The organism is Finegoldia sp. P3-F-LR, from assembly GCF_052932165.1.
On record NZ_JBRFJE010000014.1, the window covers coordinates 1 to 53,059 of the forward strand.

A 53,059-nucleotide genomic window follows, 5' to 3' on the forward strand; every position below is an offset into this window, starting at 1 on the left:
CTTACCCTATTTTTAATCTTAAACTTTAGGGTGCTTTTTCATGCTTATTTTTATTCAGTTTTTATCAATATCATTACTTATATTTTCTTTGTTTCACCTCTTGACTTTTAATAGTTAGTCTTTCTTTTTATCATTTCGTCTAATTTTTCTGAATAATCTCTTAAATTTTTGTAGTTTGTGTATTTTATTATATCATCTTTTATGATTTTAGAATTAGCAGTCATTCCAAATCCAATTATGCTTTCTAATTCTTCATTGATTACGATATTGTATCTGGAAGGAATATCTCTGCAATAGCCGATATTTTCCATATTATTCAGAATATTTTTCTGACGATATAAATAATACGGACGGTAATTATTTTGAAATGTCCACTTTTTTACCAATTGCATTTGTTTCTCAGCAATATTTTCTGCAAAATTTCCCTTGTCGTATTGTTGTGAGTACTTACTTCCATTTTTTATCGACAGTGTGTGAAAAGTTATATTATCAGGTTGTAGTTCTTTTAAAATTCCCAGATTTTCTTCTGTATTTTTCACATCATCGTACAATAATCCAAGTATGAAATCCATATTTATCACAAATCCCAAGTTTTTGGCTTGAGTGTACAAATCAAGTAAGTTCTCATTATTTTGAATCCTTCCCATAGCTTTCAGTGCTTTTTCGTTAAAAGTTTGTGGGTTCAAGCTAATTCTTGTCACGTTGTACTTTTTTAACAATTTTAACTTGTCAAAGTCCAAGCTATCTTCTCGTCCAGCTTCAAATGTATATTCAACCAAGTTTTCTGACACAAAACAGTTTTCAATAACTTTCAATAATTTTTCTAGCATTGTGTAGTCCAAACTAGTCGGAGTTCCACCTCCAACATAAATTGTTTTAATTATGTTTTTGTCGATATTTTTTGAGACTTCGGTTATTTCTTTTAATAGATACCCCAAGTATTCTTCTCTTCTGTCGTTGTTTTTGTAAACAATAGTAGGAAAAGAACAATAATCGCATCTGCTTGGGCAAAAAGGAATATTGATGTAGATGTTGTAGTTTTTCTCATCAAAATCTAAGCTAGACTGAACTTCGTCGATATCTCTAAGTAATTTCAAATTCTCATCATTAATTAAATACATTTGTTTTAATTCTTCGTCTGTATGATTTTTTAAAATCTTAGAGGGTTTCGTTCCCGTTAATATTCCCCAATCATTTGTATAATTGTATCTTCTTGAAAATATGGTATAGAGTATTCTTTTTAATTCTAATCTTGTAGTAAATGGATAAGTCTTATCTTTTCTCACGTAATCTTTTCCTACGACAAAATCACTTTCACCAAATTCTAGATTTTGTTTGGAATCAAATATCGTAAAAATATCTATGCACTCTTTTTGATATCTTTTGTCTTCTAATTGTATTTTCATATGCTTAAATTAAATAATCCGGCATTTACTGTATAAAAATGCCGGGTATATTTTATAAATCGTCTTCTATTATCGCTGACTTAGAATAAGCTGATGGTTTTGCTTCGAAGAAATCTGTCTTGATTTTATTTGGGTCAGAATATTCGCTTACCCATTTCATTGAAGGAATTTCTCTCTCGTAACCTGGATAGATAACTCCAAAACCAAGTCCTGTTGATCTCAAATTACCCAAGTATTTGATGTAATCTTCAACCATTTTGATAGACAACCCTTGGATTTTTTCACCGATAACGTATTTTGCCCATTCAATTTCAGCTTCTGAGCCTTGTTTTATCATTTCTTTGTATTGCGCATTTTTTTCTTCAGTAAATAATTCTGGACGTTCTTTTTTCAAATCTAAAATCATAGATCTGAACAACCACAAGTGAGTGTTTTCATCTCTATTAATGTATCTTATTTCTTGTACAGTTCCTGGCATTTTGCCCATTCTTCCCAAATTATAGAAGAACATAAATCCAGAATAGAAATAAATTCCTTCCAAGATATAATTTGCGATGAGAGCTTTCATGAAATTTCGTTCGCTTTTTTCTTCAAAAAAGTCGTTGTATTGATCTCCAATAAATCTGTTTCTTTCTAACAAAAACTCATCATCTTTCCATTGGTATAAAATGTCTGTTCTTTCTTCTGGAGAACAAATAGTATCCAAAATATAACTGTAAGATTGTGAGTGAATAGATTCTTGGAATGCTTGAATGGATAAGCACAAGTTTATTTCATTAGCAGTGATGTATGCTTCCAAATTTGGAAGTTGTGCAGTTTGTAAACTATCCAAGTAAATCAAAAACGATAAAATCTTGTCGTAAGCAATCTTTTCGTCTTCCGATAAATTTCTGTAATCTTTGATATCTTGATTCAAGTTGATTTCTTCTGGAATCCAGAAGTTATTCATAGCTTGTCTGTACCATTCACTTGTCCAAGAGTACTTTATGTTGTTAAAATCGTTCAAATTAGTAGTATTGCCATTAATTATTTTTCTCTTTGATAATTCAATATCTCCGTGTTCATTAAATAAACCACGTTTTTGTAATTCGTCCATTGCTCCTCCTTGATTTTTCATACCTATATTATATTCTATTTAAGAAAAAATCGATAGCCTCGATATATCCATCTGCACCTTTTCCTTTGATAACTTTTTTTGCAAAAAGTGATACATAAGAAAGTTTTCTGAAATCCTCTCTTTCATCTACATCTGACAAATGCACCTCAACTGTGTCTACATCTACAGCTTTCAATGCATCTAAAATAGCAACAGAAGTATGCGTGTATGCAGCAGGATTGATGATTATTCCATCTGCTTTTTTGTAAGCACTTTGAATAATATCCACAATTTCTCCTTCATGATTCGATTGATAAAACTCTACATCTATTTGATTTTTTGCGCAGTATAAGTTTATCTTGGATTCAATGTCTTGTAATGTCAGCTTACCATAAATTTCAGGCTCTCTTATGCCAAGCATATTTAAATTCGGTCCATTAATAATATATAGTTTCATTGAAATCCTCCACGATTAATTTGGCAGTTGTTTTTGCGTTGTAATTGTTGAAATATTTATCACTGAATCTTCGATACAAATAATTTCTGTTTTGTCTAATCTCACGCATAGTATTCGTTTTGTAAATCGGCCTGTTTTTTCTGGATAATTTACTGTTCGGTCTGTCAATCCAATAAACAACTGAATTTTGGTGAAGATAATAAAAATTCTTCTTTACAGTTACAGCCCCTCCCCCAGTTGCGATAACCAAGTTCTTTTCTTTGGAAAATTCCTCCAAAACTTCAGACTCTATTTTTCTGAAATATTTTTCGCCTTGTACTGCAAATATATCATTAATATTTCCATATCTTTGCGTGATGATTTTGTCGATATCCACAAGTTTCTTGTCAGTGTTTTTTGCGATGATTTTAGCAACCGTACTTTTACCACTTCCAGGCATTCCAACCAGTGCAATATTCATATTTTTCGTTCTAATTTTCTGTACGATATTTTCTACAACATCATCGTCTATTTTTTTAGAAGTAAAAATCTCACACGCTTTTACAGCTTGATACACCAGCATTCGCAAACCATTGTCGTTTGGAATTTTAAGTCTATCGCAATCCATTAAAAGGGAAGTTTTGTTCGGATTATAAATCACATCGAACACAGCTTCTGGTCTGATTTTCCCTAATTTTATAACTGATTTCAAATTATTCGGATACATTCCCACTGGAGTTGCGTTGATTAGAACGTCGCATTTTTTGTAATAATCTACATCTTCAAACTTATGCTCACCTTTTCGTGAAATCACTTTAATAGTTCTTGCCTGAAGTCTCTTCGCGCACTCTACGGCTGTTTTGCTAGTAGCTCCATCACCTAAAATCACGACTTCTTTACCTTTCAAATCGACAATTCGACTAATCATATACTCCATTCCGTCGATGTCGGTGTTATATCCTTTGATAGTATCAGAAAATTTAATCGTATTTACGCATCCAATTTTCTTCGCATCTTCACTCATTTCGTCCAAGTATTTTATGACGTCTTCCTTGTAAGGAATAGTTACATTGATTCCATTGATATCCTTTCTTTTGAAAAATTTATCCAAATCATCTTCTTCAAAATATTCGTATTTGTAGTATCCTAATAGTTCGTGAATTTCTTTGGAATAGCTATGCTTTAAAGATTTTCCTAATAATCCGTATTTCATTTCAAATTATCCTGAATTTTTTTTGATTCTAGTAAAATTTTGGATTCAACTTCTTTTATATTGTCGCGGTATTTTAAATTTGTTTGTTCTATTTTTTCAAAAATTTCCTTTTCTCTCGATTTGTCTTCTGTTTCAATATTATTCTTTGATTTAAAATCTCCAATTTCAGAACAAATCTCAAATCTTTTTTCTAATAATCTGGCGATTTCAGAATCAATTTTATCTATTTCTTTTCTAAATCTTTCCATCCATACTCCTTTAACAAATCGTAAATCACAAATGCAGTGATTGACTCCATCACGCTTACTGCTCTTATACCAATGCTTGGGTCGTGTCTTCCTTCAACAGTCAAGGTAGTGTTCGTTCTACTTCTCAAATCAACTGTATCTTGTGTTATTCCAATCGATGCTGGTGGTTTGAACGTAACCAAGGAAATTATCGGCATTCCCGTCGAAATTCCTCCAAGTATTCCACCGTTGTAATTCGTTTTTGTTTTGATTTGTTCGCTTTCTATATAATAGCAGTCATTCACAACAGATGCATTTGATTTGTCGAATGATTTGCCCAAACCAAATTCAACCGATTTTACTGCTCCAATTCCAAAATAGCTTTGTGACAATCTAGATTCAATCGAATCAAAAAGCGTATCTCCAACTCCCGCTCTCAAATTATACACAACAGTTTCTACACTTGAGCCAACGGAATCTTTTCTATCTCTCAACTCTTCTATTTTGTCATCTATTTTATCAATTATTTCATCGTTTATTACTTCGATTTTCCTATTCTTCAAATAACTGTAGTCTGTAAATTTTAAATCATCAAATCGTTCATCTACAATATCTCCAAGTGAATACAAATGGCTGAACACATGTATGTCGTGTTCTTTTAATATTTCTTGTGCAATAAATCCTGCCACGTTAATAACTGCAGTCAATCTTCCAGAAAAATGTCCACTTCCATTGATATCGTTGAAACCATTGTATCTAACAGTTGCTGGATAGTCTGCATGCGATGGCCTTGGAGTATTGTAAATATTTGTGTAATCTTTTGAATGATGATCTGAGTTTTTAATCACAAAAGATAGTGGAGCACCCGTTGTTGTATCATTCAAAATCCCCGATACGAACTCAACTTCATCTGATTCTTTTCTAAGTGTAGTGTTGGATTTTCCGGGAGATCTTCTTTTCATATGTGCTCTCAATTTTTCGTAGTCTATTTTGATTCCTGGATCAATTCCATCAATCACGCCACCAATCATCGAGCCATGAGACTCTCCCCACACAGTTAACTTAACTAATTTACCTATCGATGACATCGCTAACCAACCTTTCTATTTCATCAAAAAACGATGGATAAGATTTCTTCACAGCTTGCCAATCTTTGATTTCAACTTCTTTCGTAATTATAGATGCTATTGCAGCCGCCATTACAATTCTGTGATCATCAAAAGAATTTACGACTGCAGGTTTCATTTCTGATTTATAAATTATTAAATCATCTCCGTCTATTTTGCAGTTTACGCCGAATGATTTTAACATATCGTAAGTTGATTGCATTCTATCCGATTCTTTTAACCTCAATCTTTTAGCATTTTTTAAGACTGATTTGTCGCATTTTTGAGACAAAACCACTGCCAAAATCACAAATAAATCTGGCGTTTGTGATATATCTATTTCACAGTAATGTTGGTTGTTATTTATTTTTTCTAATAATTCAACTATTTTTCTGTCTGCTTGAACTGAGTCCATGTTTAAGTTCTGAACGTTTATATCTGCACCCAACTCATTTGCACACAAGAAAAACGCTGCGTTTGACCAATCTCCTTCTACGATAATTTTCCCTGGTGATTTTAAAGCCCCTGGCTTTACGATGACTTTATCAGACAAAATCTCAGACTCCACTCCAAATAATCTCAAACATTCTTGTGTGATTTTGATATATCCAGTTGATTCAAGTCGTGATGTCAATTTGATTTCACAGCCACCAATAAGTGGGGCAATCATCATAATCGCAGAGATGTATTGGCTGGACACATCTCCCGGAAATTCAAAATCAATTTTATGAAAAGTTCCATCAACTGTAAAAGGAAGTTTATCTTCACTAAAAGTAAGCCCCGATAATTTCAATTGATCCATCAATTCTTTTATCGGTCTATCTTGTAATCTACCAGTGCATTTTACGTTAGTTTTTTGAGATAAGAAGCTAACCAATGGAAGCAAAAATCTCAAAGTTGAACCCGAATCATTTACATTTATATCGGACACATCTTTTTGAAAAAACGAAGGATGAACTGTAACTTCATTTTCGTTTATGTCGATTTCAACTCCCAAATTTCTCAAACAATCAATAGTTGTCATTATATCGTTTGAGAATTCATTAATGATAATTTTTGTATCGGTATCTGCAACACTTGCTAAAATCAAAAACCTGTGTGCAAATGATTTGGAAGATATAGCGTCCACTGTTCCTCGTAAATTGTCCGTTTTAATCTTCATAAATATCACTCAAAACCTTTTTGTAATCCGATTTGTTCATACTCAAAACGGTACAGTCTCCGATTTCTTCGGAAACTATCAAACTAATCATGTCTTTTGTGTTTTTCTTATCGCGAAGGCTAACTTCGTACACATCTTCCTCAGAATAATCGTAATTTCCATCCAAATTATACATTTTCAAAACTTCCAATATTCTGTCGTAATCCTTGCTGTATTTTTTCGCCATACACTTCATTCCGAAAGCCACGGCATGCCCATGCATAACATTATAATCCGACAGTTTTTCGACAGCATGTCCCAATGTATGCCCGTAATTTAATAATCTTCTCAAATTTTGCTCCAACTTGTCTTGGAGCACGATTTCTTTTTTAATGCTCACACAAATCTCCACAATTTCCGATAAATCGCTTTGTTTAGTGTATCTTTTGGAACTTATCATGTCGAATAATTCTTCATCAAAACAAATCGCGTATTTGATAATTTCCCCGAAACCATCTTCAAACACGTAATCGTCTAAAGTTTTCAACAAAAGTGGATCAATAATGCAAAGCTTTGGATCCTTGAACGCTCCGATCAAGTTTTTCCCAGTTGGCAAATCAATCCCAGTTTTAGACCCTACGGATGAATCTACCATTGACAAAACAGTCGTAGGAATTTGAATGAAATCAATCCCACGCATAAAAGTCGCAGCTACAAAACCAGCCAAATCTCCAACGACTCCTCCACCAAAAGCAATCACAGTGTCATTTCTGTGATAAGACATACTCATGTAAGTCATTATTTTTTCGTACTCTAATAAACTTTTGGAAGATTCTCCTGGTTTTATAACGTAAAATTCATGTTCAATCTCCAATTCATCTAATAAAATATCCAATGTTTTGTGGTGATACCTATCTACATTTTCATCAGTAATAATAATTGCCTTTGATTTTATAAAATCTTTCAAATAATCACGCGATTGATTTAAAGCATCAAGTCCAACTATTAGATCGTAATTTTTGACATTTATTACTGAATACATTGCCTTAATTTCCTTACTTTTCTCATTATTGTTCTAAATCTTTCGCAAGTGACAGATTGTGGCCCGTCGCTTAGCGCATTTTCTGGATCGTTGTGCACTTCAATCATAAGTCCATCGCAACCTGCCGCAGTCGATGCAAGTGATAGCGGTTCTATCAAAGTGTATTTACCACTCGCGTGTGATGGATCCATTATAATAGGAAGTTGTGACAATTCCTTCATCACAGAAATAGCAGAAATATCCAATGTATTTCTAGTGTAATTTTCAAAAGTTCGAATTCCTCTCTCACACAATACGACATTTTCGTTGCCACCAGTCATAATGTACTCTGCGCTCATTATCCATTCCTTGTAAGTAGCACTCAAACCTCTCTTTAGTAAAATTGGCTTATCTGAATGTCCCAACTCTTTAAGCAAGGAATAATTTTGCATATTTCTAGCTCCAACTTGCAACATATCGACATCGTTGAAATAATCCAAATCAGACAAATCCATTATCTCTGTAATAATTGGAAGTCCAGTTTCTTTTTTTGCCTGGATTAACAAATCGATTCCCTTTCTGCCTAATCCTTGGAAAGCATAAGGCGAGGATCTAGGCTTAAAAGCTCCTCCTCTAAGGATATTTGCTCCGTTTTCCTTCACGCTTTTAGCAATGGTAATAATCTGTTCCTCGCTTTCAACAGAACATGGCCCTGCCATCACGCAGAAATTTCCGTCACCTATTTTTACACCATCGACATCGACAATTTTAGGTTGTGGATGGTATTTTTTGTTTGCCTTACTAAAAGGTTCTTCTATTCTAATAACCTTGTCCACAATATCAAAGCGTGATATTAGCTTCTCATCAATGCTTGAGGTATCTCCTATTAAAGAAATAATCGTGTATCTATCGCCAACAGTCTCATCAACTCTGACGTTTTGTTCATTTAAAAAATCTATTAGTTTTTTTACTTCCTTTTCGTTAGGATTTCTTTTTAATTTTACAATCATAATTTTCTCCGATAATCTTATTCTATTAATAGTATATCAAAACTTGAAAATTTAGTATAATATAAGTAGAGAAATTTAGAAAGAGTGATAATATGATAGAATCAAACGATTGGCTACTAAAACAAATCAATGTGGTCAGTGAATTTTTGCAAAAATTATTTACAGATATGGAAACAAATAGAAAATTAAATGAGAATGAACAATACCAAAAAGATTCGTTCGAATTTGAAAGATTGTTGGAAAATCTAATCGAAGAAGATAGAATTAACGATGCTGAAAATATTTTGTTCGAAAAGCTAGAAACAAATAATCTTATGTATGCAACAATCGCAACGAGATTTTATGACAAATTAAAAGGACTTTCAGATGAAAAACTTCAAAAATCAAACTACAGTCGTGACGAAATCCTACAAGGATTAAACGATATGTGTGATATGTTTGGTTTGGAAATATTCAAGGGATAAAAAAAGCTGGTTTTTATAAACCAGTTTTTTTAATCGTATGATCTTTGCCATATATCTCTAATTTTTTGCATTATATCACGGTCAACTCTCTTAGGATATTCATATCCCAGAAGCTCTGCGACATGAAGTCCTTGTTTTCTAAAAAGGTCACACGATTTGAACAATGTACTCCACAGATTCTCTATTTCAGGAAGTGGATATGTTTGCAAATATCTTTCATAATGATCTTTTGGAAGATAAGTCTTGATATATTCGTAATTGTATCCTATATTAACATTGAAGTCGTAATTACTACCAATATAGTAACCCGTCATTTTATCTACGTTCTCTCTGACATGATAAAACATTTGAATGGCGTAGATTTCTTCTTTTCTGTACAAACCTTTCGCAACATTTAACGAATTAATGAACATCTGATTGACTAGTGATTCAAATTCATGCTTAGTTGGCTTTAATTGTCTGAAACAAACATCTGATTTGGTACTATTGCCAACTAAAACTTGGTCTTTGTCTACTAAAATTTCCGCTTGGCTATCTTCATTAATATAAGCTTGCATCGTGTTTTCCTTAATGAAAAATATTCTGATTTTAGAAATATCATTAAGCACAATAGTGTAGCTGATATTGTGAGGATTAATTTTATTTGTGTAGGTTAATTTGTCAGATTTTTCTAACATTAACACATCACCGAATAAACTTTCAATGAAGTGTGAATCCTTAAACTTTTCAAAATCACTTACTCCGAAAACAAAATGATAATCTGTGTTTTCGTCCTTTTTTAAAGTAGGATTAAGTCTTCTTCCCGTTTCAATAAGACTTCTAACTTCTTCATTTTCTTTTGAAAATTCCATAACCGTATTTTTAATATTATTAACCATTCAAATCACCTATCATTTTGATTAATCACAAATTTATACACATCAATTGGATTACCTGCAACAAAAACCGCATTTTTATATTCCTCTGCATTTCCAAATCCATATCCTGCAGCAATTGCTTTAATATTGTTAAGTCTTGCCCCTTCGATATCGTGATGTCTATCTCCAACCATAATCGATTCTTCTGGATTTATACCAGTTTTATCTATCAAATAAGCTATTACATCTTCCTTCTCTACTCTTGATTGATCCATAGTCGCCCCAGCAGTATATGAAAAATATTTCAACAAATTATTATCTGATAAAATTTTCCTAGCTGAAGATTCAACTTTACTTGTAGCCAAATAAATTTTATATCCTTCATCATAAAATTTGTGTATAGTTTCTACAATTCCATCGTAGAGTTCCATTTCTTTCATACCTTTTTTGAAATAATAATCCCTGAAATCTTCAATTCTTTCTTTGGATTCAGTTTCACTAAATCCCAACTCCGTATAACTGTCTTTTAAAGGTGGTCCTATAAAAGATATAAGCTTACTTTCATCGTATTTGAAATTTACTTTATCCAAACTAAACTTAACAGCATTTACAATTCCCTCATAAGAATTCGTAATAGTACCATCAAGATCAAATATTATATTTTTAATCATGATTCCCCTCTCGATTTATTATATCACAGCAAATTTACTGTGGTGTAATTATAAATTAATTTTAACACCAATGATTATTTTATCATATATTTGTTTTTGTGTTTGAATTTTGGGCAAAACAAAACCCCGCACATGGCGGGGAATATAATTTATTTTGTCATTCCTGTAGAGTCGATATTTCTAGCTTGTACTTCATCATCTAATCTCTTGCCCATTTCTTGTTCAGCTGTTGTTTCTTCAACATATTCTTGAACTTCAGATCGTGGTGCACGACTAAGTTTAGCATCTTGTTCTTTCATAGCCCTTATACCTTCATCCAATCCTTTATCGAATAAGTGGCAAGCTACAAAGTGCTTATCAGCAATTTCTTGTAGAACTGGTCTATCAGTTTTACAGATTTCCATTGCATAGTTACATCTTGTACAGAATTTACATCCTTCTGGTGCATTAATTGGTGAAGGAATTTCACCTTGTAATTTAACACGTCCTTCGCTTGAAACATCAGGATCTGGAATAGGAATTGCAGAAATCAATGCTTTAGTATAAGGGTGAAGTGGTTGATTATAAATCTTAGTGTTTGAAGATACTTCTACCATACTACCTAAATACATTACGCCTATTCTATCTGAAATGTGTTTTACCATTGATAAATCGTGAGAAATAAACAAATAAGTTAATTTCTTTTCTCTTTGTAATTCAATAAGTAAGTTAACAACTTGTGCTTGAATACTTACATCAAGCGCTGAGATAGGTTCATCACATACGATAAATTCTGGTTTTACTGCTAAAGCTCTGGCAATACCAATTCTTTGTCTTTGTCCACCAGATAATTCGTGTGGGAATCTAGCTCCGTGTTCAGCGTTAAGTCCTACAGTTTTTAATAATTCAGTAATTCTGTTTTGAATATCTTTTTCTTGCATTTCAGGGAAGTGAACTCTGATACCTTCTCCAATGATATCACCAATAGTCATCTTAGAGTCAAGTGATGAGTATGGGTCTTGGAAAATCATTTGAGCTTTTTTCTTGAAAGATTGTTTTTCTTTACCGCTCAACTTTGTGATATCTTTTCCTTCATATATAACTTTACCATTTGTAGGTTCATATAAGTTAATAACTGTTCTTCCGCATGTAGTTTTACCACATCCAGATTCTCCTACAAGTCCGAAAGTTTCCCCTTTATATATTTTCAAATTTACATTTTCAACAGCTTTTAAAGTCTTGTTTTTACCAACTTTGAAAAACTTATCTAAGTTTTCTAATTCAACAAGCACTTCTCTGTTTGAATAATCTATGTTTTTATCTTTAATAACGTTAGTTTCTGACATAATTCACTCCTAATAAGGTCTTTCAACTTTTGGTGCTTGTTCGTGTGTTAACCAACATCTGCAAACATGATGATCTGAGTATCTTGTTTCAGGTGGTTTCTTTTCTCTACAAATTTGCATTGCATAATCACATCTTGCTGCAAATGGACATCCCGGAATTTCCATCAATAAATCTGGTGGCGTTCCACCTAATGAATACAATTCATTGTCTTTTGATGAATCAAGTCTTGGAACGCTCATCAACAATGCCCATGTATATGGGTGATGTGCATCTTTAAATATTTCTTGTACTGTACCAGTTTCCATGATTTCACCGGCATACATTACTTGAATTCTGTCTGCAAAGTCAGCTACTACACCTAAATCGTGAGTTACCAATACTATAGAAGTATTTTTAGTATCTCTTAATTCTCTCATCAAATCCAAGATTTGTGCTTGAATAGTTACATCAAGTGCTGTAGTTGGTTCGTCAGCCAAGATTACATTAGGGTTACATGCCAATGCTATGGCAATCATAACTCTTTGTCTCATACCACCTGATAATTCGTGTGGATATTGTTTAACACGTTCTTCAGCGTTAGGAATATTTACAGTCTTTAACAATTTAACAGCTTCTTTTTTAGCTTCATCTTTTGATAAATCAGTGTGCAATAAAAGAGATTCTGTAATTTGTTTACCTATTTTCATAGTTGGGTTAAGTGAAGTCATAGGGTCTTGGAAAATCATTGATACATCAGAACCCTTATATTCTCTTAATCTCTTCTTATCCATGTTAAGAACTTCTTCATTCATATATTTAATTGAAGATGGTTCTTTGATAACTGCTGATTGAGGTAAAATTTGAAGTATAGATTTACTTACTACTGTTTTACCGCATCCAGATTCACCTACTAAAGCCAAAGCTTCACCATCGTAGATGTCAAAGCTTACACCTCTTACAGCCTTTACTTCACCAGCATAAGTATTGAAAGATACGTTTAAGTTATCTACTTCAATTACTTTTGGTCTGTTAGTATAATCTTTTTCTACTCTAGCAGTTCTTGTAAGTTCTTCTGATAAATTTTGTTTTTCGTTCATATTTTTTTCTTCGTTAAGTTTATCTTCTACAACTTCAGAGGAAACATATTTAGTTGTAGTTTCTACTTCATTATTTTCATTAATTACAGTTTCTTCAACTAATGTTTCTTCTGAAAGGTTTTGTTCTTTTTTTAATTCATCTACATCTTTGTATTTATTCTTGCTCATGTTTTTTCCTCCTACTGTCTAAGGTTAGGGTCAAGCGCATCTCTCAAACCATCACCTAACAAAGTAAATGAAAGCATTGTTAACCCGATCATTAGAGCTGGGAAAAACAATTGATAAGGATAAAATTGGAATACTTGTTGAGCTTGTGAACACATAAGTCCCCAAGAAGTTTCTGGAGGTTGTACACCAAGTCCTAAGTAACTTAAGAAAGCTTCACCGAATATATATCCTGGAATATCAAATGAAATTGATACAAGTATTACGTTCAAAGTATTTGGAATAAGGTGTTTGATAATGATATCTTTGTTGCTTACTCCTAATACACGAGCTGCCATGATATAGTCTTGTTCTTTTAATGAAAGAATTTGACCTCTTACAAGTCTTGCAAGACCACACCATCCTGTGATAGTCATGGCTAAAATAAGTGTTCCTACACCATTTGAGTTTAAAGCCAATCTTAAAATGATTACTAATAATAGGTAAGGTATAGAAATCAAAATTTCTACAATTCTCATCATAATTGTATCAACTCTTCCGCCAAAGAACGCAGAAGCTGCACCATAAATAGAACCAATTACAGTACCAATAATAGCACCTGCAAGACCTATTATGATGGAAATTCTACCACCTCTCCAAATTCTTGTGAATATATCTCTTCCAAGTTCGTCAGTACCGAACCAGAATTTTGAGCTTGGTGATAAGTTAATTTCTCCTACTAAATCTTCGTGAGAATATCCCGTTAGCATCGGTCCGATGATAACCATTACAACTAAAAATACTAATATAATGAATGCAACTAAGGCTGCCTTGTTTTCTTTAAATCTTCTCCAAGCGTCAGACCAGTATGTAACTACAGGTCTTGCTATAAATTCAGATGTTCTATCTTCATCTGAAAGTCTTTGAAATTTGCTTTGATCTATTTTTTCCATACTAATCCCCTAATCTACAATTTTAATTCTTGGATCTGCTATTCCGTATAATATATCTACAACTAATTGAGAGATTAAGAACAAGAATGCATAGAAAATTGTTGTACCTATAATCATAGGATAATCTCTGGCAGTTATAGAGTTTACAAAGTAACTTCCTAAACCTGGTATAGAATACATACTTTCAATAATGAAAGATCCTGTAAAAATACCAACGATTTGTGGAGCTATTATTGTGATGATAGGAAGTATAGCATTTCTGAATACGTGTTTTCTAATTACATTGAAGCCTGATACACCTTTTGCTTTTGCAGTTAGTATGTAGTCTTCGTTTAAAACTTCCAATACATTACTTCTCATGTATCTAGCATAAGTAGCTATTGAGCCAAAGCATAATGCTATTGAAGGCAAAATTGTATACTTGATTTCGTCTCCATATCCTGATGTTGGAAACCAGTTTAGTTTTACTGCGAAAGCGTATTGTAAAAGAGCCCCCAAAATAAATACAGGTATCGTAATACCCAAAATAGCCAATACACTGATAATATAATCTGGCACTTTACCCCTGTTTAATGCCGCAAGAATACCAAAAATAATACCAATAGTAATACCTATTACCATGGCTTGTCCACCAATTCTTCCAGATACTGGAGCGGTTTGAGCTATTGTAGTCTTAACTTCTCTACCTGGATATTTGTATGAAGCACCTAAGTCTCCATGCAATGCATTTTTTAAAAATATTGCATATTGTGTTGATACTGGTTTATCCAAACCGTATCTAGCCTTGTAGTTTTTGATTGTTTGCTCTGGAAGAGTTTTACCCATAGCAGACAATGGATCCCCTTGAATATTATGCATCAAGAAGAATGTTGCTGTTGTGATTACAAATAATGTAAGCACCATATACAAGATTCTCTTTATAAGATATTTTAACATGAGTCCTCCTATATACAATTAGTAGGCTGTTACAAATTATTTGTAACAGCCTGCCATTTGCTACTAGTTATTTTATTTTTTTTCTAAATAAGTGTCTTTGAATCCTGCTGTTGAGAATTGATTTACGTTAATATGTTTTACATAGTCTTGATAGTACATATTAGTAGTACCAGAAATTATTGGAATAATAACTGTTTCATCAGCTAGGATTTGTTCAGCTTTCTTATATAATTCTACTTGTTTGTTTTTGTCTTTTTCTTTGGCAGCGTCTCTGATTAATTTATCATATTCATCGCTCTTCCATCCAGTTCTAACTGCGTTAGCACTTGAAGTGAATAGAGACATCATTGCTGATGGGTGGTTGTAGTCAGCAGTCCATGCTAAATAACCCATTTGGTAATTACCTTTATTGATTTTACCAGAAAGGATAGCCCATTCCATCATTTCCAATTTAACCTTAACACCAAGTTTGTTTTGGAAGTTTTGTTGGAAATATTCACCGTATTTTTTCAAGTCTGGTGAGTTAGTCATAATTAAGCTTACTTCTAATTTAGATGGATCTGGATCCATTCCCAATTCTTTAAGACCTTCAGATAATAAAGCTTTTGGATCGCCTAATTTGTCAGCCATTTCTTTAACAGGGTTACCAGCCATTTCTCTGTATTTCAAATCTTCAATTGTAATAGCTTTTGGTACCCAGAAATAAGCTGGAGCTGATTTTCCTTTAAGAACTGTTTCGTTGAAGCCTTCTCTGTCTAAAGCGATGTTGAATGCTTGTCTAACTTTTTTGTTCTTAAATAACTTATCTTGGTGGTTAACTGCGAAGTAATCTACTGCTGGAATATCAATTTTTTCAGTCTTAGTTCCTTCTCTCTTATCGAACTTAGAAGTCCATTCTGGTTTGTTTGTACTTACACTCATAACTTCTCCAGATTGGAAAGCGTTCATCATTGTGTTTGTATCAGTGATAACTCTTAAGTTAACTTTTTCTAATTTAACATTGTCTTTGTTCCAGTAGTCTGGGTTCTTTTCAAGAACCAACTTAGAGTTGTGAGTCCATTCAGTTAATTTGAAAGGTCCGCAACCTACTATTGTATTAGCTTCAGAACCGAATTGTTCACCGTGTTTTTCAACTATGTCTTTTCTTTGTGGGAAACATACTCTGAAAGGTACGATGTTAATGAAATATTGTGCTGGAGCGCCCAATTTAATTTCTAATGTTTTATCATCAATAGCTTTAACTCCTAATTTATCTAATGGAGCTTTTCCTTCGTTAACTTCTTGGAAGTTAGCGATATCAGCTAATAAGAATGATGAACCAGAACCTGTCTTAGGGTCTACAGTTCTTTTAATACCATATTCAAAGTCTTTTGCTGTTAATGGTTGACCATCTTCCCATTTTAAACCATCACGTAATGTGAATGTGTAAGTCATAGCATCTTCAGATACTTTCCATTCTTTGGCTGCTGCTGCTTCTGGTTTCAATGTTAAGTCATCATTTTGAACCAATCTGATAAGTGGTTCATATACGTTATTAACAACTGTATTACCATAGCTGTCGCTACCTTTTTGAGCATCGATAGAGTCAGGGTCTGCACTTAAGAAAGTATTATATACTGTGTTTTCTCCTTTTTCTCCACCTTTTGAGCCTCCATTTCCACATGCTGTACCAGCAACCATAAGGCCGGCTAACATCAAGGCAACAAACCTTTTCTTGTTTCTCATTTACAATTCCTCCTTAAATATTTTAATCATATGAGAAAATCCGAATTAATCGTGAATACATATTTGAAAATATATAAGTTCTAGTCTTCACGTTTTTCGTAATTTCATTATAACATGAATTTATGAAAATGATAACATAAACATCGTTTTTTCAAAATATTTTAATATTAAATTGTTATTTTATTGTCTTGCTCAGATTTTTTTTTAATTTTTCGTTTTAATTTATCTTTGCTTAATTGTAGACATTTCGTAATAATCGCTATTTTGTTGAAATATTGTTTTCATGAATTTATAATTTGATATTAATTATCATATTTGTTCTGAGTGAAATATTTTTATATTTTTTTGCGATATTTTTGTTATTTTCGTGTAAAAAATTTAATAAACGGATTTAAACAAATAAAAGATGAGATATTTTAGGAATTTATACCACAAAAGTATTTAGTAGTTTTTTGTAAATCATTGTAACTTTTTTGTAATATTTTTTTATTTTTAAAAAATCTCTATTAAAAAAGCGACCATTTAAGGTCGCAAATTTATAAGTCATTTATCAATTCATCTACCATGTGATCTTCAGTAGACCATGATGTACAAATTCTTACATTGATGTAATCATCTGTTTTGTAGTTTTCGCAAAAATTATATTTGTGTTTTAATCTGTGATACCTTTCGTAATCCATATTTACGAATATTGTATTGGTAGTAGATTGAGTGGCCAACACATAGTTTTGTTCTTTTAATCTTCTTCTGATCCTGTCAGCCTGTTCATCAGCTTTTTCTGCTAATTTGAAAATTAAATCATCAGTAAATAACTCTCTAAATTGAATTCCCAAAAATCTGGATTTGGCAATCAACATTCCAGAGCCTTTGATGTAATTTTTAAAATGAAGCTTGAAGTCATCGTTGTTTAATATCAACGCTTCTCCAAACATAGCCCCACATTTTGTTCCTCCGACATATGTCGCATCGACAATATCACAAATTTCTTTTAATGTTAGGTCGTTGTTTTTTGCTGATAATGCATAAGCAAGTCTAGCGCCATCCATGAACAAATACAACCCGTGTTTGTCGCAAACTTTCCTTATTTCCAACAGTCTTTGTTTAGTGTATATCGTTCCCGATTCTGATGAATTGGTTATGTAAACCATTTTAGGGATTGGTTTATGAAAATAAGCTGGATCATTCATTCTTTCTGAGACGAATTTGTCTATTACTTCTGGAATTAAAAGTCCATCTTCATCTTCTACAATTTCGATTTTGTGTCCGATATCTTCAATAGCTCCTGTTTCTAATGTATTAATGTGAGCATTATCACATGCGATAACACTTTCAAAAGGTCTTAGCGATGTTTTGATAACGAGTTTGTTACAAGCTGTAGAACCGTGTAAGAAGTAAACATCTTGATCTGAAATCTTTTTTCTGATAAGTTCTTTTGCTTGGTGAGTGTATTCATCGTTGCAATAGCCTTGTTGTTGAACCATATTGGTCTCTTCAAGTGCTTTTATGATATTTGGGTGAACTCCTTCTAGATAATCACAGTTAAAATTATACATAATTTTTCTCCTCAATTGACAATAATTAATTTGTTAAAATACAGATTTATTATAACACTTGATAATTTTTTGTAAAGAATATTATTCACTTATTTTGTGTATAAACATTTGATGTAATATGTCATTTTTTGTCCATTGTCATAAACACATTCAGCTCTTTCAAGTATCGTCTTGTATTTACGATTGTTAATTACACCTTCATCTTTTATCAAATTGCCAGGATCTTCTGTGTTAATATCAGGACCTTGTAGATTCCACAATTCTTCTAATCTGTTATTAAATATTTCTATGTTGAATTTGCCAATTGTTTCATTTTTGTATTTTATAACAACAATATTTGATTTTTTGGAAAACGTAACGTTTTGGTTTCCTAAATTTTCGATATTTTGTGTGTTGGAATCGTATTGAAATTGAATATTTTCCAATAAACGGTCGTAGTTTGTCGTGTCAATTTCTAACCTATCATTGACAAAGGATCTGATTTGTCCGTATAGCGACTCAAATTCGTCTCCTCTGAATCCAAATACACGATTCATATCCTCTTGTGAAGTTGTAAATTTATCACCCAAATAAGGAAGTTCTTTTGTACTATGTTTGACTACAAAATAGTCAAGTTTGTCTTTTATTTCCTTTATTTTAGCTGGATTTACATTGTTTTGAGATTTTATTTTGCCATCGACAAGCAGATTTTCTTCAACTAGCATTTTTTCTAATTTGGCTTTTTGGTCTATTCTACTGATATTATATGCAGAAAGAGGTCCCACCGAAGAAATCAGTGCCAATATCAAAAACGTTGTCGGTATCGTGATGTATGTCTTCTTGTTGAAGAATAAATAGTAAATCATTGATATAACAATGAATATTCCGCCAACTACCACAAGATATCTTTCTTCCGTAACTCCATAATACGATATTCTGATTCCTATTGAGTAAAACATCATAACTGAAAGTATCAATAATATTATAGGTTGAATTTTATTGTAAACATTTATGAATTTGTCTTCTACAGTTTTTGATATAAACAATACAACAACTGAAAGCAATCCGTACCACAAAATAAGATTTGTGATGATATTGTTAGGTATTGTCTTTAAAACTACTACCTTTATTATATAAAGAAGCAAAATAAAACCGTATATCAAAAATATCGGAGCAATAATTCTCGTAAATAATAACTTAAAAGGCAAAAGCCATTTGATTTTTAGATTTTCGTCACTATATTTCAATGGAAATTTGGATAAAATTATAGATGCATTTAGCAATAGAAAAATTACCGCTGCACATGATACTATGACATTGCTAAGATTAAATTGTAGTTTGAACAGTTCCTTTGTCGTGAACAAAATGGCAACAATTCCAATAAAAATCGTTACGCAATAAATCAACGATTCTATTATTGATAAAACTATTTTAACCGCGTAGTCAGCATAGTCAACTCTCACATTAAAGTGTCCTGCTACAAACATTCCAACAAAAAGCGTAACAAATAATCCAATCTGAGTGATTTGATTTCTAAGAACAAATGATTTGTCTACGTTTATTATTAGAAAATAGCTCACTAAACCCATAATCACTGAAACAATTGTATATACCAAAGTTTTTTTGCCCTTGGTGATTTCTATGTTTTTGTCAGTGATTATCAGCTTTACAATCATGTAGCTCATTGCAAAGTAGAGCGAAGAAATAAGTAAATCCGCTATTAAAGTGCTATTCAATGCACCTATTTCAATATACCATATCCCCATAATTGCAAATATTGTAGCAATAAATATGGCAAGTAGTACCATTGGATATAGCTTTATTGTTTTCTTTAAGTTTTTAAGTTTCGATTTAAAAATATCTAACCTCATAATTTCCTCCTGCTTTTCTTAATTATATCACGACAAATATCTTAAAAATCGCTTAAAAACATTTGTTGCAATTTCGTAAACATTGCTCAAATATTTACAAAAGGTTTGTTATTTTGTTCCAAATCTAATAAATACTTTTTCTTTTCTATTCCAAATTTATATCCAGTAAGAGCATTGTTTTTTCCAATCACTCTGTGGCAAGGTACTAAAATCATCAAATCATTTGAGCCAACAGCTCTACCAACTGCTCTTGCTGATGTTTTTGTGTTGTAAATTTTTTCGTATCTTTCTTTGATGTCGGTGTATGTCGCAGTCGTTCCATAAGGAATTTCACATACTAATTTCAATATTTTAGTTGCATAATCTGATTTGTCGATTAGTATATCGTCAAACTGTCCAGTAATTTTCCCAGAAAAATAATCGTCCAAATATTTCTTACATTTTTCAATTATTTCATCAGTCCCCTGTTCTACAAAATAATCTACAAATTCACATTTTATTATATTTTCTCCGTCGCTTTCTATAAGAATATTTCCTATTTTTGATTTGTAAATTTCTCTCATATAAAAAAGCTCGGATTACTCCGAGCTATCTCCTTTATTTTACATTTAAGCCTTTGATGAAGTTGGTAAATAATATCGATAATACAAGCGCTATTACTCCAGCCCCCAAATAAATATACATATTAAGTCCACTAAATAATTTGAATGCTGATATTAAATATTCTGAGAAGAATACATTTAAAGCGATAATAATTGCAGTAAATAATATGAATATTTTCACGGCACCGAATTTGTACGCTAAGAATATCAACGAATTAAATGCAAGGCTACACACCGATGTGATTACAAAAACTATTGGCATATAAGATAACAATGAGCCTTTTGTGAACACTCCAATCTTGTCGTAATAAATTTCGATTTGTCTAGAGTGTAAGAATCCCGACAAAACTCTTGTCAAATAAATTACCCCAATTATAATTGCAAATACCAACACGACATTGAAAATTCTTTCAAAAATCGTAGCTTTTTTGATTTGTTTTCTGTGGTAAGATGATTCTATGTTCATTCCAAAATCTTGGAAATAATCTTTACTTGCTACTAATAAAAAGTAGAAAGTATTGAATAAAAATATCGGCACAACGTATGTGAATAGTGGCAATTTACCAAAATCGAATTTCCATATATTAAAGTAGGAAAGTCCTCCAATGATTGCGAGTATTACAACAGATACAAGAAGAGTGTAAAATGCGTACGCAAAACTATTCGACAACTTCTGTTTTAACAGTCTTTTCATAATTTCCCTCCTCAATCATTGTAATTAATTCGTCTAATGGTAATTTTTTGATTACACAGCCGTTATTTTCAAGTAAAATTCGTTCGTCTTCGTTGATATTATCGAACATTTTAATTTCATCTTCTAATCCATCAGAAGTTCTCGTCAAAATCCTCTTGTAATTCATAGCAGTGATGATTTCCTTAGGTCCACGAACTACGTTTGCTTTAGTAAGTATGTTGTGCTTAGAATCCTTGAATTTAATTCTACCATCTTGCATCAACACCAAATAATCAAAAAATACTTCCTCCACTATCGGTGCTGAAATCAATATCGTATTTCTGATTAATTCTTGACGCTTTTTCATTATATCGATGAATTCCAAAGAAAGCTTTCTGTCTGCTATTTCAAAATTTTTTAGTAATACTATCTTTTTGTTCGTAGCAAGTGCTGCAGTCATAAGCACGATGTTGCAGTAATCTTCCTTCAAATCTTCAAGCCTTGCGAATTCATCAATTGCAAATCCTTTTAGCACAGAATCCACAAATTCTTCGTCGAAATAAGGATTCAACTTCTTTTTTAATTTAAGATACTTCTTAACTTTCATAGATGAATTGTAATCTTGTAAAAATGTTGAAAACTCAACTTCATTAGTTAGCTTTGGAACCTTTAGGACGTTTTCTTTTTCTTCAAAACCATACAAAAATTCTCCATTGTATTTAGTTGTAAAAGAACCCAAAATATCAAACAATTCATCAATGTTTTTGTCGTGACCTGTGAACAAATATATGTAACCTTCTTCTATTTCAAGGCTACAATCCAAGTCAATTTTTTTCAATCTTCTTTTTTTGTTTATGTTTTCTATCGTATACATAAAATCTCCTATTTAAATCTCGAATGAGACAACCTACTTGCCGCAGCCGCTGCAATCGCAGCCACTATATCATCCAAAAATGTGTTAACGCAATCTGTTTTTTCTACGTCTAGCTCTTTGATAATTCCGATCTTTTCCTTATCCAAATACCCAAAATTAGTAAATCCGATTGACCCGTACACGTTGATTATTGACAAAGCCAACACTTCATCAATTCCATAAAGTCCTTCATCTGATTCGATAATTTTTTGAATAGGATCATCAAATAATTTCTTATCACAAGCTTTGTCGATTGCAATCCCAGTTAACACGCATTGCAACACTTCTCTTTTTTCTAAAACTCTCTCTACATTTTCAGTGCACAATTGCATCGTTAAATTTGGATAATATTTTTCTTGTAAAGTGAACACTATTTTTGAAATATCTTCTATCTCAACGCCTCTTTCTTGCAATTGGCGAATCGTAATCTCCTTCAATTCTTGAATAGTATAAGGATATTCAGAAACTTTTTTTCTACCCATGTTACCTCCTAAAAATATCTCTATACTATATTTTACCCAAAATTCAAGCGTTTTACTCTAATTTGTCGGTAATTTTCTTTTAGAATATATAACTTTTACTTTATCTCCAATTTCATTTTTAAAATCATTGTTGAGCATATAAGAATCGATAGTTTTATCATCTAATTGTATCACAACTTTTACGCTTGAGCCTTGGAACACAATATCCTTGATAATACCATCTTCTCCCTGGTCTGAAATTTTTACATCTTCTGGTCTAACGTAATATCCTTCAAAAATATTTTTATCACCGATAAAATTCAACACGAAATTATTTTTTGGATTTTTGTAGATATCTAAAGGATAGGAATGTTGTTCGATTTTACCTTTGTTCATTAAAATAATATCATCTGCCAACTCAAAAGCTTCGTTTTGGTCGTGTGTTACGAAAATCATGGTAGTTCCTAAATTTTTTTGAATATTTTTGATTAACAACCTCATGCTAACTCTTAACTTTTGATCCAAATTGCTGAGAGGTTCATCTAATAGCAAAAGTTTTGGACTCAAAACCAAAGATCTTGCAAGGGCGACTCTTTGTCTTTGTCCACCTGATAATTCGTCAATCATTTTCTTCTCGTGACCTTTTAATCCTACAAGCTCAATCATTTCGTTAACCTTGTTTTCGATAGTTGTTTTGTCTATATTTTTGAATTTTAAACCATAGGCAATATTTTTGAAAACATTCATGTGGTAGAAAAGTCCGTATGATTGAAACACAGTCGTGATGTCTCTTTTTTCAGCAGTTAAGTGCGTGATATCTTCTCCATCCAAAATAATTTGTCCTGAATTCGGCTTCACAAAACCACCAATCATGTTCAAAATCGTACTTTTACCGCAACCAGAAGGTCCCAAAATACACAGCATTTTCCCTTTTTCTAATTCAAATTCAACATTATCCACAACAGTTTTATCTTCGTAAATTTTCGTAAGGTTTTTTACACTTAAAATCATTTTTTATCTCCTATCTTTGTCGCCAAATAATATCCACCATTTACAACAAGACATATCAAAATTATTATTAAAGCAATTACAGAACCAATATTGTAATTACCACTGTTTATAACATCAAACATAACAAGTGTTAAAACTTTTTGCCCTGGATAAACCAAGAAAATAATCGAACCAATTGTCGTCATTGTCGCAGTAAACGCATTGATGAATGTAACAGTGAAGCCTTTTTTAGTTAGTGGAAGCACGATATCTTTAAATACATAAATGAAATTGGCACCCAAATCCTGTGCAGAATTGATTTCATCTTCGCTGATTGATAAAACGTGACTATTCATAACTTTTGTCGAAAAAGGCATTTGCTTGAACAAAACATTCAACACTACAATTGCACTAGTTCCAACCAGCATCAATGGTTTGTGATTAAAAGCCAACAAATAACCTAAACCGAAGAATGTTCCCGGCAAAATATAAGGCAAATTTGAAATATAATCTGCAACTTTAATTACCTTGCTCTTTTTAATTATCGAGTAATAAGCCATCAACAAACCAATCATACTTCCAAAAAACGCACTAATCAACGAGTACACAATACTTCTTGTTATAGTGTTTGTAATGTAAGATTTGGAATTTCTGAAGTTTTCAAAAGTAAATGTGAGTTCGTTGTTTTTCATTTTCGTAAATGCTGACAAAATAATTGACGCATATTGAATCACAAGCCAACTCAACAAAAACACACTGATAACGCACAAGAAATAAAACACAGCAGATTTTTTGTCGATAATTGCACTTTGTGAAGAATTAGAATTGACATTGCTTTTTCTCATAGATTTCGAATAAATGATAAACATAATAACAGAAGGTATCAAAATCATTATGTTGATAACTGCCGCAGTTTTAATATCTCCTTTGCTAATGACCGACATGTATCCTTCACTTGCCAGAACGTTAAACTTACCACCTATAATTGCAGGAGTTCCAAAATCCGCAATTGAACGAATAAATGTGAGGAAAAATACAGAAATCAATGTATTTTTTAATTGTGGAATTAAAATATCGATTACTACATGGTTCGTATTCGCCCCCAAATCAATTGCTGAATTGATAGAAGCTGTATCCAAATTATTAAGATAAGATATAACCATTAAACAACTCAACGACAAAAATCCCAAAGTTTCCATTAATATAATTCCCGTCATTCCATAAGGATTGGTGTTTAATTTTAACAAATTGTACGTGATAAATCCTCTTCTCCCGAATAAATTTATGTAAGACAAACTTGTTACAAAAGGAGGCGAAATCATCGTCACCAATAAAATTGCACTGATAATTTTTTGATGGATTTTACCACTCAAAAAGCAATACAATCCAATTATTGCAGAAAAAACAGTCGTTAAAACCGATACAATAAAACCAACAGTAATTGAATTCACAAACAGATTTTTGTTCTCTTTAAATACATTTAATATAAAATCTATTGAATTGCCTCCATCTGCAGTGAATGCTTCTTTAAATACATACAAAAATGGAAGTCCAATAAAAACGAATATGAGTAGGAAAATTATGTATTTAATAAATTTATCTAATATTTTCATAATTTACTCCATTTAAAACAAGCACCCGTTAAGGTGCTAGTAAAATGGGAGAAACCTGACAGATTTCTCCCTATTAAATTACTTACTTTTTACAAATTCTGAGAATTTATTTAAAATAGCTTCTCTCTTTTCACCAAAAGTAGACAAATCTTGTTTGATTAAGTTTTCTTTTTTCAAACCTAAATCAAGACCTTTGATTCCATCTTTAACCATTTGGTTAGAATCTTTTCCGTCTATTTCTGCTAACATTTGTAAAGATTCATCTTCTAACATGAAATCGATGAATGCTTTTGCAACTTCAGTGTTAGGTGAATTTTTGAAAATAGCTACTCCTTCTGGAACCCATGGAATACCATCTTCAGGATATACAACTGTTAAGTTGTTATCTTTTGCTGTATCGAACGCTGATTTGTCAACTGGAATAATACCAATTCCAAATTCTCCAGCTGCTGTTTTTTCTTGAGGATCTTTTCCTCTTTTGCCGTAGAAACTGATGTTATCATTTAATTTAGATAAATAATCCCAACCTTTTTCTTCGCCGTATTTGTCCAATAATCCTTTAACTGCTGCGTAGTTTGTACCAGAAATTGAAGGATCGCTCATGATTACTTCGCCTTTGTATTTTGGATCAGCTAATTCATCCCAAGTTTTTGGAACTTCTAAGTTTTTAGATTTTAATACTTCGTTGTTTGCTAAGAAACCAACAACTGTGATTCCTTTTGATAACCAGTAACCATCTTTGTCTTTGTAATCGTCTGGAATTTGTTTCAAAGCTTCAGATTCATACTTTTCTAACATATCGTCTGATTTAGCTTTCATGAAAGCGTCGATTCCGCCTCCAAACCATACATCAGCCATTGCTTTACCTTCAGCTTTTGCTCTTGATAAAACTTCACCACTTGACATAGATAAGAATTCAACCTTAGCTCCTGTTTTTTCAGTGAACTTGTCAAATAATTTTACGTATTTGTCGCTTGTTGCAACAACGTTCAAAGTTTTTCCTTCAAACTTTTTAGCGTCGTCAGCTTTTTCTTCAGTTTTTGTAGGTTCTTTTGATGTTGTTTCTTTTGAATTATCTTTTGATTGACAAGCAGTCAACGCAAAAATTAACATCAAAGAAAGACTTAACATCTTTAAAAATTTGTTTTTCATAATCCCTCCATATTTTTAAATTTTATCATTAGATAGTATATATTATTTTGAAATATTTTACAAATACACAAAATACCCCCTATTTTTTGGAGCCATTTCGTGTAAATTATTTCTCAATATATGATTTTATAAAGTAATTTCCGTCCTTATTTTCAAGAGTAAGAGTCGCATAGTTGTTTTTTAATACCAAATCATTGCCTTTGATTTCTCCTTCATTTGGATAAAAAGTTCCTATCGAAACATCGCTTACAAATGTATAATAAGCGTTGTTTTCTTTCAAATACAAGCATTTTTCTTTGCTTTTAACATCATCAGAAACAATACCTGCGTATTTTTTCAAAGTTGCATCTACAAGATTCTTGTCGATTTCTACAAGTGGCATATTTTTGCTTGAAAACTCGAATTCTGAAAAACTATCTAGTTTTTTCAATTTTTCTATTATAGCTTTGAGCTCATCTGAATTTTCTTCATAATTTTTCGATGGAAAATATTTGATAAAACCATCCAAATCTATTTCTTTTGGATCGTTGTATCTTCCTGCCTTGAAGAAATTAGAAGTTATGTTTTTAATTTCATCAAATTCTGATCCAGGACGTTTTTCCACAAATACTTTTTTAATTTGATTGACCTCGTCATCTGTAAGCTTTCTATCTTTTCCTGCCTTTATCCCTTTAAAAGCTTGTTCAAAGTAATTTCCGACCCATTTTTGTTGTTCTTCAGTTAGTTTTATTTCTTCTTTTTCCGCATCATTTTTACTACAAGATGCTAGAAAAATTATCGCAAATAATAAAACAACTGAAAATCGTAAAAACTTATGTAATCTTTTCATACATACTCCCCCTTTATTTGGTTTATTTATACCCTGATTTTTAAAATTTATAACAAAAATATCCCCTCAATATAAATTGAGAGGATACCTAAAATTTAGAAGTTTATGGGATTACTTTATGATACTTGTTAATTGATTGATTACATCTTCAGATACTGATTTTTCTCCACCAATTACATAAGATTTGTTGAATTTAGTATCTTTGATGAATTGTTCTGCTTTTTGTCCTAATTTTTCTTTGTTAGTAAGAAGGATTGCGCCATTTTGTTTTGCTGAGAATGGTGCTGCAACTAATGCGTCTGCAAAGTTTTCGCCACTTGCTACTACGACAACTTCTTTTGCTCCAGAATATTTTGCAAGAAGAATACTTGTTTCGTATCTGTCAGCTCCGCCCATTCTGTTTACTGTAGCATTAGAGATTTTTTTGATGTTAGCTTTTGTGTTTTCAGATACTGATTTTTCTCCACCAGCTATGTTTATTAATGATGCTTTTGATGATTTGATAACATCTTCAACTGATTTGTCGATAGCGTTAACTCTTACTAAAAGTATTGGAGCTTTGTCTTTTTCAGCTGCATTGTTAAGAGATAATGCATCTGCATAATTTTCTCCACTTGCGATTTCTAATGTTGTTGTCTTATCGCCGATAAGTTTAGCTGCGATTTTGGCACTTGTTTTGTATCTGTCAGATCCAGAAAGTCTGTCAACTTTGAAGTTTCTCTTTTCTAATTCTTTTTTCAATCCTTCATCGACAGATTTTTCTCCACCAATAATAGTGATTTCTTTTGCTTTTAATCTAGAAATTTCACTCATAACTTCCTTACTGATTGAGTTAGAAGATATATACAACAAAGATGCGTTGTTTGCTTTTGCAAATGGAGCAGCTGTCAAAACGTCAGAATAATTATCTTGGTTAGCTAATACGACTTTGTTAGTTCCTTCTTTGAACATTTTTTTAGAAACTTCGATAGATGTTTGTACTCTGTTTTCTCCAGAAATTCTTTGAACATTTTCATTTGTAGTGTCTGCAGTTGATTTTTCGATTTCAACTTGGTCAACAACTTTTAATGAATCTGTTTCATAAGTTGTAGCCACGATTGACTTATCAGTTACTTTAACTTTTGTAAAGTTTGGTTTGTAATGTTGATCTCTAACTGCCATGTAGTCTTTGAATTCTACTAAATCATAGTGTTTTGAACCTGATGCAGAGTTTGCAGTTAAGTATAATTGTCCTTTTGGATTTACATATTTTGATGGAACTTTTCCTTCTTCTTTTGATTTGTCAGTAAAGTTTCTTTCGCTTTCAATAGCTATTCCACCATCCATCATACGACTTCTAGTATATACGTGGTCGTGACCTGCTACTATTAAATCAATTCCATATTGTTTCATCAATGCTGGATATTCTGCTCTTCTTTTGATGATATCATCGTCATTTGCATGAGTTGCTGCAGAATAAATAGCGTGGTGGAAGCCAACTACTTTCCATTTGATATTTTGATTTTTTGTCATTTCAATTGCTTTTTCAATTGTAGCTTTGTGTTCAGCAGTATTCATGTTGTTAGAATTTAATTGAATAAATAGCGTATTATTGTACACGAAGTAATAGTTCGATCCTGCTTCTGTTGCTCCTTCAGCTTGAACATTAGGAAGTGCAAAGTGTTGTGAATAAGAATTTGCTTGTGAATCGTGGTTACCAATTAACGTTGCAAATGTAATTCCTTTTGCATTTTCTCTTTCAATATATCCACTGTATTCTAATTCTGATTTAGAAGTGTATTCATTTACTTGGTCTCCCAAGCTGTACAAGAAACTCATTTGTGGAACTTGATTTTTGATAGTTCCCAATGCTTTTTCCCATTTGTCTCTGTCTGCGTAGAATTTACCAGCACCGATTTGAGGGTCCCCTGCTAATACAAATGTAAAATCGCCTTTTGGTTGAGTTGTAAATTCGAATACTTGAGATTTTTTGCCATTACCATTGTAAACTCTGTACATGTATTTAGTGTTTGGTTTCAAGTTTTTGATATTTACTTGAGAGTTTGACATATCTTTAAGTTCATACAAATCTTTTAAAGCTTGATCTTTCTTATCTTTTTCGATTTTTACTTTTTCATTTGATTTTTCATTGATATCAAATGTTGTGTTCTTGTCAGATGTTACAGCTTTGATTTTCGTTGCATTTGAAAAATCTTTTTGATCATTTGCTTCTACGATTTCCAAATAACCTTGTTCTTTACTCTTGCTGTACCAAGTGAAGTTTCTTTCACTTTGATCTTTACCAATTGTCAAGATTGGAAATCTTATTTGAGATTCATCTTGAGTTTGTGTTGCTGTTGTGCTAATATCATTTTTTACATTAGTTTCAGCAAATGTAGTTGTGTATGTAGCTGTTGTTGCTATTGAAAATACCATACCCAATGCTAATAACGCTTTTGCCGTTTTGTTCATTAATTTTCCCCCTTATGATTATATATAATTGATGAGAATAATGATGTCACTGGCACCATTATAATCACAACGACCGTACCTATCAGCCCTTTTGTGATTTCGACTGAAAAGAAATCAGAATTAACAAGCTGATTAAAACTTACTCCATGCGATATCAAAACCATAATCGTCACTAGAGATGATCCAATAAATGCAAACACCAAAGTGTTTACCATTGTTCCAATAATATCTTTACCTATATTCATTCCGCTTTGAAAAAGCTTCCTGCTATCCAAATCTGTATTTAATGATTTAATTTCTTTCAAAGAAGATGAAATCGACACGCTAACATCCATTGAAGCACCAAGAGATGCTATGGAAACTGCAGAGAATAATAAGTTCTCAATCCTAAGTCCCCACGTTTTTCCTATCAAAATCAAAGTTTCTACATTTTCCATATTGTGTCCAGAAACATATAAAACTTTTCCAATGATTTTAACCATAATTGCCGCTATCAAAAATGAAGTTCCTATCGAAATCATATTTACCACAGTCATTTTACTGTATCCATACAACACCACTAGAGAATAGACTGCACACAAAATTACCGTTATAATCGTAACCAAAATATTATTGTATCCATTCATCAAAAGCGCCACATCAAAAAATAAAATTATGTAAATACTTACAAATAAAGCTATCGCACTTTTGAGGCCTTTTATCCCAGCAATCACAGCCAAAAATATTACAAATAATGCTATAATCACAAAAATTCTTATAGTTCTATCGTAGTTGTACACGGAATAGTAATAATCATCAGTTGAACCTGAATTTTGATTTTGAATTAGAATAACATTACTTCCTTTGTGAACTTTAATGCTGTGTGTGTTCACAAGTTCGTTATCCAACTCCACAACTTTTCCAGTTTTTAAAATCTTAGCTTTAATCTTCTGAACGCCGACAGGTTTAGAATTGTCCGGATAATCTAGCGATTCATCCACAACTTCCACAACCTTCGCCCTCAGATATTCCACACCCTTGTAACTAATCAAGCTTTCATTTACATCTAGCTTTCTATTAAAAAAGAAAATTCCAATCAATAGCAAGATTAAAATTACATTAACAATTTTCTTCAATATTTCATCACCTATTACATTGTACGATTAAAATATTAAATTTATGTTTTTCAAAGTTAATAAAATGTAAAAATTTGTTAAAAAAGCATTAAAAAAAGCATATCATTTGATATGCTCATTAAAAATATTCTCACTGTATATTTTTGAGGCAAAAAAAGAAGTAACCGGAACCATTATAATCACAACGCTAATTCCAATTAACGCTTTCGTAATTTCCACTGCAAAAAAATCAGAACTTACAACTCTATTAAAAGTATTTGTTCCGTGCAATATAAAAATCATAATGCTCACAAGTGATGATCCAATAAATGCAAATACCAATGTATTTACCATTGTTCCTATAATATCTTTGCCAATACTCATCCCACTTTTAAATAATTTTTTGCTCGATACATCTTTATTTAGTGATTGAATTTCTCTTAGCGCAGAAGCTATCGATACACTTACATCCATTGACGCTCCCAAAGCTGAAATAGCAACGGTAGAAAATAGTAAATTTTCGATATTTAATTTCCATTCTTTTCCTATTACGAGTATCAATTCTCCGACATTTTCCAGATTATATCCTGAAATATTAAGTCCAATACTCATTAACTTAACCAAAATACTCACAAATATAAATGACACCGAAACAGAAATCATGTTAATTAAACTCATTTTCGAATAACCATATAAAATCAATGTCGAAAAAATAGTACACAAAATTACAGTTAAAATCGTAATCAAAACATTATTAAATCCATTCATTATCAATGAAATATCGAAAAACAAAATTATGTATATACTAATAACAAGTGCAACCGTACTTTTTATTCCTCTACTCCCTGCAACAAGTGCTATGAAAACTAAGAATAAAACTATCCAAAAAATTGTGCCAAAACTTCTATCGTAATTATACATCCTGTAAAAAGTTTCAGAATTATGATGAGGATTCCTGCTTTTTGCCAAAATAACCTTATCATTTTCCTTTACTAAAACACTATGAGAAGCTTCTAGTTTGTTTTCCACATCTACAATTTCTCCGGTATTTTTAATTTTTGCTTTTATGTTTTGTATTCCAACGGGCTTTGAATTGTAAGGATAATCCAAAGTTTCATCAACAACATCTACTACAATAGCTTTTACATAATCAAGTTCAATTCCATCATAACTTACCAAATGATCGCTATTTCCCCATTTTGAATTTATTACAAAAACCGCGACCAAAATTAGTCCCAAAAATATATTACAAATTTTTTTCAATTATTCACCAACTCCATTTATATATAATACTACAAAAAAATGTGTTTGATAATCAATTTCAATAAAAAAGTTCTTCAGCAATCGCCAAAGAACTTTTTCAAAAATTATTCAATTAATATTTTGCTCTTGAAGAATATTCAGTGTGAAGCAAATGATGTGCTTTTTCTGAACCAGGAGCATCCAAATACTCATTGTAAATCTTTTTGATAGATTTATTTTCGTATGATCTTCTGATTGGTTTGTCCCTGTCTTCTTTGTGAATAGCATTCATTCTCTTTTCTAATTTCGAAACATTCCCTCTAAGAAGTGGTTGCCCAGCTCCACCGATGCATCCACCAGGACATGCCATGATTTCTATAATATCGTAGTGAGCTTTTCCATCTCTGATGCTTTCCAAAAGCCTTCTAGCATTTGCGAGTCCACTTGCAACAGCAACTTTAACTTCTTTTCCTAAAATTTCTATTCTGGATTCTTTGATGCCTCTCATTTCTTTAAGTTCTTTGAACTCTAATTGTTCAAGGTCATCACCAGTTAACATATTGTAAGCAGTTCTTACAGCAGCTTCTAATACACCACCACTTGATCCGAAAATCACACCAGCTCCTGATGATTCTCCCAATGGATCGTCAAATTCAGAATCTTCTAAGCTTGGAAAATCTAATGAGTATTCCTTAATCATGTGCGCTAATTCTCTCGTACTGATTACATAATCTACATCAGAAATATCTTCAGTTAAACCAAGTTCAGGTCTTGCTGATTCGTATTTTTTAGCAACACAAGGCATTACAGAAACTACAACGATATTTCTTGGATCAACGCCTATTTTTTCTGCAAAATACGTTTTGGCAACTGAACCAAACATTTCGTGTGGAGATTTACAAGTAGATGGAATGTTCAACATATCTGGGAAATTGTGTTCGATAAATTTAACCCAGCTTGGACAACAACTTGTAAGTATTGGTAAGTTTTCTTGTTTTTTGAATCTATCTACAAATTCGTAAGCTTCTTCCATAGTTGTCAAATCAGCCGCAAAATCTGTATCGAAAACATAATCGAATCCGATTTTTCTTAGCGCAGTTACCATTTTGCCTGTAACTATACTTCCAACTTCCATTCCAAATTCTTCTCCCAAAGCAACTCTAACTGCTGGAGCTGTTTGAACCAAAACGACTTTTTCTTCGTCATTTAATGCTTTGTAAACTTTTCTTACATTGTTTACTTCTGTCAACGCACCAGTTGGACACACTGACAAACATTGTCCACAAAATACGCAGTTAGTATCAATCATTGGTTTGTGATATTGAGTTCCTACAACTGTTTCAAAACCTCTATCAATTGAAGTTAGTGTACCTACTGATTGCACATTTGTACACATAGTTTCGCATCTTTTACACAAAATACATTTGTTTGGATCACGAATTATTGAAAAAGAACTTGTATCTGGTTCGAATATTTTTCTCTCACCTTTAAATCTTATGTCTTTTATATTTGCCAACACTGCCAAATCTTGTAATTCGCAGTTACCATTCCTCTCGCAAACCAAACAATCTGTTGGGTGATTTGACAAAAGAAGTTCGATGTTAGTTCTTCTTGTTCTGATAACTCTTGGAGTATCAGTTCTAATTTCCATTTTATCTTTAACTAAAGTATTACACGCTGGAACTAATTTGTGATTGTGAGCTAATTCCACCATACAAACTCTACAATTCGCTTCTGAATTTACAAATCCCAATGAATGCATATCCAAATGACATAAAGTAGGAATGTGTATATTTATTTTTTCACAAGCTTGAAGTATCGTAGTGCCTTCTTTTACTTGAACATCTACATCATTAATTTTAATAGTTAACATATTCCCCTCCTACATTTTAACGATTGCATGAACAGGACATGCGCTACGACAATTATCGCATTTAATACAAACATCTGTGTCGATATGATGCATTTCTCTTCTTTCGCCAGAAATTGCATTAACTGGACATTGTTTCTTACATAATCCACAGCCAACACATTTTTCTGTGATTGTGTATTGCAATAAATCTTTACACACTGATGCACGACATTTTTTATCGACAATGTGTTCCTTGTATTCATCCATGAAATATTTCATAGAACTAATAACTGGAGTTGTCGCAGTTTTTCCCAAACCACACAAACTAGAATCTGTAATTACAGAACACAAATCTTCAAGCAAATCTAAATCTTCCAATTCGCCTTGACCAGATGTAATTCTTTCAAGAATTTCAAGCACTCTTTTGTTACCAATTCTACATGGAGTACATTTGCCGCATGATTCATCAACAGTAAATTTCATGAAGAACTTTGCAATGTCGACCATACAGTCAGTTTCATCCATTACAACCATTCCTCCTGAACCCATGATTGAACCAATTCTTGCAAGAGAAATAAAATCAACTTTTGTATCGAAAAGTTCTTCTGGAATACAACCACCAGATGGTCCTCCAGTTTGAACAGCTTTTACTTTTTTATTGTCAGGAATTCCTCCACCAATATCAAAAACTATTTCGTTGATTGTCATGCCCATTGGGACTTCAACAAGTCCAGCATTATTTACCTTACCAACCAATGCGAAAACTTTTGTTCCTGGAGAATCTTCCGTACCGATTGATTTGAACCATTCAGCTCCGTTATTAATTATCGAAGCAATATTTGCAAATGTTTCAACGTTGTTAAGTACAGTTGGTTTTCTGAACAAACCTTTTTCAGTAGTTCTGAAAACTTTCGCTTGAGGCATACCTCTTTTACCTTCAATTGATTGAATTAGTGCAGTACCTTCACCACACACAAATGCTCCAGCTCCAAGTCTTATTTTCAAATCAAAACTAAAGTCAGAGCCTAATATGTTATCTCCTAAAAGATTGTATTTTTTTGCATCATCAATCGCTTTATTCAAAGCAGCTACCGCTTTTGGATATTCTGCTCTTATGTAAACATAACCCTTGTCTGCGCCGATTGCTTTCGCACAGATAGCCATCGCTTCTATTACACTGTGAGGGTCTCCTTCTAGAATCGATCTGTCCATGTATGCACCTGGATCTCCTTCGTCTGCGTTACAGATTACATATTTTTGATCAGATTCTACACGCATTGCACCTTCCCATTTTCTTCCTGTTGGGAAACCTGCTCCACCTCTACCTCTCAAATTAGAATCTTTTACTATGTCGATTATTTCTTGATTACTAAGTTCAAAAATGGATTTTTCTAAAGCTTTGTATCCACCCATCACTATGTATTCTTCAATACTTTCAGGATCGATTATCCCGTAATTTTTCAAAGCGATTCTAGTTTGTTTTTGGAAAAAATCACCTTTTTTAGTTATTTTTTCGCCATCAACTACAAAATTATCATCATTTTTAATTCTATCGTAAAATTTCGAAGAATTTTCTTTTATAATTTGATCAATTACATTAGTCTTTTCCATTACGACTCCTTAACATTTGATAAAATTTCAGCTACATCTTCAAGCTTAACATTTTTATACACTGTATCGTTGACAGTAACTACGGGCGCCGATGCACAATCCCCCACGCATCTCGTCTCAACTAAAGAAAAAATCAAATCATCTGTAGTGTCGCCTACTTCTATTCCCAATCTCTTGGAAAATTCATCCAACAAATTTTCAGCGCCTTTTACATAACAAGCTGTACCCATGCACACAGAAATCGCGTACTTTCCTTTTGGCTTCAAGGTAAATCTTGAGTAAAAAGTGATTACACCGTAAATACTAGCTGGTGTAATATCAAATTCTTCTGAAATTTTTCCCACAACTTCTTGTGGAATATAACCGTATTTGTCTTGAACTTTATGCAAAACTTCAATCAAATCAGTCTTGTCTTTCCCCTTTAGAAAACAACTTATATCAAATTTGTTTTCGCAACAATTACACATATTGCCCCCTTATTTTTATTGTTAACTTCATAATAGCAAAGTATGCAAATGTTGTCAATCAAAAATTTTTTGAATTATTAAATTGATACTACATAAATAAAATTTGACATTTACTTGCATTAATAATAATATAATATTGAAAATTTTTGCTAGATATTTTTTTTGATAATTGGAGAGATACAAGGCTTGGAGCTATTAGAAAAATTAAAAAACAACGACAAATTAACAATACAAGAGTTTGAATATTTGATACAAAACAGAAATGAATTTTACGAAGATTTTGCAAATGAAGCTTTAAAAATAAGAAAACATTATTACAAAACCGACATTTATTTCAGAGCGTTGGTGGAGATAAGTTCATTCTGCAAAAATGATTGCTTTTATTGTGGACTCAGACATTCTAACAAGAACGCTCACCGCTACAGATTATCCAAAGAAGAAATAATGAAGTCCGTTGCTAACTCATACCAGACTGGCTTCAGGACATTTGTGCTTCAAGGTGGGGAAGATTCTGAAATCACTGATGAGTTTTTGATAGATTTAATTAAAGAAATCAAATCAAAATATTCTGATGCAGCAGTAACACTTTCTTTAGGTGAGAGAGATTTCTCATCTTACGAAAAATTGAAAAACGCTGGAGCTGATAGATATTTGCTTCGTCACGAAACAAATGATGACAATCACTATTCTAAGCTTCATCCCAAATCGATGAGTCTTCGTCACAGAAAAGAATGCCTGAAAAAATTAAAAAGTCTTCATTTTCAAACTGGTTGCGGAATGATGGTAGGATCTCCTTTTCAGACTAACTTAACATTAGCAAAGGACTTGTATTTTATTCAAGAACTTCAACCGGAAATGGTTGGAATTGGTCCATTTATTCCCGCTGACAATACTCCATTTGAAAATTATGAGCATGGTGATTTGGATTTGACGTATTTTCTTTTGGCTATGATAAGATTAATCGACCACAAGGCTCTTATTCCAATCACGACTGCACTTTCAACATTGGACAAGGACTCAAATAAAAAAGGTTTAAGTGTTGGAGGGAATGTTCTGATGCCTAATGTGTCTCCTGTTGAAAACAGGAAAAAGTATTCAATATATAACGATAAAAAAGATTTCGAAATTCAAATATCTGGCAATTTTGAAAAATTAAAAGAAAAAATCAAAGAACTTGGGTTTAACCCAAATATGAGTATAGGAAATTATGGTGAATAAAATGTACGATAAAAAAAGCGATAAAGCTGTCGAATTTATTTCTAATGAAGAAATTTTGAGATGCTTGGATGAATCCAAGAAACAAAAACCATTGGAATTTTACATGGATATTGTCGAAAAAGCAAAACAAGAAAAAGGATTAACTCATGAAGAAGTTGCTTACTTAATTAATTGCAATAATGATGAAGTGTGGGATGAGATTTTCAAATTAGCAAACAAAATCAAAAACGATTATTATGGAAATAGAATTGTTCTTTTTGCGCCTCTATACTTATCAAACTACTGCATAAACGGCTGTACATATTGTCCTTATCACGCTAAGAACAAAACTATTCCAAGAAAAAAACTTACACAAGAAGAAATAAAAAAAGAAACAATCGCTCTTATGGATATGGGCCACAAAAGACTTGCCCTTGAAATGGGAGAAGATGACAGAATAAATACTATGGATTATTTATTGGAAAGTATCAATACAATTTATTCTATCAAGCACGAAAACGGATCCATAAGACGTGTCAATGTAAATATCGCAGCTACAACTGTTGAAAACTACAGAAAATTAAAAGAAGCTGGAATCGGAACTTACATTTTATTCCAAGAAACATACAACAAAGAAAACTACGAAATTTTGCACCCAACTGGACCAAAGCACAACTACGATTATCACACTGAAGCGATGGATCGTGCAATGGAAGGTGGAATTGACGACGTTGGTGTTGGTGTTTTGTTTGGTTTGGAAACATACGATTATGAACTTGTTGGGCTAATGATGCACAAGGAACATTTGGAAGAAAAGTTTGGATTTGGTCCTCACACAATCAGCGTGCCTAGAATTTGTCCTGCTGATGATATCGACACGAACGATTTTGAAAACGCACTATCAGATGATATTTTCATTAAAATAGTTTCGTTATTGAGAATCGCAGTTCCTTACACTGGAATCATCGTCTCCACAAGAGAATCACAAAAAAGCAGAGAAAAAGCTTTGAAAGTCGGTGTCAGCCAAATTTCTGGTGGATCTCGCACATCTGTCGGTGGATATTGTGTAGAAGAAGACGAAACTTCTCAATTTGACACATCAGACAAACGAAGCTTGGATGAAGTTGTAAATTGGCTATTGGATATGGGACACATCCCAAGTTTTTGTACAGCTTGTTACAGAGAAGGAAGAACTGGAGACCGATTCATGTCACTTTGTAAATCAAAACAAATCCTCAATGTCTGCGGTCCGAACGCACTACTAACATTGAAGGAATACTTGATGGATTACGCAAGTGATGACACGAAGAAAAAAGGCGAAGAAATAATCCAAAAAGAATTGGAAAATATTCCAAAAGAAAAAGTTCGCGAAAAAACTAAAGAATATTTACAGGAAATAGAAAATGGCAACAGAGATTTCAGATTCTAACGCTCACAAATCTATGAAAAACAGAATCGTAATCGTCGGCGATACCAACGTTGGAAAGTCAACTTTAATCAATAAAATTTGTAAACAAAATGTTTCGATTACATCCAACATCAAAGGAACTACAACAGATACCGTGAAGAAAACTATAGAAATCGACGGTGTTGGCGCTTGCACAATTGTAGATACCGCAGGACTTAACGACGATACTTTTCTTGGAGAAGACAGAAAATCAAAAACACTCAATGAAATCAAGTCTGCTGATTTGATAATTTATGTGACAGACGATATGAACAAAACTCAAATTGATTTTGAAACCGATACAAACGTCAAAATAATTAAAGTTTTTAACAACAAATCTTCCACAATGATTAAACCTAAGGACTCTGAAATTTTTTCTGTAAATGCACTAACTGGAAAAAATGTCGACTTATTATTAAAAAAGATTTCAGAAAATCTAATTCCCAAATCATCATCAATAACAGATGGATTGGTGAATAATCACGACAAAATTCTTTTAGTAATGCCTCAAGACAAAAGCAGTCCAACAGGAAGATTAATCCTTCCCCAATCTCAAATTATGAAAGAGCTTTTGGAGAAGGAATGCTTGGTTTTAAGCACAGGACTAGAAACTTTAGAACAATCGCTACAAATGATGACAAATCCAGACCTTGTAATCACAGATTCAAAAGTTTTCAAAGAAGTAGACAAAATTTTGGACAAAAATATAAAACTAACATCATTTTCAATACTTTTCGCAAAAAACAAAGGCGACCTCAATTATTTTATCCAATCAGTATCAGTGCTTGATAATTTGACAGATGATGTGAAAATATTGATAACAGAAGCGTGTACTCACTCACCAAAAGAAGAAGACATCGGAAGAGTCAAAATCCCATCTCTAATTCGTAAAATCAACCCAAATGTTACAATTGATTTCGTGAGGGGAGATGATTTCTTCAACGTGGCTTATAATTACGATTTTATAATTCATTGTGGTGGCTGTATGCAAAACAAAATGTACATGCAAAGCAAAACAAACTTCGCAAAATCTCACGACATACCTATGACCAATTATGGAATTGTCCTTGCGAAAATCAATAAAATATTAGACAGAATCACATATTAAAAACGAGCTGAATTTGAATCAGCTCGTTTTTATTTTACATGCATTGTTTTGTTGCAATATTTTTGTACTTTTTTATCATGACTTATAATGAACACGATTTTATTGTCGATATCTTTAATAAAATTCGAGAAGAAATCTTCCTGTGATTCTGAATCCAAGTTGCTAGTTATTTCGTCAAAAATATAAACATCAGCATCTCTCATAAGACTTCTAACGATGGATACTCTTTGTTTTTCTCCTCCAGACAAGTTTTCTCCATTTGCCAAAATTTCTGAATCCAAGTTTTTATTCTTCAACACAGGCTTCAAAACATCCATAGACAATATTTTTTCATCGATAGATTTGTCTTTTACTGTATCCACCAAAATATTTTCCCTCAAACTTGCAGGAATGATAAGTGGATTTTGTGGAACGTATGCGACCTTTTCTCTTAATTCATCCAAAGATAATGAATTAACTTCTTTTTCGTTGATAGATATTCCCTCAACATCTCTGATATTCAACAGCGAACGTAGAAGTGTACTTTTACCTGCACCGCTTTTTGCGTCTATGTATACAATGTCTGAAGGATAAAATTCTTCATTAATTTCAAATTTGAACTCAGTATCCAAAATATTCACAACTGGATTTTCAAATTTAACTTTGCTTATTGTATTTTCAATTGCAACGCCATTTTTGTTTTCCAAATTATCTAAAATATTTTCCTTATAAAATCCAGAATCCACCTTCAAATTCGTTAAGTCGATATTTACTCCATTTAATGAATACAATGAGTCGAAGAATACATTGATTACCAAAGTAAACACCACAATTGAGTATAACTTAGCGTTTCCAATCGTAACATTGTAACTTATCCATATCAACAAAGCATTTTGCACAAGCTCGTTAAACATTCTAATACTACTACTTGCTGCACCTGCGAATTGATTAACGCTTTTGTGTGCTTCAAAAATTTCCACGATTTTCTTGTTGATAAGATTATCAAAACCATCAAACTTGGAGTATTGTTTCAAAAAATCTGGATTGCTGTAAATATTGTTAAAATCTTGGTAGTTTTTGGAAGTAATTGCAGATAGTGATACGCATTTTTCAGATAATTTCTTATTGATTAATTTAAATCCGAAAAATGTAAATGGTATTATCGCTAGTAAAATCAAACCATAATAAATATTTTGAATTGAAACAAAAATCAAAGCTCCAATAATTATCAAAATAGAACTAACCATTGTATTTACATCATCAATCAAAAAACTGTAAATAGAATTAGTCAACTTAGAAATCTTCGTAATCAGTGAATTGTTTCCCAAATTAATCATAGTGTCGTATTTCACATGAAATAAATCTTTCATAAAATTATCCATGTTTTCTGAATTCACATTCACCGCTACTTTTTCTTTTAACAAAATCAGCCCTATTTGAATAAAATAATTTAACACCATTATCCCAAACAATAAGTACAAATCACTTCTTTGAATGTTGGTAATATCTCTGAAGATCTTGTTACTTAAAAATGGTACGGACAACGTCGCCACAACCATAATTAAACTCATAATCAAAGATACTGCTATAAACTTGATGTTCTTTTTAAGAATTACTTTTATCATAATGCCCTCTCTCCTTCAATTTTATAATTCTTACCCAAAGCTACAATCAATTCTATTGATTAGAAAACGCTTTACTATTATTATACTCTTCAAAAAAAAATAAACAATGGTTATAAGCTTCTCGTTATATTTTCGGCATTTTTTACTCAAATTTTATCGAAATTTAAAAAGATTAACTTAAATCTCATAAAATGATATAATTAGAATAATATTAGGAGGAAATATGAAATTTATTAGCACTAGGGATAATTCAATAACTATCGATTCTCAAGAAGTAATCTTCAATTGTATAAATGATGATATTTACGTTCCTTTGAATTTAGATAATTTGTACGATATTGATGTGCTTAGAGATATGACATATAACGAACTTGCTATATATATTTTGAAGCATTTTTTAACTGATATTGACGAAGATTCAATATCAAGCATTGTAAATAACGCTTACGATGGAGATGAGCCTAATGTTTTTTTGAGAAAAACGAATGATAGATGCTACGTTGAACTTTTCAACAACAAAAGTCTGTCTTATAGGGACTTGTCATTGAGTATTATCTCTAAATTTATAGATATTAATTTAAATAATAATGAAGATGTGAAAAACTTATACCTGTTCACAGCTTCCACTGATATTTCTGTGTCCACGATTGAGAATTTTAAAAAGATGAACACAAAAGTTTTCGTGTTTTATCCAAATAATATCTCAGATATCGAAAAATCAAAATTATTATCCACGCTTTCCGATAATGTCTGTGCAATTGGCGTAGATGGCGATTTTTATGAGTGTAAAAAATTGGTGGATAGTTTGATAAATGATTCTGATATCAAAAATTTGATTGCACAAAAAGAATCGGTTATTTCTACGTGCAATTCTTTGAATATAATCAGAGTTCTCACTCAAGTTATTTATTATTTTTACAGTTATGTGACTATGGTAAAATACGGAGAGATAGAAGCTGGAAAAAGAATCAACGTAAGTATTCCTACGGAAAATTTCGGCAATATAATGGCTTGTTTCTATGCAAAAAGAATGGGACTTCCTATTAATAAAATAATTTGTGCGACAAAAAGTCCATTGTCTTTCAAAAAATTCTTGGATACGGGAGAATTTGTCTATGACGAAGTTTTCGGTGAAGAATCCACATCATTTGAAAGATTGGTCTTGGCGAATATCGAAAGATTGCTACATCATTTGATAAATAATCAAGATAGAATAAGAGAGATTTACACCGATTTTAGAGAAAACAATAAGTTTACTTTGTATCCAGAAGAACTACAAAAATTGAGTTGTATTGAAACGTACAGCATGACAAGTGATGAGGTCAGTCAGAAAATTTTGAGATTATTCTTGGAATGTCAGTATCCATTATCCCCTCAAACTGCAATGGCTTCTCTTGCCTACGACAAATATGTCATCGATTCTTATGACTACATTCCTTCAATAATTATGGCTACAACATCACCATATTCTTCTACGGAAAATGTGTTGAAATCATTCGGGTACAATGAAAATTTGGATATAAATATGGCTTTGGAAAAGTTAAACTCTTTTATAAAATCGCCTATTCCCGATAATTTACAAAACATCAAAAAAATTGACACTACGATTTTTGATTCAACTGAAATCAAAGATATAGTTTACAAAAAAATACAAGAAATGAATTAAGCGGCGTAACTTTACGCTGCTTTTGTTTTAAATACGCAATTAACGGATATATATTTATATGAGTAAATTTGAAATAAAACAAGGGGGCATTATGAACAATTTTACATTTTACAATCCTGTAAAAGTACATTTTGGTAAAGGTCAAGTTACAAACCTAAAAGAAGAATTAAAAGATTACAATAAAATTTTAGTAACTTATGGTGGAGGAAGCATCAAGAAAAACGGAGTCTACGATGATGTTATGGAGAACTTAAAGGGCAAAGAAATTTTTGAACTTTCAGGAATCACTCCAAACCCTAGAACTGACAAAGTTTATGAAGGAATTAAAATCTGCAAAGAAAATGACATTGATTTTATACTGGCTGTCGGTGGTGGCTCAACATTGGACTGCTCAAAAGCTATCGCAATGGGTGCAAAAACTGATGAAGATTTCTGGGATTATTTCTTCGAAGAAAAAAACAAACCAACTGACGCTATCAAACTTGGAACAGTAATTACAATGGCTGGAACTGGTAGTGAAATGGACGGTAGTTGTGTAATTTCCAATATAGAAAGAAAGAAAAAATACGGCTACGGACACAGATTATTGTATCCAGTATTTTCAATAATTGACCCAACATACACATATTCACTTCCAAAATATCAATTAATCAGTGGAACATGCGATATGTTCAGCCACATAATGGAAGAATATTTTTCAGAACCAGATTATGAAAACACAACAGATAATATATCAGAAAGCTTGATGAAAACTGTAATCGACAGTATCAGAGTAGCTCTCAAAAATCCTGAAGATTACCAAGCTAGAAGCAATCTAATGTGGGTAAGTACACTTGCAATCAACGGACTTACTGCCACTGGTAAAAGCTCAGATTGGTTAAGCCACAAATTAGAACACACATTATCCGCATATTTTGATGTAACGCACGGAATGGGACTTGCAGTAGTTCATCCAAATTATTTGAAATTTGTCTACAAAAATCATTTGGAAAAATTCAGAAGCTTTGCAATCAACGTGTGGAATATAGATCCAGAAGGAAAAACAGATGAAGAATTAGCGCTAGAATCAATCGAAGCACTACAAAACTTCTTCAAAGAAATCGGAGCTCCAACTACACTTCGTGAAATTGACATTCCAAAAGACAAAATCAAAGAAATGGCTGAAAACACAGCTGCATATAAAACAAGCTACTCAGATTTGTCAACATCAGACATCGAAACAATTTACAATAACGCATATTAGAACTAAAATCTGCCTTGAAATAGGCAGATTTTTTAGTGAGATAAAATTATTTCTTTATTGTAGTTTTTAATTATGTTTTTATGGTCGACAAAAATAACTATTCCTTCAATTTCATCAAAAACTTTCAGAAATTTTTCGGTTGATTCGCTATCCAAGTGATTGAGTGGTTCATCAAATATAAATATATTTGAGTTTCCTATTAACGCTCTATCCAAAGTTATTTTGTGTTTTTCCCCACCAGATATACCATTCACATCTGTTTTCATTAGTAACTTATTATCTGTGAATACAGTATCTATTTTATTCTTCCCAAGGAAAATATTCTCTTTCACAGTAGTTGGAAAAACATAAGAGTTTTGACAAAAATAATTTATGTTGATATTCTTCGCATTATTTAACTCTGTGTTGTTAATACTAATATTTCCATTATAATCGGTATAAATGTTACTTAAAATTTTAATTAAAGTTGTTTTTCCAGTTCCATTTTCTCCAGATATTTTAACTTTATCTCCTTTTTTTATAATAAAATTTACAGGTTTTAAAATATTTTTGTCATTTACCGTGTAACTTAGATTTTTAGCATTTATTTCGATTTCACTATTGCCATTATTAGAAACCTTATCTTCTGGAATAATTGAATAAAATTTTCCCACATTAACTTTTAAACTTTTTAATTGAATATATGAGTCCACAGATTTTTTGACACAATCAAAAAATTTATTGATAACAACAGACATAGCTAAAACTTTTATTATTGAATTTATCCCTATAATTTGCTTGGAACATAGAATAATTCCAAATCCCACTACAAGTATTAGAAACAATCCATCTGCTAAATTTCTTACTGCGTTTTGAGTTTTAGTGTACATTTCTCCTGTTGATATTTTATCATTCAGAAATTCATCAAATAATTCTTTGTATACCTGTATGAATTTTGTGTACAAATTATTAAATTTCAACCAATCTTTTTCAAAAGAGCAAGAAAATAATATTTTTCTTTCATTTTCTTTAAATGTATATTTGTCTCTTGTATATTCAGAAACTTCATTCTTAAAAGTAGTAAATGATACAAATCTTAAAAATCCCATTGAAACAATGAATATGAAATAATAAGTTGGTAATTCTTTCAAGCTTATTATCAAAATTAATACTATTATTAAAGCTTCTGAAACATTTTGAAACGCCCATATAAAATTCAATCTAAGCATAGTTGCTTCTTTTTCTATAATATTGTCAAATTTATAAGATTTTATATCTCTTAAAATACTTTCATCAAATTTTAAGTATTTGTCTATTAGCAAATTTTCGTGAGTAAAACTATTTTTCAGGATAATTTTATTTGATAAAATCTGAAAAATAGGTATCAAAACTACAGTAATCAAAATAGCAATGAGCAACTTATATATTGAAGATTTCATCATTTTTATATCTGAATTCAATACTGCAGATGTAAAAGTTCCCAAAACAGTCGCTATGAAAACTGCTGACACATCTTGAATTATATTGCTAATCAGGCCTAATATTGCGCCAAGCCTCATAGACTTGAATAAATCCTTATACATAATTATCACCGCTATCTAAATCTAAAGTTTTATTGCATATTTTATTTAACCTTTTATCATGACTAATTACAATCATTTCTCGTGAATCAGATCTTAAAACACCGATTAGTTTTTCCACTGATCTATCATCTAAATGATTTGTCGGTTCATCTAACAAAAGTATATTCTTATCAGATGCCAGACAAACTGCTAATGCGAATTTTTTCCTTTCTCCGCCTGATAATTCATCTAAGTATTTACTCCATTCAAGCTCCTTAATCCCAAAATAATTGCAGAGTTCTTGGACTTTTTTAACGTATTCTTTTCCTTCAAGCATACCCATAATCTCTCTCATTGTAAAAGAAATACATAAATCATTTTGATTTAAATAACTTATAAGTCTTTCTGGAACATCTCTAATAACCAATTTGCTATTTGAGTGTAAAAGTCCTAAAATCAAATTGAAAATGGTTGTTTTCCCTTTGCCATTACTCCCAGAAATTAGAATTTTATCTCCTTTTTCTAATTTAAGATTTGTTCCATTTAAATTTTGACAAAAATCTAAATCTTCAATTTTTAAATCTATTAGAGAATCAGTATCCGAAATTGTTACATCATTACTATTAATATCTTTATTTAAAATATTATTTATTCTAGTTTTTGATACATTGAATTCTTGAACCTTCGAAATATATTTTGTTATATTCTCAAAATTGGAATAAAACGTACTAAGTAACATAATCATAAACACCGAATCAGCAATGGAAATTTCCTGATTATAGATTGCTATACCTATAATTGCATAACTAACTATTTTTAAAATCAAATCTAACAGAGAATACATAGCATTTTCAAGTGCAAATGCAATTTCAGCCTTAGTACCAGCATTTACATTCAGTTCATCTAAATTCCTTTTATTTTTAAAATACCAATCAGTCGCATTAAAAGTTTTCAAAACATCTCTTCCTTCTGATGCTGAAATAATCCAGTTAGTAGTATCTTGTTCTATTTTTCTAGTATCCATGTAAATCTTATATAAGCTATTTTTAGTAATTATTGGCGGTATTATTTGCAAAATAGCTAACAAAGCAAGAATAAAAGTCGCCTTATAACTTAAAACCAAAAATGAAACAAGTACCATAGCAAAAATAAATAATGAAGAAAATAATTCTACCAAATATTCATACCTAAAACTTGCTACGATTTCGCTATCCTTATCTACAATTTGCAAAACTTGCTCTCCTGACAATTCGAATAACAATTCTTTTCGTAAATTGTAAATATCTTTTAGTATGTTGTTTTTTAACTGAAATTTTAATTGATGTTTTATTAATTCTAATTTATAAGGTATTAGTTTTTCTAATAAAAATTTCAGACCAAATACTAATATTATAATTAACATAGTTTTTGTTGTATTTTGAAATTCTACTGTATTTAGTTTTACAAATTCGTCTGCAAAATTTGATGTAATTACAGACACTAAAAAATCAAGCACAAAAATAAATACATAAAACAAACTTGAATAAATAAAATATTTCTTAGCTTTAGTTTTCATAATCACAAATTCCTCTCTTTTTTGATTATACCACCTAATAAACTCTAGCGATATAGAATAAATTTCAAATCTACATTGTTTTATGATATCATTTATTAATACGGAGGTAATAAATGAATAATAGAACTAAAGGTATTATAGCAATATTATTGTCAGCATTTGGATTTGCTCTTATGAATTTATTCATACCACTTGCTGGAGATTTGCCAACTATACAAAAAAGTTTTTTCAGAAATTTGATTGCTTTTTTGGTGGCATTCGCGCTTTTACTAAAATCAAATAAAAAAGAAGAAGTAAAAGAACTTCACGATGTTAAATCAATCCCATGGAAAACTTTGATTTTGAGAGCAAGTTTGGGTACGGCAGGAATTTTTTGTAATTATTACGCGTTGGATCATCTATTTATTTCCGATGCATCAGTTCTCAACAAACTAGCTCCATTTGCGACTTTGATTTTGTCTTGGGTTTTCCTAAAAGAAGATTTGAGGAAAGAACACATAATTTCGATTTTGATAGCATTTGTAGGGGTTTTATTCGTCGTAAAACCTACACTACAAATCCAGGAAATTCTTCCATATTTAATAGGAATTTTGGGTGGAGTTTGTGCAGGTGGAGCTTACACTTGCGTTAGAAAATTGAACACTCTTGGAGTTAATAGTTCGTTTATTGTTGCGTTTTTCTCAGGATTTTCGTGTATAGTATGTATTCCTTTTATGATATTTAATTTTGTTCCAATGGACACATCATCAATCCTTGCTCTTATCGGCGTTGGACTTGCAGCCCTTATCGGACAATTTGGAATTACATTGGCTTACAAATTCGCTCCTGCTTCTGAAATTTCAGTGTTTGATTATTCGACGATAATTTTTACAGGATTGTTTGGATTTTTATTCTTGCATCAAATCCCTGATTATTTGAGTATAATTGGATATATTTTAATATTCAGTGGAGCTTTGATTAATTTTATGAACAATCGAAGAAAACAAAGAATGCTAATAAATGAAAAATCTGCACGAGTATAATCTCATGCAGATTTTTTTAAAAAATACATTTTTTTATTTTTTATCATATTAATAATTTCGCTATCATGCGTGATCAAAATCACTATTTTCCTTTTAAAATACAACTCATTTATCATATTCGCTATTTTGATTTTATTTTCTTCATCTAAAAAATTAGTAGGTTCATCTATTATATAAACACTCTTATCCGTATTTAATGCTAACTCTATTTGTGCTTTTTTCTTTTGTCCAGAAGAAAAATTTATTTTATCAGATAACAATCCAAAATTAGATATATTATAATCAGATGATATGTACACCATATCATAGTAGCTCTCTTTTAATATTCTTCCATTTATTAATATATCTCCATTGTATCTATCAGTATAATTCAAAATAGATTCTATCACAGTTGTTTTTCCTACACCATTATCTCCAGAAATTATATTTATATTTTTATTATCAAATTTCATAGAAATTTTTTCATTTAATACTTTCCCTTTATTACTCAAACATTCAAAATTCACCAATTCTATTTCTTTTATAATATCATAATTGTATCTTGTTTTTTTTACTTCCATAAAATTCAAAAAACTATTTATTGCTGGCTTTGCTGTTAAATATTGATTTCTTATGTCAAACAAATATTCTACTGGTGTCCAAAATCTAGACACATAAAGTTGTGTAGCATAAAAAGTACCTATTGTAATCATATTTCTATACACATAATATCCAGAAATCAAATACATAGAAATTATTACACCATTTAAAACAAAATAAATCATCATATTATTTACAAGAGATTCTAATTTATATTTTTTATTTAAGGTATTTTCATAATTTTCTAATAAAATTTTTATATCAAACATCTGCTTTTTTTTTAAAAGTCTTTCTGACTTTGTAATAGAATATTTATCTAGCAGATATCCCTTAATATCTCTATTATTCGTTAAATCCTTTTCCGAATAATCTGAAATCAAATAACCTAATTTATATGATATATATGCACCTACTGGGACTACAATTATCATAACTAATGCTAAGCTAATAGACAATTTTAACATTATTAAAAATATTGCTATCATAGTAATAACAGAAAATACAATACTAACAGGTATATCTACAATAAAGCCTTTTATTAATGTAAGATTATTTGTTATTTCTTGATTAATCCTATCTCTATTAATTGAATGTTCTTTTACTCTATATGTATCCAAATTTTCATTTACCTCTTTGAAAATATTAGATATTGCTGATGTTTCTACTTTTTTACTGAAAATATCAAATATATAAGATACAACCTGAGTTAATACAAATAAGAAAACATCTATCAGTCCAAAAATCAACATATTATTAAAATTTTTATTCATTGCATTATCTATAAACTTTTTTGCAACAAGTGGAGATACTAAAAACAAAATTTTTAATAGACCATTTATCAAACAATAAATGGCAAGGCTTTTATTTGAAACATATCTTTTTAATTTCAACATTATTTATCATCTCCAATGGGTTTTCTATGTAAACACCAAATTCATTTGACAATTCAAACAAAAAATATAATTTATTCAAATAATTTATAGATTCATAATTACAATTTATTATAAACCTTTTCATTTATTATAAAAAAAAGGAAACATTTTGAACTGATTCTCAAAAATTAGATATAAAACCAACTTTAAGAATATTCGCTCATTTTTGCTTACTCTTTTTTACAATTCAATATTTAAGCTTTTCTTTGGCATTTATCTTCTCCGCTACTGCCACCTTCTCCTAATACTGTAAACATAAATAAACTCACCTCTATTGCTGATTTAACCCTATCATATATATTATTTAATGTCAAAATCATATTTACCCGCCTTGTGATTCGTAGTGTTTTATTCCTCTTCTCCACATAAAATAAATTATTATGGAAAAAATCACGATGTAAATTACTTGTTCCAAAATCAAAGCCTTCATATTGTTTGAGTTAATTATGTTTGCAGGGATATAATAAATTCCGGCAAGAGGATTGTGTTGTATAATTTCAAATTTCCCAGAGAAAAACGCTAAGGGAACTACTTCTCCTGAAAATATTGCCAGAATATACCAGAAAATATCTCTTAGACTAAGTACAGATTTTAACCAAAATGTTAGTAATCCTAAAATGCATAACACTTGAAACATCAAACAAAATCCCAAAAATAAAGATATAATAAAATAACCAAGTGATACAAATGAAAATTTGTCAAAGTACAACTGAACTGCTATCCAAAAAGCTATCCCCAAAGGCATTGATATTACAACTCTTCCTAGAGATATGAAAAATCTAGTAAGCGGATAATAAATTGGCTTAGTTATCAGCGTATCAATATTTCCCGTATTTATATCTTGAAATATGTAGTAAGTTTCAGCCATTGTATTTGACATTGAATTTTTCACTACCAAAATCGTCATGAAATACGCAATCACATCGTCAAAATTCATTCCTGCAATATCAGTTTGTCCTTTCATTATGAATTTCCACAAAAAATAATAAACAATTATTGTAATTGGTATATAAAATATGGAGGAAACAAAAGAAATAAAGTATTCTTTTGAATTTAGGTATTCTATTTTCAAAGACGCTAAGTATTTTTTCATTCTAACCTCCATTTGAAGAATATCTTCTAAGTCCACGATTGTACACAATGCATAAAACCATCAAACTCACTGCTAAAAAAATTAATATTAGAGGAAAATGTCTAGTAGGTTTTCCGCTTAAAGCTAGTGTTGGAACAAATGCTATCAATGAAACAGGAACTACATAAGTCAGAAATTTTCTCAAAAAATTCGGAAAAATTGTAGTGGGATAATTTTTTGAAAAATTAAAATTGAAAATCAAATCCCTTAATGTCGATATTTTTTCAAATCTTAAACTCAACATAGTTATTGTCGCATAAATCGTTTGATAATACACGTTCCCTATTATTAAAAGAATTATCATCTTTAATACAGCTACAAAAGAAATCGCGATATCAAATTTCACTACTACCAAAAATATTCCAACAATTCCAAGCAAGAGTTGCTCAATGAATGCAACAAGTGGAATATTTTCTATCATTATCATAAACAAAGTATTTTGAGGGCGATACAAATACCTATCCAAACTTCCGTCACGCACCAACCACTCAAAATCTCTGAGTCCGAAAAACATTTCTTCAATGGCTGACGATAACATCCCGACCATTGCCAGCAAATATATAAAAGATTTGTCGTATCCAAAAGAATCTACATTGTCAAATAACACAACCCAAAACAAAATCGTCGACAATAATTGGAAAAGGCTGTGAAAAAATATCATGATTATTTCATTTGGATAAGCAAACATCTTTTTCAGAGCGATTCTTAGAGAACAAGCAAATAATTTCATCATTCACCCCTCAATTTAGTTTTCAAAACATCTTCCAAGCTCAATTCTTCGATAGTAAATTCAGACTTAGAAAATTGTGAAATATCAACACTATTTAACTGATCGGTTGTCAATAACGCTGTCGCCTTCTCATTGTCGATGTCTGGATTAAAATCCTTCAAATAATTAACGTATTTTGAAGATACGGTTAGTTTTCTGTACTTATCCCTATCCAAAAATTTATTGCACCTTCCATCGTAAATCACTTCTCCATGATTTAATACTATAATTCTAGGGCAAAATTTATCTATATTTTCTATCTCATGTGTGGTCAATATGATCGTAGAATTGTATTTTTGGTTTATCATATTCAAAAACTCAAATATATTTTCTTGAACCACAACATCAAGACCAATAGTAGGCTCATCCAAAAATATTGTTCGCGGCAAATGAATCAGACTCACTGCCAATTCACACTTCATCCTCTGACCGAAAGACAATTTTCTTACAGGAGTATGTAAAAGTTGCGAAAGTCCAAGAACTTTATCAAATTCTTGTAATCTTTCCTCAAAATCCTCATCTGAAATTTCATAAACTTCTTTGAAATACTTGAAAGATTCTATCACATCAATATCGTAAAACATACACGAACGCTGTCCCATTGATACTCCAATTTCATTCAAAAATTCCTTTTTCCTATCAGACGGAGTGAATCCATTCACTTTTATGAAACCATCCGTTGGATACAAAATTCCCGTCATCATTTTAATCGTAGTAGTCTTTCCAGCTCCATTAAGCCCAATGAGTCCAACCCTTTCTCCATCTGCAATTTCAAAAGAAATCTTCTTCACTGCATTCACGATAGTTTTATCTTTGTTTAATAAACTTTTTCTCTTAATTATTTCATAATCTTTTTTCAGGTTGTTTACTTCTATCATATTCCGCTCCATAATTATACTCTCAAATATCATTATATATTATATCCTAAAAAAAACAATTTCCTGCTACATGTTAGCAATAAAAAAGCGCGAAATTATAAGGTGACCCCAAAAAGTTGGACTTTATACCAGAGACATTTAAAAATTATTTGTCTCTGGTTTTTTTGTCCTATTCTACCCATAGGGGTAGAAATTTTTATGCTACATTTTTCTTTCTATATTCTA

The 53,059-nt window shown here is 31.4% G+C and carries 46 protein-coding genes; 7 read left to right on the plus strand and 39 right to left on the minus strand.

What is annotated here, in order from left to right; translation table 11 throughout:
- Positions 1-107: 107 nt before the first annotated feature.
- From ACU68U_RS06305 to aroF, 9 genes are read right to left on the minus strand one after another with little or no spacing between them, the layout of a single operon-like run.
- A complete protein-coding gene (locus ACU68U_RS06305; protein WP_446762955.1) occupies positions 108-1,406 on the minus strand; it encodes a coproporphyrinogen III oxidase in 1,299 nt (432 codons plus the stop codon).
- A gap of 52 nt (positions 1,407-1,458) precedes the next feature.
- On the minus strand, positions 1,459-2,502 hold the full coding sequence (locus tag ACU68U_RS06310; protein ID WP_035109109.1) for a ribonucleotide-diphosphate reductase subunit beta: 1,044 nt from the start codon (positions 2,500-2,502) through the stop codon (positions 1,459-1,461).
- A 28-nt stretch (positions 2,503-2,530) separates the two neighbouring features.
- Entirely contained in the window at positions 2,531-2,959 is a 429-nt protein-coding gene (gene aroQ, locus ACU68U_RS06315; RefSeq protein ID WP_094207468.1) for a type II 3-dehydroquinate dehydratase, read from the minus strand.
- Positions 2,940-4,151, minus strand: a complete 1,212-nt coding sequence (locus ACU68U_RS06320) for a shikimate kinase (RefSeq protein ID WP_154271540.1) — start codon at positions 4,149-4,151, stop codon at positions 2,940-2,942. The genes aroQ and ACU68U_RS06320 overlap by 20 nt, the downstream gene beginning before the upstream one ends.
- On the minus strand, positions 4,148-4,399 hold the full coding sequence (locus ACU68U_RS06325; protein WP_094224995.1) for a chorismate mutase: 252 nt from the start codon (positions 4,397-4,399) through the stop codon (positions 4,148-4,150). The genes ACU68U_RS06320 and ACU68U_RS06325 overlap by 4 nt, the downstream gene beginning before the upstream one ends.
- Entirely contained in the window at positions 4,375-5,466 is a 1,092-nt protein-coding gene (aroC, locus tag ACU68U_RS06330) for a chorismate synthase (RefSeq protein ID WP_446762956.1), read from the minus strand. Before aroC ends, ACU68U_RS06325 begins: the two co-directional genes overlap by 25 nt.
- Entirely contained in the window at positions 5,450-6,646 is a 1,197-nt protein-coding gene (locus tag ACU68U_RS06335; RefSeq protein WP_446762957.1) for a 3-phosphoshikimate 1-carboxyvinyltransferase, read from the minus strand. The genes aroC and ACU68U_RS06335 overlap by 17 nt, the downstream gene beginning before the upstream one ends.
- Positions 6,636-7,667 (minus strand): 3-dehydroquinate synthase, encoded by a 1,032-nt coding sequence (aroB, locus tag ACU68U_RS06340; RefSeq protein WP_446762958.1) that lies wholly within the window; start codon positions 7,665-7,667, stop codon positions 6,636-6,638. The genes ACU68U_RS06335 and aroB overlap by 11 nt, the downstream gene beginning before the upstream one ends.
- Entirely contained in the window at positions 7,655-8,656 is a 1,002-nt protein-coding gene (aroF, locus tag ACU68U_RS06345) for a 3-deoxy-7-phosphoheptulonate synthase (RefSeq protein WP_446762959.1), read from the minus strand. Before aroF ends, aroB begins: the two co-directional genes overlap by 13 nt.
- A 92-nt stretch (positions 8,657-8,748) precedes the next feature.
- Here aroF and ACU68U_RS06350 point away from each other — a divergent pair, with 92 nt between their 5' ends.
- Positions 8,749-9,120 carry a DUF6483 family protein gene (locus ACU68U_RS06350; protein ID WP_094206082.1) on the plus strand — a complete coding sequence of 124 codons (372 nt, stop codon included), beginning with the start codon at positions 8,749-8,751 and terminating at the stop codon, positions 9,118-9,120.
- A 29-nt stretch (positions 9,121-9,149) separates the two neighbouring features.
- Here ACU68U_RS06350 and ACU68U_RS06355 read toward each other — a convergent pair whose 3' ends face one another.
- From ACU68U_RS06355 to ACU68U_RS06465, 23 genes are all read right to left on the minus strand, one after another.
- Entirely contained in the window at positions 9,150-9,998 is an 849-nt protein-coding gene (locus ACU68U_RS06355; RefSeq protein WP_094204015.1) for an aminoglycoside 6-adenylyltransferase, read from the minus strand.
- A 5-nt stretch (positions 9,999-10,003) separates the two neighbouring features.
- Positions 10,004-10,648, minus strand: coding sequence for an HAD hydrolase-like protein (locus tag ACU68U_RS06360; protein WP_446762960.1), 645 nt, complete (start codon positions 10,646-10,648; stop codon positions 10,004-10,006).
- 149 nt (positions 10,649-10,797) lie between these two features.
- The gene (locus ACU68U_RS06365) at positions 10,798-11,973 is read right to left on the minus strand and encodes an ABC transporter ATP-binding protein (RefSeq protein ID WP_446762961.1); all 1,176 of its coding nucleotides are present in this window, start codon (positions 11,971-11,973) and stop codon (positions 10,798-10,800) included.
- Positions 11,974-11,982: 9 nt separating this feature from the next.
- Positions 11,983-13,218, minus strand: a complete 1,236-nt coding sequence (locus tag ACU68U_RS06370) for an ABC transporter ATP-binding protein (RefSeq protein WP_156849691.1) — start codon at positions 13,216-13,218, stop codon at positions 11,983-11,985.
- 11 nt (positions 13,219-13,229) lie between these two features.
- A complete protein-coding gene (locus ACU68U_RS06375) occupies positions 13,230-14,147 on the minus strand; it encodes an ABC transporter permease (RefSeq protein ID WP_446762962.1) in 918 nt (305 codons plus the stop codon).
- Between the two features lie 9 nt (positions 14,148-14,156).
- Positions 14,157-15,083 (minus strand): ABC transporter permease, encoded by a 927-nt coding sequence (locus tag ACU68U_RS06380; protein ID WP_094202792.1) that lies wholly within the window; start codon positions 15,081-15,083, stop codon positions 14,157-14,159.
- Between the two features lie 72 nt (positions 15,084-15,155).
- A complete protein-coding gene (locus ACU68U_RS06385) occupies positions 15,156-16,808 on the minus strand; it encodes a peptide ABC transporter substrate-binding protein (protein ID WP_446762963.1) in 1,653 nt (550 codons plus the stop codon).
- A 536-nt stretch (positions 16,809-17,344) separates the two neighbouring features.
- On the minus strand, positions 17,345-18,361 hold the full coding sequence (locus ACU68U_RS06390; RefSeq protein ID WP_392435302.1) for a threonine aldolase family protein: 1,017 nt from the start codon (positions 18,359-18,361) through the stop codon (positions 17,345-17,347).
- An 89-nt stretch (positions 18,362-18,450) separates the two neighbouring features.
- Positions 18,451-20,211, minus strand: a complete 1,761-nt coding sequence (locus ACU68U_RS06395; RefSeq protein WP_446762964.1) for a DUF4153 domain-containing protein — start codon at positions 20,209-20,211, stop codon at positions 18,451-18,453.
- A gap of 86 nt (positions 20,212-20,297) precedes the next feature.
- Positions 20,298-20,774 (minus strand): methylated-DNA--[protein]-cysteine S-methyltransferase, encoded by a 477-nt coding sequence (locus ACU68U_RS06400; RefSeq protein ID WP_446762965.1) that lies wholly within the window; start codon positions 20,772-20,774, stop codon positions 20,298-20,300.
- A 34-nt stretch (positions 20,775-20,808) separates the two neighbouring features.
- Positions 20,809-21,507 (minus strand): hypothetical protein, encoded by a 699-nt coding sequence (locus tag ACU68U_RS06405; protein WP_446762966.1) that lies wholly within the window; start codon positions 21,505-21,507, stop codon positions 20,809-20,811.
- Positions 21,473-22,360 (minus strand): ABC transporter, encoded by an 888-nt coding sequence (locus ACU68U_RS06410; RefSeq protein WP_446762967.1) that lies wholly within the window; start codon positions 22,358-22,360, stop codon positions 21,473-21,475. The genes ACU68U_RS06405 and ACU68U_RS06410 overlap by 35 nt, the downstream gene beginning before the upstream one ends.
- An 8-nt stretch (positions 22,361-22,368) precedes the next feature.
- The gene (locus ACU68U_RS06415; RefSeq protein ID WP_012290931.1) at positions 22,369-22,881 is read right to left on the minus strand and encodes a phosphatidylglycerophosphatase A family protein; all 513 of its coding nucleotides are present in this window, start codon (positions 22,879-22,881) and stop codon (positions 22,369-22,371) included.
- A 57-nt stretch (positions 22,882-22,938) separates the two neighbouring features.
- Complete coding sequence (locus ACU68U_RS06420; RefSeq protein ID WP_446762968.1) at positions 22,939-23,871, minus strand: ABC transporter ATP-binding protein; 933 nt, start codon at positions 23,869-23,871, stop codon at positions 22,939-22,941.
- Positions 23,868-25,463, minus strand: a complete 1,596-nt coding sequence (locus tag ACU68U_RS06425; RefSeq protein ID WP_446762969.1) for an ABC transporter permease — start codon at positions 25,461-25,463, stop codon at positions 23,868-23,870. Before ACU68U_RS06425 ends, ACU68U_RS06420 begins: the two co-directional genes overlap by 4 nt.
- Positions 25,464-25,541: 78 nt before the next feature.
- Entirely contained in the window at positions 25,542-26,615 is a 1,074-nt protein-coding gene (locus ACU68U_RS06430; RefSeq protein ID WP_094206097.1) for an ABC transporter substrate-binding protein, read from the minus strand.
- Positions 26,616-26,721: 106 nt separating this feature from the next.
- Entirely contained in the window at positions 26,722-27,444 is a 723-nt protein-coding gene (locus ACU68U_RS06435; RefSeq protein WP_227904880.1) for a hypothetical protein, read from the minus strand.
- A gap of 111 nt (positions 27,445-27,555) precedes the next feature.
- Positions 27,556-29,895, minus strand: coding sequence for a cell wall-binding repeat-containing protein (locus tag ACU68U_RS06440; protein ID WP_446762970.1), 2,340 nt, complete (start codon positions 29,893-29,895; stop codon positions 27,556-27,558).
- Positions 29,895-31,010 (minus strand): YibE/F family protein, encoded by a 1,116-nt coding sequence (locus ACU68U_RS06445; RefSeq protein ID WP_446762971.1) that lies wholly within the window; start codon positions 31,008-31,010, stop codon positions 29,895-29,897. The genes ACU68U_RS06440 and ACU68U_RS06445 overlap by 1 nt, the downstream gene beginning before the upstream one ends.
- Before the next feature lie 102 nt (positions 31,011-31,112).
- Positions 31,113-32,252, minus strand: a complete 1,140-nt coding sequence (locus ACU68U_RS06450) for a YibE/F family protein (protein WP_094207491.1) — start codon at positions 32,250-32,252, stop codon at positions 31,113-31,115.
- A gap of 112 nt (positions 32,253-32,364) precedes the next feature.
- Positions 32,365-34,104 carry an NADH-dependent [FeFe] hydrogenase, group A6 gene (locus tag ACU68U_RS06455; protein ID WP_446762972.1) on the minus strand — a complete coding sequence of 580 codons (1,740 nt, stop codon included), beginning with the start codon at positions 34,102-34,104 and terminating at the stop codon, positions 32,365-32,367.
- Between the two features lie 9 nt (positions 34,105-34,113).
- Positions 34,114-35,694, minus strand: coding sequence for an NADH-ubiquinone oxidoreductase-F iron-sulfur binding region domain-containing protein (locus ACU68U_RS06460; RefSeq protein WP_446762973.1), 1,581 nt, complete (start codon positions 35,692-35,694; stop codon positions 34,114-34,116).
- Entirely contained in the window at positions 35,694-36,161 is a 468-nt protein-coding gene (locus ACU68U_RS06465) for an NADH-quinone oxidoreductase subunit NuoE family protein (RefSeq protein WP_094204035.1), read from the minus strand. Before ACU68U_RS06465 ends, ACU68U_RS06460 begins: the two co-directional genes overlap by 1 nt.
- A 186-nt stretch (positions 36,162-36,347) precedes the next feature.
- Here ACU68U_RS06465 and hydE point away from each other — a divergent pair, with 186 nt between their 5' ends.
- From hydE to hydF, 3 genes are read left to right on the plus strand one after another with little or no spacing between them, the layout of a single operon-like run.
- Positions 36,348-37,379 (plus strand): [FeFe] hydrogenase H-cluster radical SAM maturase HydE, encoded by a 1,032-nt coding sequence (gene hydE, locus ACU68U_RS06470; RefSeq protein ID WP_446762974.1) that lies wholly within the window; start codon positions 36,348-36,350, stop codon positions 37,377-37,379.
- 1 nt (position 37,380) lies between these two features.
- Positions 37,381-38,787 carry a [FeFe] hydrogenase H-cluster radical SAM maturase HydG gene (gene hydG, locus ACU68U_RS06475; protein WP_446762975.1) on the plus strand — a complete coding sequence of 469 codons (1,407 nt, stop codon included), beginning with the start codon at positions 37,381-37,383 and terminating at the stop codon, positions 38,785-38,787.
- The gene (hydF, locus tag ACU68U_RS06480; RefSeq protein ID WP_446762976.1) at positions 38,762-39,913 is read left to right on the plus strand and encodes a [FeFe] hydrogenase H-cluster maturation GTPase HydF; all 1,152 of its coding nucleotides are present in this window, start codon (positions 38,762-38,764) and stop codon (positions 39,911-39,913) included. The genes hydG and hydF overlap by 26 nt, the downstream gene beginning before the upstream one ends.
- Positions 39,914-39,942: 29 nt before the next feature.
- Here the strand turns inward: hydF and ACU68U_RS06485 are convergent, their stop codons facing one another.
- Positions 39,943-41,517, minus strand: coding sequence for an ATP-binding cassette domain-containing protein (locus ACU68U_RS06485; protein ID WP_446762977.1), 1,575 nt, complete (start codon positions 41,515-41,517; stop codon positions 39,943-39,945).
- Between the two features lie 223 nt (positions 41,518-41,740).
- On the opposite strand from ACU68U_RS06485, the gene ACU68U_RS06490 reads away from it, so the two are divergent.
- On the plus strand, positions 41,741-43,183 hold the full coding sequence (locus ACU68U_RS06490; RefSeq protein ID WP_094225014.1) for a hypothetical protein: 1,443 nt from the start codon (positions 41,741-41,743) through the stop codon (positions 43,181-43,183).
- Positions 43,184-43,274: 91 nt separating this feature from the next.
- Entirely contained in the window at positions 43,275-44,426 is a 1,152-nt protein-coding gene (locus ACU68U_RS06495; protein ID WP_446762978.1) for an iron-containing alcohol dehydrogenase, read from the plus strand.
- A gap of 32 nt (positions 44,427-44,458) precedes the next feature.
- Here ACU68U_RS06495 and ACU68U_RS06500 read toward each other — a convergent pair whose 3' ends face one another.
- Positions 44,459-45,988, minus strand: coding sequence for an ATP-binding cassette domain-containing protein (locus tag ACU68U_RS06500; protein ID WP_446762979.1), 1,530 nt, complete (start codon positions 45,986-45,988; stop codon positions 44,459-44,461).
- A complete protein-coding gene (locus tag ACU68U_RS06505; protein ID WP_446762980.1) occupies positions 45,981-47,522 on the minus strand; it encodes an ATP-binding cassette domain-containing protein in 1,542 nt (513 codons plus the stop codon). The genes ACU68U_RS06500 and ACU68U_RS06505 overlap by 8 nt, the downstream gene beginning before the upstream one ends.
- Before the next feature lie 113 nt (positions 47,523-47,635).
- Here ACU68U_RS06505 and ACU68U_RS06510 point away from each other — a divergent pair, with 113 nt between their 5' ends.
- Complete coding sequence (locus ACU68U_RS06510) at positions 47,636-48,544, plus strand: DMT family transporter (RefSeq protein WP_446762981.1); 909 nt, start codon at positions 47,636-47,638, stop codon at positions 48,542-48,544.
- A 2-nt stretch (positions 48,545-48,546) separates the two neighbouring features.
- On the opposite strand, the gene ACU68U_RS06515 is transcribed toward ACU68U_RS06510, so the two are convergent.
- From ACU68U_RS06515 to ACU68U_RS06530, 4 genes are all read right to left on the minus strand, one after another.
- Positions 48,547-50,016 carry an ATP-binding cassette domain-containing protein gene (locus tag ACU68U_RS06515; RefSeq protein WP_278725374.1) on the minus strand — a complete coding sequence of 490 codons (1,470 nt, stop codon included), beginning with the start codon at positions 50,014-50,016 and terminating at the stop codon, positions 48,547-48,549.
- 361 nt (positions 50,017-50,377) lie between these two features.
- Entirely contained in the window at positions 50,378-51,148 is a 771-nt protein-coding gene (locus ACU68U_RS06520; RefSeq protein WP_242430488.1) for an ABC transporter permease, read from the minus strand.
- A 1-nt stretch (position 51,149) separates the two neighbouring features.
- Positions 51,150-51,920 (minus strand): ABC transporter permease, encoded by a 771-nt coding sequence (locus ACU68U_RS06525; RefSeq protein ID WP_446762982.1) that lies wholly within the window; start codon positions 51,918-51,920, stop codon positions 51,150-51,152.
- Positions 51,917-52,834, minus strand: a complete 918-nt coding sequence (locus ACU68U_RS06530; protein WP_446762983.1) for an ABC transporter ATP-binding protein — start codon at positions 52,832-52,834, stop codon at positions 51,917-51,919. Before ACU68U_RS06530 ends, ACU68U_RS06525 begins: the two co-directional genes overlap by 4 nt.
- Between the last annotated feature and the right edge of the window lie 225 nt (positions 52,835-53,059).

What these genes read in the sequence shown, in the direction of transcription:
- ACU68U_RS06440 (WP_446762970.1), bottom strand. Translation starts at nt 29,895, where the DNA reads ATGAACAAAACGGCAAAAGCGTTATTAGCATTGGGTATGGTATTTTCA.
- ACU68U_RS06375 (WP_446762962.1), bottom strand. Translation starts at nt 14,147, where the DNA reads ATGGAAAAAATAGATCAAAGCAAATTTCAAAGACTTTCAGATGAAGAT.
- ACU68U_RS06325 (WP_094224995.1), bottom strand. Translation starts at nt 4,399, where the DNA reads ATGGAAAGATTTAGAAAAGAAATAGATAAAATTGATTCTGAAATCGCC.
- ACU68U_RS06460 (WP_446762973.1), bottom strand. Translation starts at nt 35,694, where the DNA reads ATGGAAAAGACTAATGTAATTGATCAAATTATAAAAGAAAATTCTTCG.
- ACU68U_RS06335 (WP_446762957.1), bottom strand. Translation starts at nt 6,646, where the DNA reads ATGAAGATTAAAACGGACAATTTACGAGGAACAGTGGACGCTATATCT.
- ACU68U_RS06435 (WP_227904880.1), bottom strand. Translation starts at nt 27,444, where the DNA reads ATGAAAAGATTACATAAGTTTTTACGATTTTCAGTTGTTTTATTATTT.
- ACU68U_RS06310 (WP_035109109.1), bottom strand. Translation starts at nt 2,502, where the DNA reads ATGGACGAATTACAAAAACGTGGTTTATTTAATGAACACGGAGATATT.
- ACU68U_RS06420 (WP_446762968.1), bottom strand. Translation starts at nt 23,871, where the DNA reads ATGATTTTAAGTGTAAAAAACCTTACGAAAATTTACGAAGATAAAACT.
- aroQ (WP_094207468.1), bottom strand. Translation starts at nt 2,959, where the DNA reads ATGAAACTATATATTATTAATGGACCGAATTTAAATATGCTTGGCATA.
- ACU68U_RS06425 (WP_446762969.1), bottom strand. Translation starts at nt 25,463, where the DNA reads ATGAAAATATTAGATAAATTTATTAAATACATAATTTTCCTACTCATA.
- ACU68U_RS06520 (WP_242430488.1), bottom strand. Translation starts at nt 51,148, where the DNA reads ATGAAAAAATACTTAGCGTCTTTGAAAATAGAATACCTAAATTCAAAA.
- ACU68U_RS06385 (WP_446762963.1), bottom strand. Translation starts at nt 16,808, where the DNA reads ATGAGAAACAAGAAAAGGTTTGTTGCCTTGATGTTAGCCGGCCTTATG.
- hydG (WP_446762975.1), top strand. Translation starts at nt 37,381, where the DNA reads ATGTACGATAAAAAAAGCGATAAAGCTGTCGAATTTATTTCTAATGAA.
- ACU68U_RS06485 (WP_446762977.1), bottom strand. Translation starts at nt 41,517, where the DNA reads ATGATAAAAGTAATTCTTAAAAAGAACATCAAGTTTATAGCAGTATCT.
- ACU68U_RS06320 (WP_154271540.1), bottom strand. Translation starts at nt 4,151, where the DNA reads ATGAAATACGGATTATTAGGAAAATCTTTAAAGCATAGCTATTCCAAA.
- ACU68U_RS06515 (WP_278725374.1), bottom strand. Translation starts at nt 50,016, where the DNA reads ATGTTGAAATTAAAAAGATATGTTTCAAATAAAAGCCTTGCCATTTAT.
- ACU68U_RS06305 (WP_446762955.1), bottom strand. Translation starts at nt 1,406, where the DNA reads ATGAAAATACAATTAGAAGACAAAAGATATCAAAAAGAGTGCATAGAT.
- ACU68U_RS06395 (WP_446762964.1), bottom strand. Translation starts at nt 20,211, where the DNA reads ATGAGGTTAGATATTTTTAAATCGAAACTTAAAAACTTAAAGAAAACA.
- ACU68U_RS06365 (WP_446762961.1), bottom strand. Translation starts at nt 11,973, where the DNA reads ATGTCAGAAACTAACGTTATTAAAGATAAAAACATAGATTATTCAAAC.
- ACU68U_RS06465 (WP_094204035.1), bottom strand. Translation starts at nt 36,161, where the DNA reads ATGTGTAATTGTTGCGAAAACAAATTTGATATAAGTTGTTTTCTAAAG.
- ACU68U_RS06505 (WP_446762980.1), bottom strand. Translation starts at nt 47,522, where the DNA reads ATGAAAACTAAAGCTAAGAAATATTTTATTTATTCAAGTTTGTTTTAT.
- ACU68U_RS06415 (WP_012290931.1), bottom strand. Translation starts at nt 22,881, where the DNA reads ATGGGTAGAAAAAAAGTTTCTGAATATCCTTATACTATTCAAGAATTG.
- ACU68U_RS06410 (WP_446762967.1), bottom strand. Translation starts at nt 22,360, where the DNA reads ATGTATACGATAGAAAACATAAACAAAAAAAGAAGATTGAAAAAAATT.
- ACU68U_RS06370 (WP_156849691.1), bottom strand. Translation starts at nt 13,218, where the DNA reads ATGAGCAAGAATAAATACAAAGATGTAGATGAATTAAAAAAAGAACAA.
- ACU68U_RS06490 (WP_094225014.1), top strand. Translation starts at nt 41,741, where the DNA reads ATGAAATTTATTAGCACTAGGGATAATTCAATAACTATCGATTCTCAA.
- ACU68U_RS06355 (WP_094204015.1), bottom strand. Translation starts at nt 9,998, where the DNA reads ATGGTTAATAATATTAAAAATACGGTTATGGAATTTTCAAAAGAAAAT.
- ACU68U_RS06400 (WP_446762965.1), bottom strand. Translation starts at nt 20,774, where the DNA reads ATGAGAGAAATTTACAAATCAAAAATAGGAAATATTCTTATAGAAAGC.
- ACU68U_RS06495 (WP_446762978.1), top strand. Translation starts at nt 43,275, where the DNA reads ATGAACAATTTTACATTTTACAATCCTGTAAAAGTACATTTTGGTAAA.
- ACU68U_RS06390 (WP_392435302.1), bottom strand. Translation starts at nt 18,361, where the DNA reads ATGTATAATTTTAACTGTGATTATCTAGAAGGAGTTCACCCAAATATC.
- ACU68U_RS06360 (WP_446762960.1), bottom strand. Translation starts at nt 10,648, where the DNA reads ATGATTAAAAATATAATATTTGATCTTGATGGTACTATTACGAATTCT.
- ACU68U_RS06455 (WP_446762972.1), bottom strand. Translation starts at nt 34,104, where the DNA reads ATGTTAACTATTAAAATTAATGATGTAGATGTTCAAGTAAAAGAAGGC.
- ACU68U_RS06500 (WP_446762979.1), bottom strand. Translation starts at nt 45,988, where the DNA reads ATGTATAAGGATTTATTCAAGTCTATGAGGCTTGGCGCAATATTAGGC.
- aroC (WP_446762956.1), bottom strand. Translation starts at nt 5,466, where the DNA reads ATGTCATCGATAGGTAAATTAGTTAAGTTAACTGTGTGGGGAGAGTCT.
- ACU68U_RS06380 (WP_094202792.1), bottom strand. Translation starts at nt 15,083, where the DNA reads ATGTTAAAATATCTTATAAAGAGAATCTTGTATATGGTGCTTACATTA.
- aroF (WP_446762959.1), bottom strand. Translation starts at nt 8,656, where the DNA reads ATGATTGTAAAATTAAAAAGAAATCCTAACGAAAAGGAAGTAAAAAAA.
- ACU68U_RS06530 (WP_446762983.1), bottom strand. Translation starts at nt 52,834, where the DNA reads ATGATAGAAGTAAACAACCTGAAAAAAGATTATGAAATAATTAAGAGA.
- hydF (WP_446762976.1), top strand. Translation starts at nt 38,762, where the DNA reads ATGGCAACAGAGATTTCAGATTCTAACGCTCACAAATCTATGAAAAAC.
- aroB (WP_446762958.1), bottom strand. Translation starts at nt 7,667, where the DNA reads ATGTATTCAGTAATAAATGTCAAAAATTACGATCTAATAGTTGGACTT.
- ACU68U_RS06525 (WP_446762982.1), bottom strand. Translation starts at nt 51,920, where the DNA reads ATGATGAAATTATTTGCTTGTTCTCTAAGAATCGCTCTGAAAAAGATG.
- ACU68U_RS06350 (WP_094206082.1), top strand. Translation starts at nt 8,749, where the DNA reads ATGATAGAATCAAACGATTGGCTACTAAAACAAATCAATGTGGTCAGT.
- ACU68U_RS06430 (WP_094206097.1), bottom strand. Translation starts at nt 26,615, where the DNA reads ATGAAAAACAAATTTTTAAAGATGTTAAGTCTTTCTTTGATGTTAATT.
- ACU68U_RS06405 (WP_446762966.1), bottom strand. Translation starts at nt 21,507, where the DNA reads ATGAAAAGACTGTTAAAACAGAAGTTGTCGAATAGTTTTGCGTACGCA.
- ACU68U_RS06510 (WP_446762981.1), top strand. Translation starts at nt 47,636, where the DNA reads ATGAATAATAGAACTAAAGGTATTATAGCAATATTATTGTCAGCATTT.